Genomic DNA, 48,054 nt, shown 5'->3' with positions numbered 1-48,054 from the left:
GTAACCCGCTGACGCACAGGGAAAGAGTGCAGAAAGGGCGGGGCAGGGGCGTACCAGGCACTCCAGGCTGAATGCCTGGTAAGAAATGTATAAAGGTCGAAACTGAACTTTGTGGTCACACAGGTTAGCAAAACGGGAAAGTTTGATCGACAGTAGAATGTCCGGATGACGTACCTGGTAAGTTCTCAAAGTCACTTAGCCGCCGTGAGGGAGGATCGCATAGCCTTGATTAAATGAGGCGAGACGAACGGAAAATTTTTTCCGGACAGCCCATGCAAGTAAGCTGCTGGGTAAAAGAAAGTATTCCTCATCAGATCCAAGGACTTTTAGTCAGTTTCATTCAGCGCAGAATATTTCTTAGAAACGTTTTAATCTCTGCCTGAAATGCCGTTAACGGCACGAAAAAAATTGTGGTGGTGATTACTACCCAAAGAACACAATATATAGTTTGCACGGGAAGGTGAATTTTTCACCAGTCTGACATGCGAAAATGGTGAACTTGACATGAGCAAGTCAACGGAAAATACTGTTAAGGAAGGAAAATTACCGGAAACAATTAGCCGTCATGTTTTCCATACGCCGGACCTTACAGGACTAACTGAAATCAGGTCATTATTCAGAATAAACCATCATCATTTAACATATCTTTTACATACGAAAAAACATATCAAATGGAGTATGGTAACTAATCACCTTCATGTAAAGGCATTATGTATGTTGAGAAGCTGTAATGTACTCACAGCAATTACCACAACCATGAAGAAACTAAGACGATATCATTAAATTATTATCACGGCCCATTTTTCAAAAAAAAACACCATGTTATGATGAACGGGATATTAAATAATAAGGAATGCAGTCAGAATGAAGTTTTATGGCATTGAATATCTGCAGGCGCAGTCAAACCTGAACGATTTTTTTAAATATATTGTGATTTTCAGTGCATTGACTGTATTGATTGTTGTTTTTAGTCTGTATATGCGACATCGGCTACAGACAAAGTATCGGGACTTAACCATTATTACTTTCCTGTTTCTTCTGTTCATTTCAGGATTGCAGTACTCCGATTACACAAACAGCCAGAACAAACATTCGCAATCATCGCAAATGGTGAACTTTGTAAAAACTTTATCGAAAGACAAGAACGTAAGCATAAACTCTGTTTTTTCAAACTCAGTGCAGCTGTCAGATGGTATAATTATTAAAGTTCACAATAATTATTTTCGCGTAAGTTTAAGCGCCGATCAAAGTAGTTACTATTTAGTACAGGTCTGGTTAACCACTGCAAACGTAAACATTTTAGAGAGATAAGTAAGACAATGATATTATATATGCCTATTATTATAAAACTTGGACTTGGTATTATGTGCTTGATTGTCCAGATAAATCTTATGGGAAAAGGCAATCTTGCTCCATCGTCAGCCATGGACCAGGTTCAGAATTACGTGTTAGGCGGCATTATCGGTGGTGTAATTTATAATGAAACGATATCAGTCCTTCAGTTTGTACTGGTATTAATAATATGGACATTACTTGTATTTGTTCTCAAGTTTTCAAAAGAGAACAATAGGTTAGTAAAAAAAATAATTGATGGCAAGCCTATTACTCTGGTGCATAACGGGACGGTAAATGTCAGAGAATGTTTACGAAATGGAGTTTCTGCTAATGAGTTAATGTTTAAGTTAAGATCTAACGGGGTTTATGAAGTTGAACAACTCAAACGTGTAGTTCTCGAACAGAATGGGCAGTTGACTATTATCCAGAGCGGAGATGAAAACATCCGTTATCCTATTATAGTGGACGGTTTAGCAAACGACGACTTGCTTGAAATTATCAATAAGGACAGAGCATGGCTGGAAGAAAAAATCGCCGAGCAGGGTTTTAACAAAATCAGTGAGGTCTATTTAGGTGAATATCTTTCCGGAAGGATTAACTTATATGGCTATGCATGAATGCATCGGTATTAATTATACGTTGATATACTAAATGCAAAAGCTAAGAGCGCAGATGAAATAAAGTTTACGGATCTACAGCGGGTCGTTACCATCCCGGTTAACAAATGTATAACTTACTCATCTGCATAAACAGCCTGCGATAAATGTGCCAAAAAGCCCCCAGAATCAGCTATCTTACTATCTATCTAGCGTTCTTACCGAGCATTCAATTGCCCTGACCATTAGCTCCGTGCGGTCAACATTTTTGTAAGCCAGGACTGTTCTCAGGGCGTCCGCAATAACCATTTGTTTTGACTCAATGCCTGAATCATGAAGCGTAAAAACCATATCACCTACCACACGGCACATTTCATTGTAGAGTTCATTCGCGTTCATCACATCCACCTTTATATCATTCATAAAATGCCGCTAAAATAGTATTCTTATAAGCCATAACAAAAACGATTTAGCAACTGCAAAGAAATCATCCAGGCCATTTCAGCACCGCTATTTTTCTATTCGGAACCGCTTCCGGGAGAAAGTGGCTGTCCTTTTGCGCGTTTTAATTCTGTTTCTGGCGTGAGAAATTATAGTTTCCCATCTGGGGTCGGCTCTGCTGTTGTTATACAGCTCAAGTTCGTCAAGTAGTTGTGACCACTTTTTTGCCTGGTAAGCTTTATCAGGCCCCATGATGTCACGCATGGACTGAATGAGCTGGTCAACCTCCTTTTTCGCTACAGCACAGGTTTTGCCAGCCTGATGCTCTGCTGCTAGCTTCCTGATGCCGACTGCAAAAAAATGTATGCTGATTTCATTCACATATATCTCCTGTGTTAGGGTGTTTTTTCAGGTTATGCCACTCAACAATAAAACCGCATATGATAATTCCTAAGTAGCTATAGTTTCCTTACAGTTTCATTATATCGGCCCAGCTATATTAGTGCCAATTTTTAGTGAAAAAATGTTTAAAGCATAAGGTTTTTTGAATTAGATTTTCGTTTGCGAAAGAAAACTGCATCTTTTACATATCTATTCATGGCGAGTCAGGGCAAACAGAGCTAAGCGGGCTTGGTATTAACAGTCCGGCACTTAAAATTTATTTAACGCGCAAATGAACCTCTCGGGAATAATATATTCAAATGGTGGAATTATTCTGCGTAGAGATTTTTTATTTCTTTGACCTAATGCGTTAGTGTTAATATCATTCCTGGTCAGAACTAATAATCTGTTATCTGACTTTTTCAGACTAAAAATATGGCCGCTGGGCCCACTATGTGAATGGCATGACCGATCACTACCAGTTTTAAAACCGTTCCCGGGCGAAAACCTGGCGGTTACCTGCTGAAATTATATGACTGCTCGGCATGGATTGTAACAACCCATTAACTCTCGATAAACATGGTTTTTTCATTTACTAAAAGAATGTTATCAGTGCCATTTTTATATACAGAAAAGGCACAAATGATAACCAAAAGAAATAATCACATGTTACCCTTAATGCCTGAATCACATCAGGATAATGTAATGAACTTTAAGATTTCAAGCAAACTGATACATGAAGCCGAAACCCCTAAAGGTTTACTTTACAGGTCAATTATTGTTTATGTTTTCATTATGGTCGGCCTGCTTTTTTCCCTTTATCTGGTCTATGGGAATACCGGGCGTTTAAACTTTTATTTTTTTATTAATACCTGCACCGTCTCAATAATGACATGGGTTATCAGGAAATCATTTAATATTAAATCTGAGGAAGAACATCTGGCCGTTTTCAGAATCGGACTATTCCTGTTACTTAACTCATCACTTGCATCTATGGCCGGTGGGTTAGCGTTACTGGAAAGAGATGTGGCTTCATTGATTGCATCCGTTCTGTATATGCCCGCCATCCTTCTGATCGTTTTTTCTTTCAACAAATTTATTAAATATGTTAACTATAGCTATGAGTCTGTTGTAAGTATGTCCTTTACTGATGAATTAACAGGACTTCCTAACCGACGACACCTTAATTCTAAGCTCAGAGAGATGGAAGGCAGGGAAGGGATTATCTGCATTGCGGATATTGACCATTTTAAAAAAATAAACGACACGTATGGTCATGAAATGGGAGATAACGTTTTGAGAAAAACCGGCATAATTCTAGGTGGTTTCACGAGTGAGGAGGTCTTTATTTCACGTTCCGGAGGTGAAGAGTTTGTCATTGTGGTATTCGATACGTTGTCTGCTGAAGATACGATAAAAAAAATAAAAACCTCTCTTACGGATGTTTGTAACGGCAGTATACAGGTTACACTCAGTATTGGTGTTGCCTCCAAACGGTCAGCTGAGCCTCCTACTTCTGCCATCAAAGCTGCTGATGAAGCCCTTTACAGGGCTAAGAGAGCAGGCAGGAACTGCATAATTTATGCGCCAGAAAACAGAAACCTCTGATCGTTTTTTCACCGGTCATTATAAGGCGTTTACAGTTCTGATTATCTCATCATCTTCTACGATAAATTTGTCGGTTGTCTTCTGCTTTTGCGTGAAAACCAACGATGACCCTCCCGACTTCTTAACGCGCCCTGCTACTTAACGTAAACGTTACTGCTGGTAGCAAGGCGAACTTTATCAGCGCACTTAATTGTTTTGGCTGGTTTCACTGACATACTTTTAACAGATAAATACTGATTCAGAACTCTTTATGAGATGAAAATGCCTGGCAAATCGTTATTCACGCAACCTGTTCGTTAAATGCGTAACCCACGGGTTTGTGAGGCTGTGAAAGTAATTCGTTTGACAAAACGATTGGCAGAAGATTGTCAGACGTAATTGCGTCTCATTTGAGCCCGGAATAGTTTTGGTCACAGGCATTTTACTTCCGTGTGGTATAAAAGTACTTACTTTCCAGTCACCAGATGTGTGCATGCAAAGCAGATTTGTTTATTAATTCAACAGTGTCAGGTTAACTCATTTTTAAAAGCATTTCTGACAAGATATTGATTTTTAACCATTGTTCTAAAAAATGCCCGTAAGCTATAACGCGCTAATCGTTGATTTGTACCGTGGTGAGACGATACCACTCTTTGATAATCTTTTTTCTGCATTAAATCTACAAAAATCTCATAACAGCAGCGAGTTATAATGCAAAATTGAGTTAAGGGAGAAAAGGTACGCTAAAGTGGTAGTGCGAGGTCTGACCCAATCGCCCAGCGTGATGTATTTATTGCGCGCTGCTCTTCCCTTCGGCTGCGTCTCATGAAGGTAAGATCCGATGACACCTTTACCCGGGCCCTTAACGCCATGCTTCTGAAAAAACTCCGCCTCCGCACGCTTCTGATGTCACTTTCCATCGGGGGCGTCGTCCTTACCTCAGGCCTGCTTCTGGGTACGCTGCTATTTTTTCAGAAGGCCAATATTGAGGACAGCCTGCTGGAAGGCAATATTGCCTATGCGCGCAAGCTCGCGGACACTACCGACCGTTACCTCGCTACGGCGCAGCGTGAGCTGGCCTGGAGCGCCACGCAGATAAAGGGGCTGACCGACCCGGCACTGCTGCGGGATGAGACAGACCGTCTGCGGCTGCAGTCCGGTTTTTTTAATACGGTCGTGGTGGTGAACCGGGATGCGGTTATTGCTGCCACCTCGCCGGAAAGCCTGAGTTTGGTCGGCCTGAAACTGCACTCCGACGCGAGTCAGCAGGCTATTGCCACGCAGAAACCTTTCATTTCTTCACCGTTTACTTCGGCGTCGGGCAACTACGTGGTGTTTTTGTCACAGCCTCTTTTTGCGGCGGACGGCAGTTATCTTGGATACATAGGTGGCACCATTTACCTTAAAAAGCAGAGCATGCTGAGCGACATACTCAGCCAGCACTTTTATGCCAGAGGGGCGGCGGTGAGCATTGTCAGCAATGACGGCCTGATTGTCTTCAGCCATGATGCTTCCCGCGTAGGTGAGCAAATGGTGCTAAGCCCGGCGCTTCTTAAGCGGCTTGCCGCTACCGACAGTGGGCGATTCAGCACCGAAAGCGGCGGCCAGCAGTTCCTCACTGGCTACGCGAGCTTGCACTGCACCGACTGGAACATCTTTATCACCGGTACATCGGAAACGGTCCGGCACATCCTGCTGCACACGGTAGAAAATGCACTGTGGTTTTTGCTGGGAATCATTACCATTACGGCCGCCGCAATGGCCCTCCTGGCAGGACGCATCGCTTCTCCGCTGGAGAGGCTCGCCGACATGGTACGTAATGGAGGCAGCGACGTAGAGCCCGTACCGCTTACCTTGGTGCAGGCCTGGTATTATGAAGCAGACCGACTGAAAGAAGCCGTTCAGGAATACCGGCAGGGTGTAGCAGGGCGCATGGCCGCCCTCAGCGATGAGGCCATGACCGATCCGTTGACAGGGCTTTGTAACCGCCGCGGTTTTAATGTGCTGGCCGACCAGATAAATGACGTTCAGGATCAGTGCATGATTGCCATTGATATCGATTACTTCAAGAAAATCAATGACTGGTACGGGCATGACGCCGGAGACGCGGTGCTGGTAAGCCTCGCTGCCTTGCTGCGTCAGGCATGCCGTGCAGGGGACGTGGTCAGCCGGTTTGGCGGCGAGGAATTCATCCTGCTTTTACCGGCGACGGAACTGAACGATGCGGCGCGGACGGCGGAGCGGATCCGCGAGACCGTAAGCACCACTGTATTTCCGTTCGTGGGCACCATGACGGTGTCCACGGGCGTGGCGGCACTGAGGGACTGTGAGGGTAGCCGGGATGAGCTGCTGCGCCGCGCGGATGAGGCGCTTTACGAGGCTAAAGGAGCAGGACGCAACGTTGTCATTATCGCTGGCCCGGACGGTTTCAGCCGGTACGCCAGCCCTGAATTATCATAATGTGTCCTGAGCCACTTCGGATTGCCCCGCGTGAGGCCGGTCCTCTGCTGTCGCACGTACGTTGCGCCCGGTGCCATCCGGCTTCCGTTCGCGTCTTTTTACCCATCCGGAAGAGCATTATGCAGCAAAATACCGAAGAAGAAATCCCTCATATCCTCCGAGAGAGAAGTGAGCTGTTTGCACCTGAGGCCGAAATTATCAGCGCAGTGTTCGCGTGTCTCTGGTCAGACCGGGATCGCGTACTGCGTAAAGACATTATCCTCAGCCTGATAGCTGAGCTGGAAAGCACTTCAGACGTGGTGCGATAGGATGTGCCTCGCGGGGCTGGGAGATACTCCGGAGCTGAAAGATAATCGGACACCCCGATTGACTCTCCCCTGCAGGCATTACCGCACGGGGCGACCTGACGTCTCCTGACTGGAAAATATTAAGCAAAATGGTACTCTCAGAAGGCCGCTGGGTTCTCCTCCTTTGCGGCTCTTACCTCATGATGTCAATTAAGGCCTTTCTTGCGGTTGCCTGCGCCTGGCACTCCCCGTGCCAGGTTTTTTTACGGTAAGGCAGAGCCGGACCTGACAATGGGGCTGCTCTGACCTGAGCAGGCCGTGCGTTTTCAGCACTGCCCCCGCAGCTTCCATTCGAGCCATTCGTCGAGTTCTGTTTCCGGTAACGCCTTAGAATAGAAAAAGCCCTGAGCCTGGTCGCAGCCGTACTCGGTCAGCGCCGTAACGGTCCGTTCATCCTCTACACCTTCAGCAAGTACCGTGTAGTCGAGGTCTTTGAGCATAGCAATAATGCTGCGCGCAATTATGCGTGAGGCGGTATCAGACGATAATTCACTGATAAGCGAGCGGTCAAGCTTGATTACATCAAGCGGCATACGGCGAAGATAGCTGATGTTGCTGTAGCCGGTGCCGAAATCATCCAGCGAAATGCCAAAGCCCCTGAGCTTGAGCATCTCCAGTCCCCGCATTGCTGCAGGGCTTTCAAGAATGCGTTCCGTCTCAAGACACTCGATGCCCAGTAGCGAAGTTGGAAGCCTGGCCCTGATCATTTTCGTCTCAAGCGCATCGGCAAACCCCTCACGGGCAAAGTCGTGGCTGCTGACGTTGATGGTCACCGGGAGCTGGACGCAGTTGTTACGCAGCCGGGCAAGCCGTTTAATAACGCGATCTGTCACCCAGGTCGTCAGCTCGCTGAGCAGTTCGGTCTGTTCAGCCAGAGGCACAAAGTGTGCCGGGGAGAGTTCACCACGTTGCGGGTGCCGCCAGCGGATTAACGCTTCCAGTCCCACGGGACGGCCGCTTTGCAGACAGATTTTGGGCTGGTAAGCAAGCCAGAGCCCGTGATCCCCCCTCATAGCGGAGGCCAGCTCGTGCACCAAGGTAAAATCCTGCGTATGACGCGCGTCGGTGCCCTGACTGAAGCGCATTGAGGGAAGCCCGCGTCCGATGGCCTCATGCAGCGCGCTCACCGCGCGGCGTAGCGCCTCCTGAGCGGGAATTTCTCCAAGGGTGAAGGTGACTTCGCCGGTGTGCGTTGTGAGTGCAACGGCGATGCCTTCGCCAAGATCCGCGCTGATGCCCTCCAGCCTCCCCGCCACCCAGTCCGCGGTAAGGTGGCTATCATCCCGCGTCAGAAGCGCAAAGCGACCGGTGGCGACAGTGTAAAGCATTTCGCCCGAAGCCGGGCGCAGGCGCAGCGGCAGCAGCGTGGCAACGTCGTTAAGCAGACTCTCCACCGGACCCATGCCCATAGAGCGGGCAAGTTCGTAAGCACGCGGCATATCGATGCAGTCTATCAGTACCAGTCGTCGGGGGGTACTATCCCCCGACGCCGCCAGGAACTGCAGGTCGCGGATAAGGCGCTGGCGGTTGGGCAGGCCAGTGACCGGGTCAGCAAAGCCGGCCGAGTGCCAGGCCTCCAGAAACGCCATCACCAGCGCAGCCAGTAGCTTAAGCGTGGTGACCTGTTCGGCACTGAACGAATGAGGTTCGGTATCGGTGACGCACAGCGTACCCAGCACGATACCCTCCCGGTTTTTCAGCGGGGCGCCGGCGTAAAAGCGAATGTAGGGCGCACCCGTGATGAGGGGGTGCGTAACGAACCGGGCGTCCAGCCACGTATCAGGGACTACCACCGCGCAGTCGCTGTCCACCGCGTGCCTGCAGAGCGACTCTTCCCGTGAAGACTGGCGGAGCGCAAAGTTATGCGCGGCCTGCACGTGCTGTTGCTCATCGTCGAGCACGGAGATGAAGCTTCCCGGTATGCCCAGCGCCTGGCTGGCCAGCCGGACAAATTTTCGCAGCACGTCGTCGCGGCTTTCGTCGGTACTGCGCAGCGCTTTCAGCGCCTGCGCGCGGCGATCATGGTCGCCGGATAGGTTCATCAGCATGGGTTCCTCCGCCCCGGCCTGGTTCCGGAACGAAATTAAAAAGAGAAAATGTACAGTAGCGGACCGTAAAATGCGCGATTTCTGCGAAAGGATAAAACAATTGAAGCTTTATTATGTGGCTTATGATAGTCGTATAGTGGTCTGATGTCATTTTTATTTTCTTTAACGAAATCCTTACGCGACGACGATTCTTTAATTTAATCGAGCGAAAGTTTTATCTTTTTAATTAACATGTCAGACTATTTAGTCACAAAGCATCGCACGCAGATTAATTACGCGCGAATTCGAAAGAAGAAAATAATTATTATTAACTAATAACCGCCCCGGGGAAAACCTTATGCAGTTACTCAGACACTTTACCATCCGCCGCGTCGTACTATGGATGATGATCTTTTCACTGGCGATAGTGGCGCTCGCCGGCGGATACGGGACGGTGACCCTGCGGGATATGAACCGGCACGCGGACCGCGCTGACGCGCTGACGCAGCAGCTGACTTTTCTGACGCGCAGCGGCATCGTGATGCAGAGCGGCACGGCGGCTGAAAAAAATGCGCTGATGGCCGCCGTACCCGACGGTGCCGACTGGGGTCGCTTTCGCTTTGCGCTGACGGCCGGGCCGGCTGAGTATGGACCCGCCGCGGGTGAACGCCTTGCCGCGCTGACGCAGCAACTGGCGGCCGATGACGCGCCCGTCATGGCAGACCGCCACCGCCTCGAAATTATCCTCATCGCGGCGTTGCTGGCCGCCGGCGGCCTGCTGGTTTTCTGCGACCGCTACCTGGTAGCCCATCTCGTGCGTCCGGTGGCTACGATCCGCGCGCACCTTAAGACCATCGCGGACGGCGACCTCACGCGAGAGCCTGAAGACCTGGGCCCTAACTGCGTGGGTCAGCTGGTGCCGCTGGTAAAGGAGATGCAGCACAGCCTGCTCGATGCGGTGCAGGCCATCCGCGATAACGCAAGCGTTCTTCACCGTGAGGCAGGCGACATTGGGGCGGGTAATGCGGATTTGGCGGACCGCACCTCTACGCAGGCCGCGGCGCTCGAGCAGACTGCGGCCAGCATGGAAGAAATTACCGCCACCGTCAGCCATAACGCTGAAAACGCACGTGAAGCACGGGAGCTGGCCGTCAGGACAGCGGTTACTACTCAGGAAGGGGCGGAGCTGGTGCGCTCGGTTATGACGGCCATGGGCAGTATTGCCGAAGGCTCCGAAAAAATCCGTCAGTTCACGGCCACCATTAACGGTATTGCTTTCCAGACTAACATTCTGGCGCTGAACGCCGCCGTTGAGGCCGCCCGCGCCGGCGAGCAGGGGCGCGGTTTTGCGGTGGTGGCCGCAGAGGTGCGCTCGCTGGCGCAGAGCCGCGAACAGTGCTGGCACCACCATGGATGAGGTGCTCCACGGTGTCGGCGGGGTGAACGAGCTGATTGGGCAGATTGCGATGGCCTCTGAAGAGCAGAGTAAAGGCATCGCGCAGGTCACGCTGGCCGTAGCAGAGCTTGACCGCGTGACGCAGCAGAATGCAGCGCTGGTTCAGCAGGTTTCTGCGACGACTAATAGCCTCAGTGGGCAGACTGCGGCCCTCGGCGATGTAATTACCCGCTTCACGCTGCCGCAGGCTGCACAGGCCGAGGGAGTGGCGGCTGTAAACCCGGCGGCGCAGCCTCCCCGTAATATGCGTGCCGCACCCGCGAAACAGGGCGGCTGGGTTGCCTTCGGCCGTCATTAGCGGGATGCACGCGGAGGAGGGTTTTTCTCCAGCCATTCGCGAACGCGGTCAGCTTCCGGTCCAGCCTCCCGCACGGCACGGACAAGACGCTCCTGCGTGGTGCATAGCTCCTGCGTCCAGAATGTTATCTGCCACTGCTCGCGAATGTCCACGCGGCTGAGATCGCCAGGCACGCGACGCTGAATATAATCGCGGTGTTTCATCAGGTTATCCTTTATATTTTTCAGGGTAGGGCGATGATTAAATGTCGCCCCATAATCCCCACCATTCCCCCATAAATGAGCGGCCGGTATATACCGGAATAATCTTTGTGTTGCGGAATCACTTAAAAAGGAGATAAATCCTGGATGCGGTATTGCCCCCCTGTTTGCCTATTCCAAACATGATTTAGAAAGAGGGAGCCAGATTAATTTCGTTTAATTCTCTCACACTGCCATTTTCTGAACACCGTCGTCTTGACTGGGCAGGTTTACAGTTAAGATAATGTACTGATTAAAGGCGATACAAAGGCCACTTCGGCATTGGCCCTCACTGAGGGGGCAACAGGAGGTTATTTCTGGGAAATCAGCGATTACAGCAGTCCGTCAGCGTACAGTCCAACGTCCGTGAACTCCGGCTCGCCGCCGGCCTGTCCCAGGAACGCGCCGCTGAACGATTTGGCCTCAGCCTGCGCGTCTGGCAGACGAAGGAGGCGGCAAAGAATCCGGCCCCTCTCAGCCAGGCCGAATATGAGCTGCTGTTGCTGCTCGCCGGTCAGCATCCGTACTTTGCACTTATCCCGCAGAAAAAAAAATAAGAAGCGCCGTTTACGCCGGAGCTGAAGTTCAGGTGAGATATGCCGATACAGGGATTTAATGCCATGAGAGGAAGTGTTGTTTCACCGATCGGTCGGCCCGGGGCGCGCAATATTTCGGTTGCGTCCCTAACGCGGGGTGTAACATCCCTGCAGCAATGAATGCCGGCCAGGAATGCTCCGGAAAATCCACTTCATGGTCACTTCAATGGTCATGAGCTTATGTTTTTCAGACCGGCCTTTTCCAACGGGCAGATGCCGGGCTTCAGGGCTCTGAGCGTGCGGGCCCACGGATGGGCCTTTCTTCCGGCTGCGGGGCGGCAGCAAAGTTTGTGCGGCTCCGTCTGATTGAACGTGTCCCCTTTATGCTGTGTCATGCCGGCCACAGTAAACCAAACATGAGGGGACAGCCCCTGAAACGCCTGACTGATATCCGCGAGGCGGCCCGCCTCGACGCGCTGGCACAGTACCAGCATACAGGCGCCCTGCCAGCAGATGCGCTTGACCGACTTACCACGCTCGCCGCCCGCCTTTTTCGCGTGCCGGTAGCCTTTGTCTCGCTGATTGACGATCAGCGCCAGTTCTTCACGTCACGGTACGGGTTAAACATTTCCGGCACGGCCAGAGAGGTCGCTTTCTGCGATCATACGCTGGCGCAGGGTGATATTCTCTGCGTGCCCGATACCCTTATCGACCCGCGCTTTCGCGATAATCCTCTGGTGCTGGGCTATCCGCACATCCGCTTTTATGCGGGCGTCCCGCTTTCCACCCCGGACGGGCACCACATCGGCACTGTCTGCCTGACCGACACACAGCCACGCCCTCCGCTGACGGATGCAGACAGGCAACACCTGGCCGATATCGCCGCGCTGGTAATGGACCGTATGGAGGTGCACCGGCTTGAGCTGCTGCGACATGCCAGCCAGCAGCGACTGCAGGCAATATCGGCCACTTCACCGGACGCCATCATCTGTACCGACCTGCGCCGCGGCATCAACTTCTGGAACCCGGCCGCCAGCGCCCTCTTTGGATATGACGCGAATGAGATGTCAGGGCAGTACGTGGCCGGACTCATTCCTGAAAGATGTCAGACTGATTACCGTAATGAGCTTGAGCGGTTGAGCGCGGACGAGGCCGCCATTTCCCGTCCGCGCACGCTGCAGATTTGGGGGCTCAGGCGTGATGGACGTGAATTTCCCGCCGAAGTGTCATTTTCGGGCTGGCGGGAAAACGATGAGCGACTGGTCGGCATGATTATCCGCGACGTCACCGCCCGTCACGAAAGCGAGGCCCGGCTCTGCGAGCTTGCCTCTCTTGATATGCTTACCCGTCTTGCCAGTCGGAGTGCGTTTATGCAGCAGCTCGGCCAGCTGACTGAGGCTGGCGTACCATATACGCTGTTAATGACCGATCTCGACGGATTTAAGGAGGTGAACGATACACTCGGTCACGCCGCCGGCGATGCGTTACTGTGTCACGTCGCCGATCAGATACGCGCGGTGTGCGCCAGCGCGGTCACCGCTGCACGGCTAGGTGGGGATGAGTTTATTATTCTGCTGCCAGGTGGCAGTACCGAGGCATCCCTCACCGCTGAGCGCCTGATTGCTGCTGTACAAACGCCGTTCCGTTACCATGACTCCCCGGTTATTATCGGTGCCAGTACGGGCATCGCTTCCTATCCCGATCACGGGGAAGATCCGTCGGCAATGATGTCCGCCGCCGACCTTGCCCTCTACCGTGCCAAGGCATCAGGGAAAGGCTGCAGTGTGCTTTTCCTGCCGGCGTTTCGCGAAGCGGAGCAGCAGCGCCGGCGCTTTGAGCGAGAGCTGGAGGCCGCAGTCCGCCAGCAGCAGTTTGTTCTGCACTATCAGCCACGCTACGACGTGCAGAATGCACGCCTGATTGGCTGTGAAGCCTTTATACGCTGGCAGCACCCTGCACGCGGGCTGTTGCTGCCGGCCGAATTTATCAGCATGCTGGTGAAAAATCCCTTGTCCCTGACGCTCGGTGAGTGGATTATTCGCAGCGCACTGGCTCAGGTCAGGCAGTGGCACGTGCGCTGCCCCGGGCTCCGGGTCAGCATCAATCTCTTCCCCCGCCAGCTGGCAGGGCCAGGGCTTGAAAGCGTGCTCCGGGAATGTGCTGGTTGCGAAGCGGGTTTTGTAGATCTGGAGGTTGATGAACCTCTGCTGACTGTTCTGATCCAGGACGCGCCGGCGCGGTTTGAAGCCGTTAGAAAAACGGGTGCGTCATTCGTCATTGACCATTACGGAAAAACGCTTGGCGCGATCAACCTTCTTCGGCACGGCTTTGTAAGCGGTTTTAAAATCGATAAGTCGCTGACACACGAAATCGAAACGAGTATAAATGTGCGCATGATGTTCAGGGCAATTGCAGCGCTGGGTAAAAGCCTGGGTATTAGCGTGGCGGCGGAAGGCGTGGAGGATATGAAGCAGCAAGCGTTTATTACTGCGGCCCAGTGCGACATCATGCAGGGAAATGGATTATGCCCGCCGTTAAGCGCGGCCGAATTTGAATCACTGCTAGCGGCGGATGCTAACAGCCTGCCCCAATTGATCCCTTAAGTCACCTGGCAGCGAACACTATCAGGATAAAAATGCAGGGGCTGAGGATGTGACCCTTCCCCTGTCTGTATCACTCATGAACTATTGCCTGGCGGTTGCTGGACTTATTCTTAAGTAAAACAACCGATAAATGCTGGAGCGTTAATCGACTCTTTAGGGTCGATTCTGACTGTTATTCTTTCTTTAAAAAGTGACTGATTAATAACTGTCAGAATAAGAGGAACGAAAGTTTCCGCAAGCAATAATTACGATAGATAAACAACGGGATATCTTCTGTATTCATATATCCACGCTATTTTTAGCGTAAAATAAAATATAAAAACCGCTTAAGAATATTTTCCAATATGGAATTAAAAAAAGTATCGGTGGCAGGAAGCGCCTTAATGAATTACTGACACAGCTTCCCAGGTTACCCGATGAACTACCGACCTTTTTAAAGATTCTTTTTCATTATGCACAAAATCATGAGATAAGTCGCTCTGGTGACGCTTTTGCATATCGCAATCCCCATGCATGGCCAGTAACACTGCTGTATCGAACTAAACTTTTAGCGCGTGACCCATTGGTGGTTTTGCACATATGTGTTCCGTCATTAGACAGACTGGAAAACGCGGAAGTCCAGATAGGTCGTGTGCTGGAGAGCACTGGCGTCAGCGAATGGCTGCCCATGAATGGTTCGCTCTGCGCTTGTTGGGTTATGCGGTCTTAACCTTCGCCTGCTTCAGGCTCACGCGTCACTGATCTCGCACAAGCCGATATGGATGCTGATTACCGGCTTTAGTAAGCGCATCAGAAAAAAACCACGCTATTGCGAAAGTATACATTACAAAATAAAAGGGTAACGATTGGCATTCCGCGTCTCACACACATGGGCGGGATGCGCACGGGGGCGGAATTAAGCCATCAGAAAATATGGCCCCTATTTTGCTACGGTAATGCCGGGGTAATAATCCTCAATGCAGTTCCCGCGGATTATATGTGTCCGAGAGTGCAAAGCATATCTTGTGAGTACTGCGTGAGGTGCTTAAAGTGGATATTCTGGCAAACGAGCTCAGAACCGGGTTTGCGAGTTCGATCTCGAATGTGAGTTCATCTGGAAGCATTCGTCTTTTGCGGCGGTCCGTTCGGCGGTACTCTGGCGCAGAGTAAGGGGGGCGGAGCCTGCCCGTGCGGTGCAGAAGATATAACTTAGCCCTTCACGAACCGCGACTTATGGGCGTGACGAGCGAGGTAAAGGAGAACGCTGTGCAGAACTTAGTGGCTCGGTCAGCGTCGCAGTCAGACTAGCTGAAGGAGATAAGATGATGAGAAAAGGCGCCACGCCTTATCGTGAATCCTTAATTCGCCTGGTGGCGCTGCGGCTGCGCTACCGGCGCGCATGCCGTAATCCATCGGCTGGCGTAACAGATCTTGCCGCGCTATTGTCGGAGGTGGAGGATGCGGAACGCGATGTTGAACGCTATGAACAGAAATACGCGCCCGGATGAATCCGCCGCCGCCGATGTGCGGGTAAGGTTTTTCCTATTGCTTAGAATAACTTAAGGCGCCGGGCTGTAAGCATCTGAGCGCCAAATGAACGCGATCCTGCGGGGCCTGAACGGGCTATTGCTTGACAGTTAAGCGCGGATCGGTCGCCATAAATAGTGCACCTGTATACATAGGCAATTTATTGCTTAAGTGAGCAGCATTTGGGCCTGTACAGGCCCTTTTTTTGGAGCCCTTTAAAGTGCACAAGTCAGGATGCTTGCAAAAGGCTGTCACGCATTCTGCCGGAGGTGGGACATACGTGTGAAGCAGGGAATGAGCACAACAGTGTTGAAGTGTGGCTTATATAACAAAATTACAGACGGGAGCAGGATTTTTCAGGGTTGTAGATCAAATTGAGCGTGAAGATGATGGGTGCAACATTGTAGTTGACAATAGTCACTTTTGTGGCGGTAACGGTCCCTGATATTTGCCCCTGTAAGGCTTCATAAAGCAATTGCTTCTTCGCCTGCCGTGTATCTTAACGAGAGCAATCGTCCGATGGGCTATAGCTTCACCTTGCCCTGAGGCGATAGATTGCCGGTACCCCGAAAGCCACTCGGCTTGGCGTCGTTTTTTTTCTAAGAATGCCCTTAATGTTTTCATCACCGCGCGCGCCGTGATGATGATCGTGAGCCATGTCGTAATTCTATTCGGCGGTATTACCCTGCGGTTACGCTCACGGCATAGTCCGCATCCACGCATCATTATGTGAAGAACCACGCATTTTTCCATTTTGCGCGGCGGTGTTCAGGGGACCTTGGTTCATATTAAGAATGGACCGAAATTGAATACTTTGCCCTTAGTCTGATTGAAGTCGTTGTGCGCTCGCTCGACTATGAAGTAAATGTGAGCAGGGAGGAAGTGATGAAACTGGCCCCGAAACATTTTCGGCTGCTGTCTATTTTAAAGGAAAGAGGCTCCGTCCCGGCATGGGTCAAGCCCATCGTACGCGAGGAACTTGTATCATCTGGGCTCGCTGAATACTTTCACTCTGAAGACTGGCTCAGGGAGAAAAATCGTTACCGCCTGACTGAGCAGGGCCATTCTTTAATTGAGGGGTATGATGAAAATGTGCGACAGGATAAATTGAGAGCGTCCTGTCAGGCCACGTTACGTAGGCCTCGGAAGAAGAAACTCATTGGGACTTGACCATGACCGATAGCATACTAAAATGTGCAGAATTCTAATGATTATAATCTTAAAAAACTCCTCATTGCTCCGCCGCGCCAGTCTGCGCGGCTTTTTTTTAGCTTACAAAAATAATTTTAATGAATGCTTTTTTTCTATTCAGTTAAAGTAAGCAGGCTGTTTGAAAGTTAAATGGGTTTATTTTATGGTTTAATTGACGAACCTGACAGTACTACCTCTGGTCACTATTCAAAATACCCAGGGAGTTAATCCTATCACGTGGTTATAATGCCCCCCTGAAGACCATATACCCTCCGTCATTATCGAAAAATAACGTTTTAAAATAATCTAAAAAACAATGGTGTATTTAGCACAGAATGTGCCGGAGTCAGCATGAACCGAAATGCCATTGGCCTGAAAGGAAAGCGTCATAGCGCAAGGCCGCCACAAGTTGTTCACGGGAACAATGATACCCGCGGGGGAACCATAAATATACGCAGCAGCAAACGCAATGTCGGTTTATGGCCAGGGAAGACTCATTAATTTTTTGGCCAGTTCTTTATCAACATAAACGCAGCCGGGATAAATTTTGTAATACCTGCAAGGCTCCCGCTTTTATTATAAAAGTTTGACTTCAAACCGCACTCTACCAGACTAAATCATATTCGTTTGTAACTTTTATGCCTGCCGGCCTCACTGCTCCATGAGGCGTTTATACCGGATTACCAATTTTTTGAAATCGGCAACCAGAAAAATTCCTTAGTGGGAACTGACGTTTGGAGAGGTTACATTCTTAGCGTTAGAACCTATGCAATGCAACTTAAGGAACAGAACGTGCCGAATGCAAAGTGTGAACTTACCCATTTTCATGATATCCGTAAAGAAGCGATGAACGTTGAACATGCGCTCGGGCCGGGTGCTGCTCTTTTTGTTAATAACAAGCCTGCTAATATTGGCAGGCTGATTTTATTGCTTGTAACAACGTTACACCTGCTCTTAAGCGATGAACACTCTTCGCGGGTAATACTGGCTGAGTAAAAATGAAGTAATCAGAAAAGGTAATCATGACTGCTCTCCCTGTGTTATTGATTATTTGCATTTTCCCGCATGCCATCTTGCCCACTGCCTGACCCGCGTAGTGGGGAATTTAATCAACTCACCATCAACCCTGAGGCCCTGTAAGCTGAGCACCCCATGTCTGTCATAGAAGAGCTCAAGCATTAAAGTTGGTGTGTGCGCATAAAGTATATTTATATGCCCGCTAAGGGCGTCTCCTGATCGAATCCAGCCTCCTGAACTCTCGTATGCACCATTTCTCACATCCTGGAGCGCTCCTGATGGCGCTTCGAGCGATACAATCAGCGCGGCATCATTGTCACAGGTTGCCCTTAACCAGTAATTATCCTCCATCGCCTTGACACTACAGACTGCTTCATTGAAATGGCATCGGTCTTCTGCTGAAGCATTAAATAACAGCAACTGAACCAGGAGTAAAACCGTGAACCACACTGGCAGCAGGCGGAGCACTTTACCAACAACCTGATGCTGCATATAAGGGTGTCCACCGTTCAAGTCGTTAATAAGCATTCAGCGTCCATCGAGCCGCGATATTAACCACTCTGTGAAGTGGCTAAGCGCAAGAAACGGCAGTGAAACAACAAGTGTGATCAGGTGCAAAAAACTTCGCCCGATTATCATCCCCTGTATTAGATTGAAAAGATGAGGTTCCTCAGATTCTGGTTCTGGACTGAAGTTTTCCGTGCACGGGAGCGTTAAGAGCGCATAGTGCGGAACGCTTACAATAACTTTTTTTACCCATCGATAATTTTGAATCAGTGAGGTGACTGTCATACTCTCTGATACACGGGTACCATTCTCAAGTGCTTTGCCAAAACGGAATCCCGCACCTTCGAACAAAAGATCCTGCCTTATGAGATTGGACGGGTCATTCTCGATAAATACAGTCCGGATATGTTCTATCTGCGTGCGATCAGGCAGTGACGTGGCCCAGCATACCAGCTTCATCATGATCCAGGTGCCCATGCCTTGCCCTCGCAGGTGTGGTGTTAGTGACAGGCCTTCAGGAGCAATTTCCAGCTTGCCGGGGCGAAAGAAAGTTCCCGGGCGGTAAACTGCCGAGACCATGCCAGGCTTAAGCAGGTTATATCCCGGTACCATTATGTGCCAACGGATATTAAACGTGACTGCGGAAGGGGTCCATAAGTTCGAATGTCCATGTTCTAGCCATGACTCTACGAGGATGCGGGTTAGATTGGGTTGATCTTTGCCAGGCTCAGTTGAAGTCAACGTGAGTATTTGAGTTTTTATTCGGGAGCACTTAATCATTGTCAGAATCAGTTTCCTGGTAAAGGTTGGCAAAAGGTAGCACTGATTTTTTTATTATTTATTCTTTAACAAATAGCTTCTTTGGGAACCAACTGCCTCAATATTTTCTGAAAATTAACAAAAAATATGTGTCCCTGCAGTTATCCGGTACACATCAGTGTTTCTGTTTCCGCAGATGATCAAGTCAGAATCCTGAATAGCGGGCTTCTGCATTCAACGGCAGGCGTCCCCGATGATGGCAGAAGGGGCAGGGACAGGCTGATCCGGAACTGTTCGCCCTGCACCTCGGCGGGCGTGGGATGACCGGGACCTGCAGTTCCTCAGAACCTTTATGCAAGCCCGCGAGAAAGAAAACTTTTTAGAATTGACGCCCGCCAGCTACTGTGACTTTGTACCTTACCAGGTCGTAACGCCGGTGCGTAAAGCGGCCAATTATTCCATCCGCCCGGGCGCGAGGTCTCGGCCATAAGGCCATACCCGATTTACAACCAAGCAGAGAGCGTTACCTTCATGACCTCCGTAGCGTCAGGCAGTTTCTGAAGCAGGATGGTCCTTGCCTGACGGAGTAGCGCGTTATGTCAGCGCTCTGCCCCGACGCTCGATGTCATTCCTGACGCCATAAGCCAGCTCTTCCCCCGCAATTAAGGCCGCCGGTACCTGACCATGTAATGCAGGGCGGCAGTAGAACGGAGTTCATTTTACATATGGACGCTTTCGTAACAGGCATCAGGCGCCTGTCAGCCTTTCTATCGATAATTTTGATGATGGCACCGCGTGGCTTTCGCTTCTTGCGGAGAGAAACGTCGGGTTTTCACCGGTGCGCGTGCCGGTTTATCAGTGAAGAGGAATCATTTTTTCATTCGATTTTTTCAGAGTAAATGCTTTGTCACTGATGCGATATGATCTTGATTTCTAGCTTTTTCATCTGAAATTGTCATCTTCCTGAACTATCCTTTATTGGGATTTGTCCTACTTCTGCCTATTTTACTGAAGGAGACATGGAGTGTGAGGGGCACGAGAAGAATGGCATGGATTACGGTTTTTTTATTTTGTCTTATTATTTGGGGGTTTATAGCTACAGGGGTCACCTATGCTACTAACAGCTTTACAGGAAAACCCAGAATCGAACCGGTTGAGAAACCTAAGGTTGTTGATATTGAAAAAATAAAAAAACTCGATCTTAATGACAAGCAGAAAAGGTTCATAGATTCACTTACCGAGCAACCGAAAAAGAAGTCTGATTAAGAAAAAGCTGCTTAGCGGCTTTTTTCCTCTAAAATCTAACTTGCCAACAGTAATCAGAAATTTAAAGCAAGGAAAACAGAAAGGTATAACTAACCAACAAACGGACGAGTCTGATTCTGGCAGGGAAAAAATTTGTGCTATAAACATTTTGTGAGTCCCTTACCAAGGGGAAGGGCTCCAGCCAATCTGCATAAGAAATATAACTATCATTATCACGATTGTCATAAAGGCTGGCAGCAATAGATAACGCATGGCAATTTCCCTTACGATATTCACTGAACGAATGATAATTATGAGCTTAGCTTTTAATAATTAGCAGTCAATCTGTAACGAATCGTCACCATTAAAGCGCAGAATATAAGAGGAGTTTGGGAGGGGAATTCTTCATCCTTTACGGATAAATGAGTATTTAAAGGATTATTTCTGTGGTCAGGTCCGCTAAGTTTTAATCAAATTGTGAATAAACTATTAATGTACTTTTTTAGTTAAATGAATAGTGATCGGGAGGTGGATTTTGAATTCAACGCAATTAGATGAGCTGTATAATGAGATGTGCCGTGTGGTTGGAGATCTTGTTTTCATACTCCATGATCATGGAGAAGAGTCAAAACAAATCGTTATCGCGGATGCATTAAGAGCCGCGTTAGCACAGAAACACCCCGAGCGGCCGGAGATACTCATCAAAGCAATGAAAGCTGCACTGGGTGTGTTGGATAAGTAAAATAATTATCGTCGTTGGCGCAAACGTATAGTTTCTTGGCGTTATGACGGATTGGTGACGGCTTCTTAGGCTTTAAATTTTGATAATTTTTTACTATTTAAAGCTTCAGTGAGCGTAACAAAAGAGCCTGCTAAAAGCAGGCTCAAAGTCTTTCAAATGGTAAAATTATCTCGTTAGCAACACGTTTGCTGTGTGTTCCGTCACTATAATAGCAATCTTAGTTAGTCTGGTAATAAATTTTTTGATGATAATCATTTGCTAAGATGATTTGGATTTTTGATGCAAAAAAAGCCCCGGCGACGGGGCAGCTGATTACCGCGTCCATCTATGCAGGCTACGGGGTAGATGATTTAATCTTAGTCACACAACACTTTCATGCACTATTAAAGTAGCTCTTACCTGGATACGTTTATAGAGTAAGTTCTGCGATTACCTGAATCATTTTTGCATCACATGGGCCGCTGGTCGGCGTTAGATTGCGAGTTCAGGTCAGGCATCTTAATTATTTTAAACAGGATCATGAATCATCTACGATGCATAACACCCCAAAAAGATGATTTTTATCAGAGAGATATTTGTGATGGGCATTGTTAGTAATGAAATAATACCGGTAAAAATTGACGGTGGTTTATTAAAACATGCCAATCCATGGCGAAAAAAATCCTAAGGCACCTTACTCAGACTTTTTTGGAGGACGTCGGCTTATTTGGCCACCTTTCCGACCCGCTTCAACGGCTCTTTCAGGATTATTTTTGAAATTACCACCACTGGCTTTGCCTCCTGCGCTTCCAGCTTCTTTAGCTCGTTCCGGATTGTTAGCAAAATTCCCTGCGCCGCCTCTGTAGCTCTGTTTGTTCATAGGAAGACCTCTTATCAATGTTCCATTAGATTTAAGGACTAGCTAGTCACATCACTAACTGTAGTAGGCCGTTACGGTTATGTCATTCAGGCAAAGACAGGTAAAGCTGTAAAAAAAACAGCTATCAGCAAGCATTAAGAGAAGAAAGCAGAAAATGGTTCGGAGCAATAAATATTCACAAATACCGGGAAAAATCCCGGAACAATTTCTGGGACATCATCAATACATAACTTAAAATCTTTCTGTTTCAATGTCTTCTTATCCTTTTTTTCTGCAGTTATCAGGATAGCAATCGTTTGCTTTAGTGCTGCAGCGGTTCAACCGATCACCATTACTGCTCTACAATGTTGAATAAAGCACGGTTAAATCATGCCGGTTCGGCATCAACAGGAAGAGCATGGATAAAGTTAACTTTAACGTCAGTCATTTTGCCTGGTGTGGACTGATAGCCCTTCATATTGCGCGCCGCGACGGCCTAGTCAACACGCCGGCGCAGGAAAACCTTTTTATATCGCGTTGGCTTGCTACCGCTGAAAAGCAGTGCCGCTTTCCGAAAGAACATGCGAACGACATCCGCTGGCTTCTGAAGGAGAGTCGTGAGAAGGGCCAGCAGGCGGACCTGGCAGGTAAGCTCGATTATCTCTGGCGCTCCGGCAGTGGCGAGCTTCGTGCACAGAATGACTTATTCCGATTGCAGCACGCACTTCAGGCGATGAAGCTCAATGGCTGGCTGTATATGCTGCTGAGCGAGTCTGAGTGGAACGGACGGCGACAGCTGCAACTAAGTACGTCCGTGCCCGGTATTTATGTTAATCGCAGGGTGCTGGATAACGGCTTCAGTGAATGGGGACAGCAGATACGCCCTCTGCCTGTACGCATAACAGGAGAGTTGAGTGTGATTGATACGCTGCTCCTGCGCTCAGGCTGGCGGCGAGAACCGGTAGTTGGGCCGGACCCGCTACTGTACCAGCTTATTTCGGAAAATCTTAACGCCGCGTAACAAAAATCTGAACGCATAATCCAGGAGCAGCATCCAGGTTTTCCTCTCCAAGGGAAGCATTATCGGTAGGTAGTTATGCTTTTTAAGATGGAATACATATACCAATAACCCATCTCAATAGATGCCTGCGTCGCTTACGCCATCGCGACAAAGCTCAGCGACGTCGCCAGGGAGTCACTAATATCGTGTTTTGTTCCTAACGCAACCGACAGTTGGCAGATGCGGGAGATTCTCAATTCTGAGAAAAAAAGAGGGCCAGGACGGCCCTTAAGAAATTCGGCATTGCAAACGTTCATCTAAATGGTGGCAGACTGTGGAGCAGTCGCTTTTTTGTTATCGGACTCAGATAGATAAACCTTTAGCTTTTTCTTATGTATAAATATTATGTGAATAATAAAAATTAAGATTCAGGATTTTCAGGTGCTAACAGCACGTAGTTCTGCGTGGTTTTTTTCACTCACCTTGCATCAAATCCCATCATGCTCCTAATAGCTGAAAGGTCAGTTACTCATTTCTTGCCCACATAACAAGTGTATATCTGTCCCGTAACCCTGTGGATAAATGTGGTTCTTCCTTACTACGGCAGGGGTTCAGGGGGGCTGTATGTTTTTTAATCAATCATAGCCCGGACCGTGTTTAATTTGGATGCGCGGTTTTACAGCTCAACCAGAGAGTTAACGTGCGTTTCAATTAGCGGGCTTGTCATCCTGATTGTCATCAAACACAACTGCTTGTATGTTGACGAGAAAAAGCGAGGCGTAGGAGCAGGAAAGTCGCTTATAGAAGCTATCCGGGACGAAGCTACGGAAAAATCATGGGCGAAAGTTTACTGGATCACTCGTGAATCCAATCCAACTCGAGCGCTCTACGATCGGTTGGCTGTTCTGGAGGATTTTGTCCGCTACACCATCAAGGTATGAAGTGGGCGTAAGCGATTCGCAACAGTGCTTTTATGTTAAAAACGTGACGCATGTCAGGTACCAGGAAAAAAGATACCGGCTGCGCTTATGTGCCCGCTGAGAAGGCCGATAACGGTAGTGTGCCTCACCAGGGGTATACACTGATACTGCTGCTGTATGTGCTGAAGGCTCCCGCTGCGGGGAGCTTTTTTTCGCCGGAGGTAATGTCATTGCAGAATCTTGAGATTGTGCCACGTCTGCTGCCGGACGTTTGCGCAGGCAGGAAACTTCATACCATCCGCTGGCGGGAGCGCGAAATTGTGCCGGGCCCGATGCTTTACGTAAACGTGCGGGATGCCTCCGACACGGTCATGGTGTGGGTCACGCGCGTTGAAAGGATGCCGCTTTCTGACGTCGCTGCCAAACTTGGGAAAAGCACGGATTGGCCGGATGCCGAACTGCTGGAAAAGATGCGTGAGCACTACCCGCGCATAGAGATGGATTCCGAGGTCGTGGTCATCCACCATTTACCGCCTGAGGCGTAAGTTGGTGGCAGGGTTGTTAGTTTATTGTGGCAGAACCTACCTGTCGCCATAATTTGACGTCCGCCTATCGCGGTGAGCTCAAAGCGGACGTTGCCACGCGCGCATGTCGGCTCTGGGCCAGAAGCAGACGTTTGTAAGTCTGCATTCCATTAACTATGAGGCAGCTGTTCAAAGTCAGCAATTTGGATGCTGAAACTAAAAATGCGCGCCTTTAATGAACCGTGTGGTTCTGTTAATATTGGCTTGTTTACAGGGAGAAACCACATGCGAACACTGACTGAAAAGAAACGAACTGACATCCTGAATGCTGCAACGAAAGTCTTTCTCGAGCAGGGGTACGAACGAGCCTCAATGGAAGGAGTGGCCAGAACGGCAGAGTGCTCCAAGGCCACGCTCTATAACTACTTCAGTTCCAAGGAAAGCCTTCTTGACGCCGTCGTCAGGGCCTACGGCACCAACTTTCTGACGCGTGCTGCGGACGATCTTTACAGTCAGGACAGCCGTCATCTCCCCCTGCCTGAGAGGCTGCAGCGATTTGGTGAAGGCATGCTGGGCGCCATGACGTCGGACTGGAAGGGACTTCAGCTCTACCGCATGGTCATCGGCGAGGCGGGGCATTCCGGCATTGGTGATATTTTCTACGAGTCCGGCGTCCGGGAAAGCATGAACGCCCTGTCGGCGCTGATGGAGCAGCATATTGAAGCTGGTGACCTGCAGCCTGCACGCCCCGACCTGCGTGCGAAACAGTTTTCTGCGCTGGTGAAGGCCGAAGCGGACGAGCTCTTTCTCCGGCACGATATGCCGGTTTACACCCGTGGGGATATCGTCGCTATGGTGCAAAGTGCCGTAGAGGTTTTCATGGCTGGCGCGTCACCGCGTTGACAGAGCGACCTCCGCCCTTAAGATTCAGCATATTCGCTTGACTGTTTTTAATTCATATATAAACTGATACGTACAGTTTATATATGAGCGAGGTGCGTTAATGCTTAATCGTTTTTTAGTGGTGGCCGCTGTTGCCGTGGGGTCGTTTGTGCTGAGCGGCTGCGTTTCTTTATTCTGAGGATCTGACATGCGTTTTGTTTACAGTCTCGTGACCGGTATGGCCGTGCTGATGCTTTCCGGGTGTCTTACCATCGGCAGCCACATCTGAATCTCTCCAGCCCGCCCTCCGGCGGGCCTTTCACCCACTCCGCCTGAGCGAAGTCAGAATGACGTCCCTGTCAGCACGAGGACAATAAGGGCGCTGATGGCCAGAGCCACCAGGGTCTCAGCAATAAGCAGCGTCATCAGCGAGTTCTGGCGAACACCCCAGGTACCTTCGGCATATTTCCGTTCGCGGCGGGCCTTAACGCGCCGGATGTGGACGACTTGAGCAATGTTACTGATGACGCGCCACCACATAATCATGACGGTTATGACCAGGGTGCCAAATAAAATCAGGATGCTTATCATGCTCCAGTCCATCCAGGAGACATTCCCGTTAATCTCTGACAGTTTCTCAATCACGTTGAGGCCCTCTTTTAAATTCCCGTTTTAGCGCTATGGCTTACGCTTCCGTATAAACTGATCCCGCCAAAGCTGTTCTCACCAGAGAGTGACGTTGTGGAGCGCCCGCAGAAGCAGCGCACACAGCGCGTCAGTGACAAGGCATTCCGCCACGAGGACTACCTGCAGCGGTTCTGATGAGGTCCCCCACACCCTGACGGCATAGTACCTGGCCCGTCGCTTCCCGAGCTGGCGCAGGCGGTACATCTCCCTGAGGTTGCCGGCGGTTCTCAGCAGGGCGTACGTCAGGGCGGTCAGCATGAAGCCATACACAATCCACTGACGCGGCGGCGTATTTCCCAGCGACTCCGCTACCAGCCAGCCTTCCATCAGGCAAATCCGGCATCAGACGCGCTCAGAATCCAGCCGGCAATAAAGACAAGCGCCAGAATGGCCTGAGCAGTAATACCTTCATACCCGTGCCTCCGTCCCATACCGGCTCAGAAAATCAGCTGTTCTTCGCCGGACCTCTTTGCGCAGCAGCACTTTATCCTGCTGAACACCGGCCATAACGCTCCGTAACTCCCAGGTCAGCATCAGGTAGGCGTGTGCCATTTCGCCGGAGGGCCGACAGCGCAACTCTCCGCGGAGCATTGCCGTATCATTGACGCTCCGGACATAGTCAGCCGCCGGCGTAAAAGCCTCCCAGCGGCGCTGGCTTCCGGCTTCACCGCATTTCTGCAGCGTCAGCATCATTCTTATCAGCCTCCGCCGGACCGGAAAGCCGGAATAGCGGAGCGGCAGACTCCAGGTAAAAACAGCACTTTCTGTTTTCCCCTGATTTACGAATGCGGGCGCGTCTTCCCTCTGTGCCCGGGAAATCACCTGCTGAGGACAGGTCTCGTTTGTGAAGCCTGTCGCTGGAAATCCCGGGTAAATGGAAAACATGCCACGCTCCTGAGCTGAAATTTACGGACACGAACTGAAACATTTTCTTGACAGGGTCATGATAATCCATAATAACTACACCGTACAGTTCATTATATAAAAAGTAACCGGAGAAATATTCATGGCCCGTCTTTTCAGAAACCTGTCCCGCGCGCTGATCCTGACCGCCGTCGTTGCCACCGCGGGATGTTCATCCACCTCCCCGGTAAAATATTCCGGCATTGAAACCACATCCCGGATGACCCCCAATACGACTGATGACAGCGACCGCATCCCTTTCCGCTACACCACTCCGGTTGACTGGAGTAAATACCGGAGCATTATCATCGACCCCGTCGAAATCTACGGCGGCAGCGACGCGCAGTTTAACGACCTGCCTCAGGAGGACAGGCGCAATCTGGCAGACTACATGCAGAAGAAGTTTACCGAAGTGCTGGCGAAGAAGTTTACTGTTAATACCCATGCCGGAAGAGCCCCTTGCCTCCGTCTTAAGCTGACGCTCACCGGAGCGGACACCACGCCTCAGGTTGTGGGCACCTTCACAAAATTCGACCTCGCCGGCGGACCTTATAACATCGTTCAGTCAGTGCGCGGCGGCCGCGGCCTGATGAGCGGGTACGTTAACTATGCCGTGGAGGTAAAAGATGCCGCGACCGGCGAGCTGCTGCTGGCCTACGTGGCGGAGCAGTATCCTAACGCCATGAACGTGGGTGCAACGTTTGGCTCAATGAGCGCGGCAGAGACCGGAGTGGACAAAGGCGCAGAGCAGCTGCTGGAAAAACTGCGTTAAGGCGATGATAAGAACATCACGGCCTGTGAGCAGAGGGCCCTGCCAGTGTTTCTATCGCTGCACTGGCAGGATATGGATTAAGCCATTATTCACAACAGCTATCCTCTCGCCAAAAGGGGTGTGGTGAATTATCAATGTCCGCTCCTCGCTCAAAGCAGCCGGTCAGAGAAAGGCACTTTTTCGATACTCTGGTTATTTTGACTGCAGCCGTGAAATGGTCAGTCAGCAGGATTCACCCTCGCTGTCGCTGTTTAAAACTTCATTCAGACTAATCCCGTACCTCAATGTGTATAACAGTTACCGGCTCACCGTGGCTGCCGGTGGTGTAGTGGCGCTCCGCTGTACGGATTAAGGTGCTGCGTTGCTCCAGCAAATCAGCGATTTCACGGAGCTTTTCTGCCAGGCAGGGAGGTGAAAACGGGAGGTAGGTCGGGGGAAGGGCTCTGGCCATTTGTTGTGTTCCGCAATTATCGGGTGTGTACATCATATCTTCGGCTGCCGGCAGCGTTTCATGAGCGCCGTCATAAAGGGTGCCTGATTGCTCCCTTAAAAAGTGCATGCAACCTCCCTCCCTGCCGTCGGGCGGCGCCGTGACTTCACCTTAGCCGGGCCGCTTCGTCCGAAAGGTAGGCTTCGCCTCGTAACTCACCCGTTCCCCGCCGGTCGCGGGACATTCAGTCCGCGCCGGCGGCGCTTGCGGCTTCGTCCCTCGACCCTGCGTACTGCGCACTGGCCCGGCTGGCGTGACGTCACGGCGCTGATGCCGTGCAACCTGCAAACCGGAGTGACCATGAATCAACCTCATACAACTGGCCAGCTGGCCGAACAGCTGCAGCGCTTTGCGCCAGATACGCCCTGCGTGGTGCACCTGTGGGTATCCGATGACTTCGACGACGTGGCGCCGGAGCTGACGCACGGGGAGGTGCTGGCCACGATCGCGCTGGCCGACGCCACGCTCGATGCAGACGTCAGTCTCAGCTGGTATTTCCTGCGACACTGCGCCGACACCATTCTGGCCGCAAGGGAGGAACGCTGCTGAAGGGAGCCGCCCCCGTGCGGCCTTTCCCGCGCTGACGCACGTAATAAGGCTGTCGCTGCGCTCCGCATTATGGCCGTCTCCTCTACTGCGCGTCGGCAACGGCGGGCATAAGCGCCGTGCCCTCACGGTAGCCGGGCGGCCTCGCAAACAAGCAACTGTGCTGAGAGAGGTAGTAACAGTTCGTAACTCATCAAAGCTACTAGTATCTGGCTCCATGCCGATAAAGAAGTTGTTCTCCCGCCCACAAGGAAAAAAAATGAAAATATCGGTTCGTCTTTTCTCAGGCTACGGTTTTTTGGTTGTCTGCTTTTTAATCTGTACCGGCCTGTCTCTGCACGCGCTCAGGGAATCCCGGCAAGGCATGGACGATACGGTAAATTACAAAATGAGGCGCCTTACGCTTGTCCTGAACATGCGTGCTGCAGTTAATAACATGGCAGTTTCAGTCAGAGACATCGTTCTTCTCAGAGACCCTAAGCAGGAGAAAAATGAATGGCAAAAGGTCAGTGATTTACATGAAAAGTATCTTCAGGAACGCGAACAACTGGTTGCCAGCATGATGCATAACGATTCCCCTGAAGGAAAATCAGCGTTAGACCGTATTCTGTCCTCAGACAGTGTCGCTCTGAATACACTGACAGTTGCAGGAAAAATGGGGATGAACAATGGCCAGTCAGAAATAGCCGCTGACTATCTGCTGAATACGGCGCGCCCGGCTCAGAAGGCTCTGTCCGATGCCCTGGATGGGCTTACCGATGTACAGAATAAGCTTAGCCGGGATACGGTAGCAGTTAATAGCGCATCTGTACGTGAGGCTTCCGTTTTACTTCTCTCACTCACGACTCTTTCAGTCCTGTTCTCTCTTCTGACCATTTTTATGATAGTCAGGACGTTGATGCGCCAGTTAGGCGGGGAACCAAAAGATGCTGAGATACTCGCAGCAGCAATTGCTTCTGGCGACTTGACGAGTCAGGTAATTCTGCGAGGTAATGATAAAACAAGCCTGTTGGCTTCACTGGATGGTATGCAGGCAAACCTGCGGAGGCTTATTTCTCAGATAAAGGATTCCGCCAGCTCCGTGGCGCTTGCTGCGGATGAAATTTCGCAGGGTAATACCGAACTCTCTTCCCGCACCGAGCAGCAGGCGGCCGCGCTGCAGGAAACGGCCGCCAGCATGGAGCAGCTTACCGCTACAGTGAAAAGTAATACTGCGGGTGCACAGCAGACAGCGGGTTCAGCCCGTGAAGCAGCGCAAGTTGCCCGTTCAGGCGGTACAGATGTACAGCGCGTGTCAGACACAATGAATGCCATATCTGTTAGCGCTGCGAAGGTGCGAGATATCACATCCGTAATTGAAAGTATCGCCTTCCAGACAAACATTCTGGCCTTAAACGCTGCAGTGGAGGCCGCCCGGGCAGGTGAAGAAGGGCGGGGATTTGCCGTGGTGGCGGGTGAAGTCAGAACGCTTGCACAGCGCAGTGCGAATGCCGCGCATGACATCAAACAACTGATGGCGGAGGCAGTAAGTGTTGTTGACAGCGGCGTGGTCGCAGCCGCAGATGCAGGGCACAGTATAATGAAAATTGTCGGTATGGTGGGCGAGCTGGCTGAGGCCATGGATAACATTTCACTGGCTTCATCCGAACAGATGCAGGGTATATCCCAGGTCAGCATTGCCGTCAGTCAGATGGATGGTGTAACCCAGACTAACGCCGCGCTGGTTGAGGAATCCTCGTCTGCCTCACAGTCACTGTCTGAGCAGGCACACGCGCTGCGCGGAATGGTTGAGGCCTTCAGGGTATAAGGTCAGTGGCAATAGGGTGTGGGGATAATTATAGGCTGCTGTTTAATCGGACACTTTGCTAAGCTACATAAGGGAAGGGGCTGAGCAGAATTCAACTCTTATGACAAGACTGGTGATGCAACGCAAAATGAAATTGAATACAAAATCTTAAAATGAATGTCCGCTGTTCGCAAGTAGTGGACATTAGCCTGACGTTAGTAAATAAAAGCTGACTAGCAGTTATGCTCTTAATATGGTGAATCCCTTTATACGACAGGGCCAGGCTACACAGGTATAGCAGAAACAAAGGCGCAATTCAGATGATAGCCCTCCTGAATCACCGGGAGGTACCCGGCGCCGTACTTTTACAGAAGAATGAAGATGCGCTGCGGAGGTGGCCATGCTGTGGATGGAAGAGGGTATGTATCTCAGGGTAGAAGAGCTGCCGGGCGGCCCGCGGCCATTGCCGCTGCTGAGCGGGTTCAGCCTAACGACGGCCTACCGGGCGCTGGGGTGCTTTAACCCGTCGGAAACGTCTGACGCCTATTTCATTCTTTCCAACGACCGCGACGAAGTCTGGTTTATCTGTAACCGCCATCTGCGGACGGTGTATTTACAGCGGGACAGCACGGCATTCCGTTTGCCGCTCTCTTCTTTCGACGGACAATCCTTAACCGGTGCCGCGCCGGCACTCCGCTCCGGATTCAGCGATTAAACAGCATCCGGAGCAGCGCCGTAAGGTGTGCCGCCTCGGCCTCATCGCCGGTACAGTCCAGGCGCGCAATCAGCTTAAGGCAAAGCGCTGTGCGCGTCAGACGCCGTTCCTGACGCAGGATATCGACGGTGATTCGTCCCAGCAGCGCAATCTGGCCGGGGTGGGTGACCTGGCTGAAGTAGCCAGTCAGCCCGGCATCTTTTTCCGGCGGTAGTCCGTCCTGTCGCATGAAATACCCGTGCATAAAGAATGAGGTCGGGCGCAAAGTAACCGATGTACCGGCGCGTGTACAGCAGTAATCCACCGGTGCACCATCCTTTAAACAGCGCCACCAGTTATTGCAGACAATTCAGCGATAAAATTAACGCTCCGGTTATAAGGGGAGGCTCAGTGAACAGAAAAATACCGGCGGACGACAGCATGCCCATTACCCTGCCCGATACCTGCTTCAGTTAGGTACTGAATCCGGAAGACACCAACCGGGCCGACACCCGCGCATTTCTTTCCCGCGACGTGGAGCCGTTTACGCTGCCCGGGTTTGTGACGCCGTTCGGCTACACCCTATGGCAGAACAGAGCAGAGCGACAGTTCAGGCTTATAACGCAGGAGCCAGAGCCGGAGACCGCATATGCAGTGAGGCTGGAAGAAGCCGAAGACTTTACCTCGCCGGAGCGCGCCTGCATACAGGTCATGGTATGGCGCACCCGCCAGCCGCAGCACGAGGTGGCGGTGCACGGCCTGGCGCGCCGGTTTTTCTGCCATTTTCTTCATCGCTGGTCGAGCATCATTACCGACAGCGCGCAGACCAACGCGGCAAAAGTGATGTGGGAAGGGATGGTTGCCTGGGCGCTGCGCGACCCGGAGCACTACGTATACGTGTGGGACGGCACAGGCGAGTCGGGCTGCCTGCACCCGGTGCGCAGCTGGCTGGCGTTCTGCGGCCACTGGGCCGCCTTCTGCTGGGGCGCCGAGCCAGGAAGCCACCTGAGACGACGGGTTGTCATCAGTACGCACCCCCTTAACGCTGCGCACAAATAATACGGATGCGGAACGACGCGGCTGCAGAACAACTCTCCACCGGAGGGATGTCACATGCCGTTCAGCCCACACAGCCTGGCGTATATCGCCGGAGTAGCAAGCCGGGGGGCTCATAACGCCCGCATTTCAGATTAAGGCGTCCTGCAGCACGTGTCCGCCGTCGTATCTACGAAAAAATGTGCGCGGCGGACAGTGAATATCAACCAGACCTGCAGGATTTCACTGCCTGATACAAAGGACATTTTTTTATCTGGAGAAAGATATCATGACAACAGTAAGGCGCAGTGGTGCCGGAAACTTCGCGGCCGACCCGGCACGCGCCTCTCCGGACGGGCAACAAAGGCGGTACAGCCAGCGGAGGCAACTTCAAACACCGCCCCGGTCGCGCACGCGTGGCTGGCCGTAAGGGCGGACTTATCAGCCGCCGGGGCCCTAAACCTGAAATTTAATTAAGGCAAACAGATTCGCACCGGCGGTGAAATTTTATCCCGGCGATCTCAATTAGGAAATAAATATTACCTAATTTTCCTTGGGGTCGGCGGAGATTAATTATAACGAATTATCGCATGATTTTTTCTAGCCAGCTGCGCATTTCTACAGGCAATATCTCTCTAAGAAGGCCTGCAATATTTTCAAATCGTGTTAAATCCATTCCTGAGATTAAATCCCATATGACTTTAACTTTTAAAGATGAAAACGATTTCAGGGACCACATAAGGTTTATTCAGTGTTTTCTGAGCTTTACCCCTGATAATCTGTCAGGGTTATGAATTTAAGGCGTTTTTTCTTAACGGGACTGAATTTATTTCGCATTAAGGAAGTGCAACGCTGAAAATAACCATTCCGGACCGTACTTCAGCTCATTAAACCGCTACACTGAAATACCGTAATAAGGCTGATGGAGAGTGGAGCATGCCTGATTATTATCACAACGAAAATCAGCTGATTATTGGCGAAGCTGTGATTCATCTGGCGCTCAATAATGCGGATATTACTGTTGACTCGCTTGTAAGGGCGCTGGCTGAGATGGCTGCCATCGAGGAAAATCCTGCGCGCTGCGTGCAGATAAGAGAGGCGAAACACTGGCTCCGCGGGTTCATGCCAGCTTCAGGTAACCGTGACGAGCTCAGATGGGTTACCGGAGCGGGTCAGGGCTCAGTTCACTGAAGGGTTTACGCCCGTTCGGGACAAAAACCGGGCGGACCTCTTTCCAGGGTCTCTCGCAACACGCAGGCCAGCCATAGCTTTCTTAATGCTGTACAACCCTTTTATTATCGCACTCATCATTCGCGCGCTGATACTCACGTAAGCTACTGTTTAGTAACGGCTAGCACTTTTTGCAAAAAAAGATAACTTGTACAGCATCACAATTAATGTACAAGTTTGATTTGATTGTATAACTTTATGGACAGACAGAATCGACTACATTTTAACCATTGAGGGGTTCACCATGCGTCAGAATGTCACGAAATTACCGGATGCCGCGAGCGACATTGCACACTACTTCAGCAAGGCGTCGGCGCCGACCCAACAGGAAACCCTTGGGCAGATTGTCGGCGAAATCCTGCGCTCGGGCAAGAACCTCAACCGTAAGGCCATCTGCACCAAGCTGTTACACCGCCTTGAAGCGGCATCAAGTCAGGAAGAAGAGCGTCATTATCAGACGCTTATCGGTATGTTGTTCGAGCGTTAAGTTTTAATTTCCAGGTGAAACGCCCCGCAGCATGCATACAAGGGCCGTCCGGACTGGGCGACCGGCACTTTGTCCGGAGGACAGGCACCATAAGGCGCGGGTATGCAAAGAAGTAAACCAGAAAGACTCGTTGACGCTGTTTTAGGAGATGCTGTCATAGCTATGCTTGATGGCGACGATGACATCAGCACTGTAAGGCTGATTGGCGTGCTTAAGTCCATGACTCAAACTGAACAGGATGCTGAGCGACGGGAAGCAGTAATGATGGCTATTCAGGAAGTTGAAGCTACTCTTCCACGATTAAGTAACACTCGTGATGCAGCAATACTGGCTTTTAATGATGAGCTCTCACCTGACAGTGGTCGTAAGCACTGAGCCTCAGCTGAGATTTCCGTTTATAGCGGATAGTGGCAGGACGCCCGCAGGACGCGGCTACCGGAGGGTGGCCGTTTTTATTTCAGGCATTTGCCTGGCCACATTAGCCCGCAGGGCCTGACGGATAACATCATGCAAGTTAATGAGAAACTTAACACTTCTGAAGCATACATCATCCCGCACTTCCGCAGCGGCGGCGACGCACTGGCCGCTGAAACCGCCGTGCTGGACGCTGTCATCCGCGATATCGTTATCCACGGTAAAAAGGTGACCAGCAAAGCGATCATCCTTTACCTGATTGCCGAGCTCGAAAGCACCTCAGACATGGACGAGCTTGACGTGCTGCGCAGCGCGCTGGAAATCGTGGTGGGTAAAACGCCCGACGATGAAGCCTTATGAGATTAATTGTGCTGCGCAGCCTGCGCGGCATTCAGCGCAGGCGGAGAGTCGAATCCTCCCTGCGAAGCCCACAAGGAGCAGGTGACTGCGGCGGCGAGGGTTACGGCAATCCAGACTTTCACAGGCACCTCCCGGTTTAAAAGATTTCACTTTTAACAGTGTGGCACGCCTCAGTTATTGCGCGAGGGAAACGCGTCATAACGGGATAAATCTGAAGGTCAGTGCATCTGCTGAGCCAGGAGTCTGACCGCGCGTTCGCAATTTTCGCGCAATGCGGCAGCGCCAGCCGACTCGCCCATGCTGTGCAAGGCGCTGGTGATTTCGTGCAGGGTGAGGTACTGGTTCGGCTTAAGAAGGCGCGCCACGACCGTTCCGATAACGGCGTAGATATCTTCGGCGGTGGTGTCATCGTTCATATGACCTCCGTCCTTAAGGTGGATAAGCGTACAGTATAACTGAAAGGCGCCGCAGCAGATACAGCGGCGGCCCGGGTGACTTCAGTGAAGCTTCTGCGATGACAGATTGTCAGCGCTGGCGACCCCGGTCTTCTCATCGGCGCGAATGTGCATTTCCCGCCGGACCTCTTCGATAGCGCGCAGGCCCGCGCGAACGCGGTCTTCATCCGTTTCATGCTCAATCGCCGCGCGCAGGCGGTCTGTCAGGACAGCCCAGCTGATGGCCACGTCCTCATCCAGCAGCGCTGTTACGGCCTCGCCAATCATGATGTCGGCCATTTTTTCTTCAAAGTCATTTTTCATGGGGTTATCCGGCAGCAGGTTTCGGGCGCAGAGCTTACCACAGCCACCTGGCCTGGACATGAACGGGTAATCTGTCCGCATAAAACTTTTTCACCGCAGTGTAAATACGCGCCACGGTAACGCTGCCAGGGAGGGAGGTATCCTGCTCTGACGGTGCCTCACTCCTGCGCGGACATTTTCTTGCTGCGTCCGCGCTGCTTTGCTGCTGGAGGTGCGGGCTCCGCCACCGGTTAAGGCTTCTCCAGGCGATACAGGCAGACGTCGCCGCGCTCCGCCAGGCTCGCCGGCCAGATCATGGCCGCATTCCAGTCCTCAACGTAAAGTTCGCCCAGCGGCTGTACCACGGCCCAGGGCATTCCCAGCGTGCGACGCAGCTGCAGGAGTTCCTGCGCCATCGCCACGGCCTCTGCGTCATGATTTTCCGGATTACCGGCGATTTGAGTAAGCCTGTGTTAGCTAAGCATTGCTGCGTCTCCTGTGCGTTAAACCCTGTTGCAGCGATAGCCTGCAGGCGGATTGCCGGACATCTCCCGCTGGCGCATGCTGGAGGTACCTCCGTCGCTGAAAACAGGGGGATTACGAAACCTTTACGCTTAATGTCTTGTTGGCCACTTGCAGAGTTTGCAACCAGTTCTACACTGGGCGGACCAGTGAAGAGAGTACCGGTTTTAAAACAATAAGAGGTAAAAAAAATGATTTTAGGTGAGTTTATGCTGAAGGTGAACCGCTGGCCTCAGATGCATTTCACAGCAATTGAAAGCGAGCAGCGCGAAGCCGGCATCGAGATTTATGCCATCGATTGCACAAACCAGACCAAAAGCCGGTTGCTGATTTACCGCACGCCGGACGCGCAGCACGCGGCGGTCATGACGACGCATTTCCGCACCTGGCTTGAAAAGGCCAACCGCGGCAGAACGCTGCGGCAGGAAAGGGCTGAAGCGCCGGCGGCCGTTATGGCCGCGCAGCACACGCCTCAGCGTGCCGCAGCCTGTTAATCATCCGGGGCCCACGGGCCCCTTTCTGTTCCCGTGCCTCAGACGGCTTCCCGTGTTTCCGGCCAGGCGACGGCCGCGCCTTCAGCGGTGAACAGCGCGCCCTGAAAATCAGTGACCCCCGCCGCCTCCAGCCACATCCACTCCTCCGGCTGCTCAATGCCCGCCGCGATCACGTTAATTTCCAGCGCCGAACAGCAGCGCAGCACGGCGTGTACTACCGCCTGACGGGGGCCGCTGCGGTGAATATTGCGAACGATCCCGGCGCCGATGCGCACGCGGTCAGGCTGCACGTGCGCCAGCAGCGACAGTCCGGCTGAGCCGTCACCAAAGTTATCGATGGACAGGCTGATGCCGGCCTGCTTCAGCTGGCGCACCGCCTGAGAAAATGCTTCCAGCTGAGAAATGACCTCCGTCTCGCTAACACCCAGTATGATCTGCTGCGGCACCATTCCGGCGCTGTCAATGGCGCTGACGAGCCGGCTGACGGCGTCCGGAACATAAACCAGCGTCATAGGCAGAATGCTGAGGTACAGCATGATGTCGTCAGGGCATGACCTGCCGGCCCTGTGCAGCGCTCCGATGACCGCATCGAGATTATGCTCGTACAGCGCCTCGCCGGAGAGCCCCGCCGGCGCGTCATCGGGCAGGGCCTCAAGGGCCGTGACCTTACGGCCGAGCGGATCGACCACCGGGCGGAAGGTAACGCCCGCTGCCGCAGCCGGTGACCCATTGTCATCCGGCACGAAGTCCCAGTAGTCGGCGGGCAGGACCTCAAAGTAGTTTTCTTTCTCACGTGCTTCCACGAAGGTTCGCAGGAACTGCAGGCCGCGGTCGTCATAGGTCAGACGATATTTAGACGTGCCGCGGTCAAGCACCGCCTGCAGCACGCTGCCGCTGTCGTGATGGCGCAGGTCGAACAGCTCCATGCCGTGGTTGCCAAAGCGGCGCGACGGTGAATAGTCGCGCATCAGCTCAACCACGTTGTGGTGGCGCCGGTCGGCGCAGATGCGGCCGTAAATGTCCAGTACGCCTTCCTCCGGCCCCTCCAGAATCTGAAAGAAGTGCGTGCCGTTAAAGAGTAGGATCCCCGTGACCTGATGTCGGGCGTTCAGCAGGCTGGCCTTCTCCACCATGCCCGGCAGAACGCTGACGGGTACCTCATTAGCGAGGTGGCTCCGGTAAATTATTGTTGTAAGCATTTCAGGCTCCGTATTGCCACAGATTGTCACGGGCACCATAGCAGCCAGCCGCCATTTCTCAAACCGGACCGGCAACGGACATGATGAGACGCTGAATAAACATTCAGAAAGTCTGAAACGATAGTTTTTAACGCACTCGTAGCCTTGTAATCAAAATAAATTATTGCGGAATAGTGGTTTTTCAGAACATCCTTCGGGGGCTTTATTCAGCGGTGTCAAAAGTGTGGCGTGAGGCTGTCATCAACGTAAAACAGAGGTAATAAATTTGTCTATTCAACAATACGGGAAAAGGCGCGTCATTATTGACGAAGCGGCACTGAGTCTTGCTCCGGGCGAAAGGGAAATAAGCGTGCATTCGCTTATTTCCGAACTCGGACGCATGGCTGAGACTGGCAGCAGCGATAAGCGGCTTACAGAAATATCCGAAGCCAGATGCTGGCTGAAGAGCTTACACGAGCCGGGGCAGGCCTGAACGACGAGAAGAACTGACGCCAAAGGACTTAGTCCAGCTCTGGCCGGAACACGACTAAGAAGAGATCCTCACCGGTCGCGCGCAGGCGTGTACAGGCCGGAGACCCTGTCAGGTACGAAACCCTCCGCTTTTCCCGCGCTTAAATCGCATCAGAAATTAATTCCACCCCTATATACTCGGGCATACAGTGGCAGCTTTGACAGGACGCTTGCGCTGCGTAGTGCTAATGCCGTGCATGACATCATGCAACTGATGACGGAGGCAGTAAGTGTTGTTGATAGCGGTGTGGTCGCAGGTGCAGGTGCAGCATACTGAAAATTGTCGGTATGGTGGGCGAAGTGGCCGAGGCCATGGATAATATTTCGCTGGCTTCATCCTAACAGATGCAGGGCATCTCTCAGGTCAGCATTGCCGTCAGCCAGATCGACGGGGGAACGCAGAATAATGCAGCTCTGATGGAATAATCCTCGTCCGCCTAACAGTCACTTTCAGAACAGGCACAGCGCGGAATGGTGGAGACATTCAAGGTTTAAGCCATATTTGTATACTGCGGACGCGTTGAACTCAGGGTCATGGCTGCTTGTTTCTCTGGGGAGCATGTGAGGTATACATGTGCTCGTTCTTCAGTGCTACTGACTACTTCCGCGTAGTATCTGTAAAAAATGGATTACCGTATGGTTAAATCTGTATGCATGAAAAGTTTCAGCGCGTTAGAAATCAAGACATAAACGGATCTGCTGCTTATACAACTGAGAAGGGGATAATAAGGTTGCTGGTTACGTAATCCAATAATCTGGCACACCTAATTTTAACATCAGCAGACAGAGTTGGGATAACTTTGTTGAGAATATAATGACTACTAGCAAGAGAAAGTTACAAAGATTAAAGAAAGCCGCTGCAAGCGGCTTTTAAAAAAATTTATTTATTCTGAATGATCTTGTGACAACGGCTTGCGTTTACTGATGGTTCCTCCTTTACGCCCTGCCTCGACGGCGCGAGCCGGATCATTCCTAAAGTTACCACCACTTACGCGGCCGCCTTTTCGGCCAGCCTCAACTGCTCTTTCATGATTCTCAGCGAAATTACCTGCTCCACCACGATGTGTGACCATGTTAACTCCTGACGAGAGTGAATAAAAATTATTTATAAAACTTTAGTTATGAACACTAATAAACATTAGCAAGGAATAAAAAAAATTCAAATTTAGGTAATTTATGATACTAATTCTGAGTAATTTTCTTTCTAAAAAAAAGTGATGATGTTCGAAAATCTGGTTTTAATTGGCACTGCTTTTTCTCCTGACAAGAACTTTGATATAAATATTCTTTTGTATGAACAGCATTGATTGCAAATTGATGTATCTATCAGTGGAATCGAGGTTTTTCATACTAAGGGAGGATGCAATGGCGTCAAATTGTTGGCAAGACCATTTAAAAATGGACCTGACTTTTATCAGAGTAGGCCATAAGTAACTAATGGACCTAAAAAATCCATGCTCCTCCTCAGCCACGCTAAGTAATGTTAAACCATTGTAATAACAAGTTGAGCTGTGAAATATTTTGGAAATGGAGACTTGTGTTTTATATTTAGATTTTTACATGCCAAATATTTTTCACAGACATTTGATATTCTGAGACTTACAGCCAAGCGTAAAAAGTGAAAGCGCTGATTAAATAGCGCTTTCGTTGGGTAAATCGATGGTTAGAAAGTTAAGAACTAAAAGCTTTCCCAGTTTGCCTTACTCACCTCTGGAGCAATTAACGGAGTATTCTTTTGAAGTTGTAACGTTCTGGCTGTCTGTGCGTTAACTGCTACACCAACCTGAGCTGTGGATTCGTTTAAAATGAACGTAGAAACCAGCCTCGACAAGGTTTCAGCCTGCTCCTGCAAAGACTTAGATGCAGAAGAAGCTTCTTCAACCAAGGAAGCGTTCTGCTGTGTGACTTCGTCCATCTGTCCAATGGCAAGATGAACCTGCTCTATGCCTTTGCTTTGTTCAGAGGTTGCTGCAGCAATTTCATTAACCAGATCGGCAACCTGCTGGATAGCATTACTGACATTTTCTGTATTATTACCCACGTGCGTTGCCTGCTCAAGACCCTGTTCGACTTGAGCAACGGAAACTGAAATAAGCTCGTTTATCTCGCGAGCAGCAGTTGAGGAGCGCTGGGCCAGATTACGAACCTCAGAAGCAACGACTGCAAATCCTCTACCATGCTCACCAGCGCGCGCGGCCTCTACCGCAGCGTTAAGCGCAAGTATGTTGGTCTGGAATGCAATCCCTTCAATCAAACCTGTAATTTCGGAAATTTTTGAGGAACTTCCACGTATTTCTAACATTGTTTCCAGCATCTGACTGACTGCACTCCCGTTTCGCTGGGATAAATCGTTAGCATTATTCGCTAGCTCACTGGCCTGAACTGCACCATCAGCATTCTGACGAACGGTATCACTTAAAGTGGCCATACTTGCTGAGGTTTGCTCTAGCGAAGCTGCCTGCTGCTCAGTACGTGATGACAAGTCTTCGTTCCCTGCAGCTATCTGGGTGGAGCCTGTGCTGACTGATTGTGCCGCATGGTTAACAGACAAAAGTGTTGCCGAGACTTTTATCAACAAGTTGTTAAATGCTGATGCGGTTTGACCGATTTCATCATTTCTAAGTACTGGAGCTACTAGAGTAAGATCAAGGTTATTACTAACATCAGTCATAGTATTGGTCATACTATTCAAACTACGCTTAATGCCAAGGATAATACTGGTAGAAAATATACCGAGACCGATGATGACTAACACTGACACTCCGCTCATCATCCAAACAATCTGTGTGTAGATTTTCTTGTTGATTTCTCTTAAACCAGCACCAATTTTTATATTCAAATCAATTTGCTTCGTGAACTCTGACTCCATTTTACGTGTTGCGGCGCCCACCCCATTTTCACCTTTTAGTAAAGCCAGAGAAAGCGTATTGTCTTGGCTTTTTGAGGCGTATAAAAAAGCCGGTAAGGCCTCACGAACCGCATCAATGTTATGAAAAGCCTGCTCGGTCATCGCTTTATCTTCATCACTGGAGATATCGTTTTCCATGTAATAATCCGTAAGCGACTTTAACGTATTCAGCAGATCTTTTATCCTTTCCTCAGCCTGGTTCTGGTCTTGACTACCTGAAGCGGTCTGATGGCGGTAGAGTGCAATGCCTAACTGATTAGTGTAACTAATTGATTTATTGAGATCCTTGATGCTGGGAATTGCATTGGCCTGAACATATTCAAAGCGAGACTGGAAGCCTGAGATTACCGAGAGTGAAACGGAAACAATCGCGAGAAGTGATAATGCCAGTAAAAAAAATACCAGCAACAAACGCTGTGTAATAGTCATATGAACCCTGATGTAAATGTCAAATATTGCAACAGAGCTTATCGACGTAGTTTTACCAAGCTTTAACTATTTATAAATAATATATTTTTCAAACAGGCTTGAAAGTTTCTTCAGATGTACTAGCACATCGTGTAAATAATTGATTATAGTTATCACCTTGTAAAGAAAGTAACAACTCGTTATCAACTTTCATAAGCTTCATATTCAAAAAGGATGAGATAGATGAAAATTATTAAGAACTTTATCATTGGCATGGATTTCTAGGTCTGCCCGAGGAAGAAGAGCATCAGAGGTTATGGCTAACTTCTGCAGCTTCATTCGCACACTAAACTGAAATTTTACTATCCGCTCATTGCTAGCTTTCAGTTTTAGATTAAGCATTTGAACGTACATGATATTATCATATTTTCATGTATGCCTCTCACCAACCTCTAGTGGGTATGGATCATTGAGTGAAGTGACTTAAAAAATCGTCCCCATAATCAAGGTTCAAAGGTTCAGGTATTATTGCTTTTACTGACCCAAAATCAGTCAGTTTTTACTTTAACTGCATGGAACTTCAGTTGAGATATTTAGATTAAACATGCTGAAATTTTTCTAACATTCGAATGCCAAGGCTGATTATAACTAACAACGCATCCATTGCTGCCAAATCAGTTAAATATTAACAGAATAAAGCAATGCAAATCTCAGGGGAGTAATTTCATCAGGCTATCATTGCAGGTGAGAGATCATTTTTATATTTTTAAAAAAATGAGTGTCATGGGGTTAATGATAGTAAGAGGGTTTCTCCTTATGGAAATATACAGCGGTTCACGTTTGCTTATACGGTCGATTTATGCGAATCAACCCTGCTTAAGAGACAGCGGAATGAAGGTTTATTATTTTTATAGTCAAGAAATAATTGTTTTCCCTGGGGCCGACCTCATTTACTTGCTAGGATATGGCCATGAATGATCTATACCAAGAGATGAAAATATTCCGGTTGCGACAAAATAAATCAAAACTAACGCGAAGACAAGAATTGCAGACAATTCGATTACTTTAAATATATTACACTTTGCCATAGTTAACCTTCCTTCCATATGTGTGATTTAAGCCTCCTCATTAACATAGAGTGTTACCGGTAAAGCTCAAGCGAAAATCACATTGTGAAACACAAAAACAGACTTGCCGATCTTTGCAATTGAGGTTTTCGGATGGGTAGTGCTTTGGCTAGTCTACTTGCTGCCGTACCGCTGACAAGTCCTCATAGTCGGCGTAGTAATCGGACCAATCCTCCTGCAGCAATCCAAGGTTCGGGCAGTGTGGCCATGATAGGGGATAGTATCAATCGCATGAATAGACGTTTTCTATGTCCGCCCAGATTATAGGGAGCAGATGCCGCATGACCAGTAATAAATGGGACTCATTACTTGGAATGATTACCAAAAAGCACCCAGATGAAAATGTTTATATAATGCGTTTTCTTGAATTTTGAAGAAAAATTTCTCTGCATTATAAAAGTTAGCTTTCCACTCATAGAGAGCATGTCTGCTATATGACACAGGCCGACAAATATGAAAAGGTAATAATATTCGGTTAAAAATGATAAAGGAGTCCCAGAACACGCTCGCATTTAGGAATGTAAGACGTTCTGGGGGTTAATTTCATATGGCCGCGGTCAAGCTTTGGCCACATTAATCCAGAGACAGGCTTTACTCCGGAATAGATCTTGAGTCAGCCAGGAAAAACGTTGATGCATGCTCAATGCTTGTGAGGATTTTCTGTACTGCTGGCAAAATTCCTTATTCGCATTTGAAGACGAGAAATCTGTCCTGTAATATCTGCCGTTCTTTCCGCCAGCCCCCTGATAGCACTGGCGATAACGGAAAACCCTCGGCCATGTACACCTGCTCTTGCGGCTTCAATACTGGCGTTCAATGAAATGAGCTTAATCTGCGCCGCTATACTTGCGTTTTCAGAAACCAGCTCGGCAATTTCTTTTGCAGTTTCGGCTGTCTGAATATTTCGCCTGCCCTCGCTTTCCTCGTGGAGCAACCGATCCTTACGGCCCTGGATATCAATAAGCGCGCCTACCGCACGCAGAGGCGTGCCATCAGATGCACGTTTAGTCTGGCCTCGAGCCTGAAACCACCGGTATTCACCGCTGCGCAATCTAAGACGATATTCAATATCAAAACCGGTTTTACCGCTGAAATCCATTAGGTGGCTGACGAAAGCATCGAGTGCAGCTTGTTTGTCATCCGGATGAAGGCGTGACGCCCAACTATCCATCACATCTGGAAATTCTTCAATAGTTTCAAAGCCAAGCAGCTTTCTGAACTGCGGTGACCACCAGAATACGTTGTCAGGGTTCAGCGGATTTCCGCCAATGATGTCTAGGTCCCAGAGTCCATCATTGAGCATTTCCCGAGATAGGTCAAAGCGCGTGGAAACAATTTCAAAAAGGCGAGACTGAGCGGTTTCTTCTTCAATATTTTCCATAACTGCCACGAGACGTGGCGGCGTAAACTCCTGACAGTATGATGCACTTATGCGAAACCACTGAAAATCATTTGCGTCAGTTTTGAAGAGGCAACGCACCGGTTTATTAACATCGCCGTGGTTGAGCGTATAATTTATTAAACGTCTAAAATCATCTCTGGAATCAGGATGTACCATCTGTGTAAGTGACGTCAGTCCTAGCACCCTTTGAAGAGGTAATGACAAAAGCTGGCGGGCTTCAGATGAAAAAAATACAGGCGCGTCACTTCCAAGAACCGGAGCCTCAACATACCAAAATCCTTTCTGACTGAGGCTCATAACACATTTCAGCAGAATGGTATCACTGTGGTCCACATCTAGCGCTTTATTGACTTGCTCTTCAGCGATATATGGCTGCGTCTGCTCTGCGGCGGACTGTTTACCGAATAAATTTCGAAACATTGTCTCTCCTGGTCAACAAGGATTGGCACAAAGTATGCCCTCAACACTTATCGGCGGAAATGTCTGAAAATTCAGTTAAGACTCAATAGGTTTTAGCTATGGCTGTAACAGCAATATTCGGTTAAGTGCGTATTCTGTAAAGCGGCACTTAAAGTGCAGTCATTGGTATTTTCAGTATTACAAGGGCTCTTTAGACAAGACGCGCCGTGCTTAAGATAAGTTCGAGAAGGCGGGCAGCTTAACGCTGCAGCAAAGTGTGGTCGTGAACGCGCTGAATGATGCCGAGCCGGTATAGATCTTTATCTGTCATAGTCACCAACATAAAGTCTGCATCCTGAGCTGAGCCTGTGGAGATTTAAGGCTAGTTAAGAGACGACATCGGTGAGTTGTTACGTACGACATCAGCGTTTTGGAGTAACAATCTGTGTTGAGGCTGGTTTTAAATATCCGGGTTTTAGCTAAATTGAAATGTCCGTCAGGTCTTGCCAAATATCTCCTGGCTGCGGGTCTGTAAGTCAGCAAGGGCTTCGAGCAAATTATTTTCATCTAAAGAGCGCTGTGACTTCTTCGCCGGGTCTTTTTTCTGTCCTCTGCGACTGGGGGCGCTGCCTGACGGGACCGAGAGTGAACGCGTGCTGTCGCGCTTTTCCTGAACCAGTTTAGCCACAGCCAGCGCGTGTCCCAGCCGCTTATTCTCAACGATGGCGCCCTGGTCGACTTCCGCCAGGCGGTCATAAGCAGAGCAGGGAAGTGCAGTACCATTTGCCCGCAGCTCTATTTTTCCATCCGGATAATGATAAATCTCGATATATTTCCCCATTACCTGACGACTTTTATCATTGTCTTCAAGCATATAAAGCGTTTTATCATACTGGACTGTAAGCGATTTTGAGACGCGCCTTGGCTCGCGCCAGGTGAATATCAGATCCAGATTATCGTCTGCATCAAGTGCCCGATGAACGTTGAAATCATGTCGCGGTTCTTTCGCTAAACGCCGGTTGTAGTCCGCCATGAACTCAGCGGTAAAGGCGTTGGCTGCTTCCGGCGTGCTGATTTTGCGCAGCCGCAGCTCCTTGACCAGCCTGTCCTGAAGCGTCAGATGTGCACGTTCAACACGGCCCTTGGCAGAACTGGTATTGGCACAGATGCCGCTGATGTTCAGCTCGTTCATCGCGCGCCCGAACTGCGTCTGGCCGTCACCGCCAGCCGCATTTTTGTTGGTAATGCGAAAAATGCTGGCTTTGTCGCTGTAGAATGCCAGCGGCATACCGTGCAGCTCCAGATAGCCGCGCGTGGCGTCAAAATAGGTGAACGTGGACTCAGATTTTACGAAGTGGAGCTGCATCAGGCGGCTGGTCGCGTCATCAACGTAGACCAGCAGCGTGCAGGCAGGACCACGTTCCTCAAACCAGCGGTGGTCGCAGCCGTCGATCTGTATCAGCTCGCCAACGCAGGCGCGACGATACCGCGGCTGCTGGATCCTCGGCGCACGCATTTTCCGGGGGATCCAGAGTCCGGCTCATACCATCAGCTGACGCACGGTCTCTTTAGCCAGCACAACGTCATGGAGTTCGGCCAGCTTCTCGCAGGCGAGCGTCGGACCAAAGTCAGCATAATTATCGCTGATGATGCCCAGAGCAAGTTCAGCAAGGCCAGGAACAAGCTGGCGATTACCACGTTTTAGTCGTTACAATCAATGTCAACCCCCAATTAAAGTGACCTTTCTCAGGCTCAATTAAAATGTCCTCAATATATTTTACTGGTAGACTTTCCATTCTGTTTGAATGAGAAGGTTAAGCTTATGTTTCGATTTGAACTGACTCCGAATAATGGTGGCATTGTGTTATGGGGGGATACAGCTTCGCTGAATGAACTCTATGAGCTTATCCATTATATTGTGGATGAAAGTCCGCTGATAAAAAATAAAGACGGCTTCATGCTCGCGCTTGCTTATGACATACGTAAAGCCCGGGAAGGCCAGCGGCGAACAGATGAATACCTCTACGATTACAGCGAGACTTATCAGCTTTATGGTGTGGAACTGCTTTGGCCCCTCGTGCTGCTTCAGGCAGCAATCCTCAGGAGTTCAATGAGTTATATTGAGACAGACAAAGCTAAGTTATCTGTTATGTATGCTTTTGAATTTGTACTTGAGTCTGCGCTCAAACAATTAATCCCCGAACGTTTTGAGGACGTCATTAAAACCGCTAAAAACGCTTCTAATTCTGATTTCGACTGGGTCGAAGATAATATTGACAGCCGGTGCTGTTATTTTATTAATCTGTCACCAAAAGGAAGAAAAGAAAATCTGGATAAAATACTCAACTCTTTCGACGAGCATTGGGTTAAATTCACTAAAGACAAGCAGGATATAAAAATGATAGGCCTGATAACAAATACAGACTGGGAGTGGCCTACTGATATAATCTGGTAAATACACAAAATATATAAATAACCGGGTATATTCACGTTATCCACCTGGCTTCTTCCCAAATATCTCCTCTGAACGGGACTGAAGCTGCTGCAGCGCGTCTAGCATGTCATTCTGATCCAGTGAACGCTGAGATTTTTTCCCGGCAGGCTTTGGGCCCCTGCGTGAAGGGCCATCACCGGCAGGCACGGACTTCGAGCGGGTATCATCCCGTTTTTCCTGTACCAGCTGGATAAACTCAAGCGCTCTGCCAAGCCGCTTATTGTCGACAATCGCGCCCTGATCAATTTCGGAAAGCCGATCGTAAGTGGAGTAGGGAAGAGCAATACCGTTCAGCCGGAGTTCTTTTTTCCCGTCAGGATAATGATAGACGTCGATGTATTTACCCATTGCGCGGCGGCTGTATTCACCGTCTTCAATCAAATATAGCATTTTATCGTACTGCACCGTCAGCGATTTGGAGACCTTACGTTTTTCGCGGACCGTCAGAATAAGGTTCAGGTCATCATCAGTTTCCAGTGGACGGTGAACATCAAAGTCGTGTTTGGGTACTTTACCGAAGCGACGGTTGTAATCCGCAATGTAGCCTTCGGCAAATGCGTTGGCGTCTTCCATTGAGCAGATCCCCTCCAGGCGGAACTCCTTGACGAGGCGGTCCTGCAGTGTCAGGTGAGCGCGTTCAACGCGGCCTTTAGCTTCGCTGGTCTCTGCCAAGATAGTCTGGATGTTTAGCTCGTACATCGCCCGGCCAAACTGCGTGTGGCCATCACCGCCGGTCGCACTTTTGTTGTTAACCCGAAAAACGCCTGCTTTGTCGCTGTAAAGCGCCAGGGGCTTCCCGTGTTTGACAATATAGCGCCGCGTGGCTTCAAAATACGAAAAGGTGGACTCCGATTTGACGAACAGAAGCTCCATGATCCGGCTGGTTGCATCATCAACGTACACAAGGGCCGTGCAGGCGGGACCGCGGCCTTCAAACCAGTCATGATCGCAGCCATCAATCTGTATCAGCTCGCCGGTGCACGGCCGACGGTACCGGGGCTGCGCTATCCTGG

At 50.1% G+C, this 48,054-nt stretch carries 47 protein-coding genes and 4 pseudogenes (1 of these 51 cut by a window edge); 30 read left to right on the top strand and 21 right to left on the bottom strand.

What is annotated here, in order from left to right; all coding sequences use genetic code 11:
• Positions 1 to 864: 864 nt before the first annotated feature.
• The gene (locus tag AAGR08_RS23665) at positions 865 to 1,311 is read left to right on the top strand and encodes a DUF3290 domain-containing protein (RefSeq protein ID WP_049852734.1); all 447 of its coding nucleotides are present in this window, start codon (positions 865 to 867) and stop codon (positions 1,309 to 1,311) included.
• A gap of 8 nt (positions 1,312 to 1,319) precedes the next feature.
• Positions 1,320 to 1,952: a DUF421 domain-containing protein gene (locus AAGR08_RS23660; RefSeq protein WP_345830933.1), complete on the top strand. Its 633-nt coding sequence runs from the start codon at positions 1,320 to 1,322 to the stop codon at positions 1,950 to 1,952.
• A gap of 180 nt (positions 1,953 to 2,132) precedes the next feature.
• Here the strand turns inward: AAGR08_RS23660 and AAGR08_RS23655 are convergent, their stop codons facing one another.
• Positions 2,133 to 2,330 (bottom strand): DUF2767 family protein, encoded by a 198-nt coding sequence (locus tag AAGR08_RS23655; protein ID WP_049852732.1) that lies wholly within the window; start codon positions 2,328 to 2,330, stop codon positions 2,133 to 2,135.
• Between the two features lie 111 nt (positions 2,331 to 2,441).
• Positions 2,442 to 2,753 carry a hypothetical protein gene (locus tag AAGR08_RS23650; protein WP_049852731.1) on the bottom strand — a complete coding sequence of 104 codons (312 nt, stop codon included), beginning with the start codon at positions 2,751 to 2,753 and terminating at the stop codon, positions 2,442 to 2,444.
• A 705-nt stretch (positions 2,754 to 3,458) separates the two neighbouring features.
• Here AAGR08_RS23650 and AAGR08_RS23645 point away from each other — a divergent pair.
• From AAGR08_RS23645 to AAGR08_RS23635, 3 genes are all read left to right on the top strand, one after another.
• Positions 3,459 to 4,361, top strand: a complete 903-nt coding sequence (locus AAGR08_RS23645) for a GGDEF domain-containing protein (RefSeq protein WP_345830930.1) — start codon at positions 3,459 to 3,461, stop codon at positions 4,359 to 4,361.
• A gap of 849 nt (positions 4,362 to 5,210) precedes the next feature.
• Positions 5,211 to 6,800: a sensor domain-containing diguanylate cyclase gene (locus tag AAGR08_RS23640; RefSeq protein WP_345831055.1), complete on the top strand. Its 1,590-nt coding sequence runs from the start codon at positions 5,211 to 5,213 to the stop codon at positions 6,798 to 6,800.
• 119 nt (positions 6,801 to 6,919) lie between these two features.
• Entirely contained in the window at positions 6,920 to 7,108 is a 189-nt protein-coding gene (locus AAGR08_RS23635) for a biofilm development regulator YmgB/AriR family protein (RefSeq protein ID WP_312463956.1), read from the top strand.
• A gap of 305 nt (positions 7,109 to 7,413) precedes the next feature.
• Here the strand turns inward: AAGR08_RS23635 and AAGR08_RS23630 are convergent, their stop codons facing one another.
• Positions 7,414 to 9,195, bottom strand: coding sequence for a sensor domain-containing phosphodiesterase (locus AAGR08_RS23630; RefSeq protein WP_336779062.1), 1,782 nt, complete (start codon positions 9,193 to 9,195; stop codon positions 7,414 to 7,416).
• A 337-nt stretch (positions 9,196 to 9,532) separates the two neighbouring features.
• Here AAGR08_RS23630 and AAGR08_RS23625 point away from each other — a divergent pair.
• Positions 9,533 to 10,928, top strand: a pseudogene (locus tag AAGR08_RS23625) (methyl-accepting chemotaxis protein).
• Here AAGR08_RS23625 and AAGR08_RS23620 read toward each other — a convergent pair.
• Positions 10,925 to 11,131, bottom strand: coding sequence for a DUF3606 domain-containing protein (locus AAGR08_RS23620; RefSeq protein WP_049852727.1), 207 nt, complete (start codon positions 11,129 to 11,131; stop codon positions 10,925 to 10,927). The pseudogene AAGR08_RS23625 and the gene AAGR08_RS23620 sit on opposite strands and share 4 nt — an antisense overlap.
• Before the next feature lie 353 nt (positions 11,132 to 11,484).
• Here AAGR08_RS23620 and AAGR08_RS23615 point away from each other — a divergent pair, with 353 nt between their 5' ends.
• The 5 genes from AAGR08_RS23615 (at position 11,485) to AAGR08_RS23595 (ending at position 17,999) form a co-directional block, all read left to right on the top strand.
• Positions 11,485 to 11,724, top strand: coding sequence for an antitoxin Xre-like helix-turn-helix domain-containing protein (locus AAGR08_RS23615; RefSeq protein ID WP_049852809.1), 240 nt, complete (start codon positions 11,485 to 11,487; stop codon positions 11,722 to 11,724).
• A 395-nt stretch (positions 11,725 to 12,119) separates the two neighbouring features.
• Entirely contained in the window at positions 12,120 to 14,306 is a 2,187-nt protein-coding gene (locus AAGR08_RS23610) for an EAL domain-containing protein (RefSeq protein WP_345831052.1), read from the top strand.
• 1,301 nt (positions 14,307 to 15,607) lie between these two features.
• Positions 15,608 to 15,793 (top strand): hypothetical protein, encoded by a 186-nt coding sequence (locus AAGR08_RS23605; RefSeq protein WP_049852726.1) that lies wholly within the window; start codon positions 15,608 to 15,610, stop codon positions 15,791 to 15,793.
• A 904-nt stretch (positions 15,794 to 16,697) separates the two neighbouring features.
• Complete coding sequence (locus tag AAGR08_RS23600; protein WP_345830926.1) at positions 16,698 to 16,982, top strand: hypothetical protein; 285 nt, start codon at positions 16,698 to 16,700, stop codon at positions 16,980 to 16,982.
• Between the two features lie 813 nt (positions 16,983 to 17,795).
• Positions 17,796 to 17,999: a hypothetical protein gene (locus AAGR08_RS23595; RefSeq protein ID WP_345830924.1), complete on the top strand. Its 204-nt coding sequence runs from the start codon at positions 17,796 to 17,798 to the stop codon at positions 17,997 to 17,999.
• 51 nt (positions 18,000 to 18,050) lie between these two features.
• Here the strand turns inward: AAGR08_RS23595 and AAGR08_RS23590 are convergent, their stop codons facing one another.
• Together AAGR08_RS23590 and AAGR08_RS23585 are read right to left on the bottom strand one after the other, a co-directional pair.
• The gene (locus AAGR08_RS23590) at positions 18,051 to 18,548 is read right to left on the bottom strand and encodes a hypothetical protein (RefSeq protein WP_345830923.1); all 498 of its coding nucleotides are present in this window, start codon (positions 18,546 to 18,548) and stop codon (positions 18,051 to 18,053) included.
• On the bottom strand, positions 18,549 to 19,139 hold the full coding sequence (locus AAGR08_RS23585) for a hypothetical protein (protein ID WP_152929145.1): 591 nt from the start codon (positions 19,137 to 19,139) through the stop codon (positions 18,549 to 18,551). It abuts the gene before it with no gap.
• A 1,191-nt stretch (positions 19,140 to 20,330) separates the two neighbouring features.
• Between AAGR08_RS23585 and AAGR08_RS23580 the strand changes: the two genes are divergently transcribed.
• On the top strand, positions 20,331 to 20,552 hold the full coding sequence (locus AAGR08_RS23580; RefSeq protein WP_345830922.1) for a hypothetical protein: 222 nt from the start codon (positions 20,331 to 20,333) through the stop codon (positions 20,550 to 20,552).
• A gap of 511 nt (positions 20,553 to 21,063) precedes the next feature.
• Positions 21,064 to 21,273 (top strand): DUF2767 family protein, encoded by a 210-nt coding sequence (locus tag AAGR08_RS23575; protein WP_049852807.1) that lies wholly within the window; start codon positions 21,064 to 21,066, stop codon positions 21,271 to 21,273.
• A gap of 673 nt (positions 21,274 to 21,946) precedes the next feature.
• Here the strand turns inward: AAGR08_RS23575 and AAGR08_RS23570 are convergent.
• On the bottom strand, positions 21,947 to 22,132 hold the full coding sequence (locus AAGR08_RS23570; protein WP_072093450.1) for a KGG domain-containing protein: 186 nt from the start codon (positions 22,130 to 22,132) through the stop codon (positions 21,947 to 21,949).
• Between the two features lie 397 nt (positions 22,133 to 22,529).
• Here AAGR08_RS23570 and AAGR08_RS23565 point away from each other — a divergent pair, with 397 nt between their 5' ends.
• The 4 genes from AAGR08_RS23565 to AAGR08_RS23550 all read left to right on the top strand — a co-directional run bounded on the left by AAGR08_RS23565 (position 22,530) and on the right by AAGR08_RS23550 (position 25,458).
• Positions 22,530 to 23,132, top strand: a complete 603-nt coding sequence (locus tag AAGR08_RS23565) for a DUF2913 family protein (RefSeq protein WP_049852720.1) — start codon at positions 22,530 to 22,532, stop codon at positions 23,130 to 23,132.
• 632 nt (positions 23,133 to 23,764) lie between these two features.
• Positions 23,765 to 24,052 carry a GNAT family N-acetyltransferase gene (locus AAGR08_RS23560; protein WP_235440750.1) on the top strand — a complete coding sequence of 96 codons (288 nt, stop codon included), beginning with the start codon at positions 23,765 to 23,767 and terminating at the stop codon, positions 24,050 to 24,052.
• A 50-nt stretch (positions 24,053 to 24,102) separates the two neighbouring features.
• Positions 24,103 to 24,576, top strand: coding sequence for an ASCH domain-containing protein (locus tag AAGR08_RS23555; protein ID WP_345830918.1), 474 nt, complete (start codon positions 24,103 to 24,105; stop codon positions 24,574 to 24,576).
• A 264-nt stretch (positions 24,577 to 24,840) separates the two neighbouring features.
• Positions 24,841 to 25,458, top strand: a complete 618-nt coding sequence (locus AAGR08_RS23550; RefSeq protein ID WP_049852805.1) for a TetR/AcrR family transcriptional regulator — start codon at positions 24,841 to 24,843, stop codon at positions 25,456 to 25,458.
• 321 nt (positions 25,459 to 25,779) lie between these two features.
• Here the strand turns inward: AAGR08_RS23550 and AAGR08_RS23545 are convergent, their stop codons facing one another.
• From AAGR08_RS23545 to AAGR08_RS23535, 3 genes are all read right to left on the bottom strand, one after another.
• Complete coding sequence (locus AAGR08_RS23545; protein WP_345830916.1) at positions 25,780 to 26,082, bottom strand: hypothetical protein; 303 nt, start codon at positions 26,080 to 26,082, stop codon at positions 25,780 to 25,782.
• A gap of 78 nt (positions 26,083 to 26,160) precedes the next feature.
• A complete protein-coding gene (locus AAGR08_RS23540; RefSeq protein WP_345830914.1) occupies positions 26,161 to 26,451 on the bottom strand; it encodes a hypothetical protein in 291 nt (96 codons plus the stop codon).
• Positions 26,452 to 26,532: 81 nt separating this feature from the next.
• Positions 26,533 to 27,009: a hypothetical protein gene (locus AAGR08_RS23535; RefSeq protein ID WP_345830912.1), complete on the bottom strand. Its 477-nt coding sequence runs from the start codon at positions 27,007 to 27,009 to the stop codon at positions 26,533 to 26,535.
• 121 nt (positions 27,010 to 27,130) lie between these two features.
• On the opposite strand from AAGR08_RS23535, the gene AAGR08_RS23530 reads away from it, so the two are divergent.
• On the top strand, positions 27,131 to 27,799 hold the full coding sequence (locus tag AAGR08_RS23530) for a DUF3313 domain-containing protein (RefSeq protein WP_049852716.1): 669 nt from the start codon (positions 27,131 to 27,133) through the stop codon (positions 27,797 to 27,799).
• A 268-nt stretch (positions 27,800 to 28,067) separates the two neighbouring features.
• Here AAGR08_RS23530 and AAGR08_RS23525 read toward each other — a convergent pair whose 3' ends face one another.
• A complete protein-coding gene (locus AAGR08_RS23525) occupies positions 28,068 to 28,358 on the bottom strand; it encodes a hypothetical protein (protein WP_049852697.1) in 291 nt (96 codons plus the stop codon).
• A 231-nt stretch (positions 28,359 to 28,589) separates the two neighbouring features.
• On the opposite strand from AAGR08_RS23525, the gene AAGR08_RS23520 reads away from it, so the two are divergent.
• The 3 genes from AAGR08_RS23520 (at position 28,590) to AAGR08_RS23510 (ending at position 31,336) form a co-directional block, all read left to right on the top strand.
• A complete protein-coding gene (locus AAGR08_RS23520) occupies positions 28,590 to 28,838 on the top strand; it encodes a hypothetical protein (RefSeq protein WP_049852804.1) in 249 nt (82 codons plus the stop codon).
• 256 nt (positions 28,839 to 29,094) lie between these two features.
• Positions 29,095 to 30,642 carry a methyl-accepting chemotaxis protein gene (locus AAGR08_RS23515; RefSeq protein ID WP_345830909.1) on the top strand — a complete coding sequence of 516 codons (1,548 nt, stop codon included), beginning with the start codon at positions 29,095 to 29,097 and terminating at the stop codon, positions 30,640 to 30,642.
• A 379-nt stretch (positions 30,643 to 31,021) separates the two neighbouring features.
• Positions 31,022 to 31,336 carry a hypothetical protein gene (locus AAGR08_RS23510; RefSeq protein ID WP_049852695.1) on the top strand — a complete coding sequence of 105 codons (315 nt, stop codon included), beginning with the start codon at positions 31,022 to 31,024 and terminating at the stop codon, positions 31,334 to 31,336.
• Here the strand turns inward: AAGR08_RS23510 and AAGR08_RS23505 are convergent.
• Positions 31,326 to 31,565: a hypothetical protein gene (locus tag AAGR08_RS23505; RefSeq protein ID WP_336769020.1), complete on the bottom strand. Its 240-nt coding sequence runs from the start codon at positions 31,563 to 31,565 to the stop codon at positions 31,326 to 31,328. The genes AAGR08_RS23510 and AAGR08_RS23505 overlap by 11 nt on opposite strands.
• A 404-nt stretch (positions 31,566 to 31,969) precedes the next feature.
• Here AAGR08_RS23505 and AAGR08_RS23500 point away from each other — a divergent pair, with 404 nt between their 5' ends.
• From AAGR08_RS23500 to AAGR08_RS23475, 6 genes and pseudogenes are all read left to right on the top strand, one after another.
• The gene (locus tag AAGR08_RS23500) at positions 31,970 to 32,374 is read left to right on the top strand and encodes a hypothetical protein (protein WP_345830906.1); all 405 of its coding nucleotides are present in this window, start codon (positions 31,970 to 31,972) and stop codon (positions 32,372 to 32,374) included.
• 265 nt (positions 32,375 to 32,639) lie between these two features.
• A pseudogene (locus tag AAGR08_RS23495) lies at positions 32,640 to 32,823 on the top strand (general stress protein).
• A gap of 463 nt (positions 32,824 to 33,286) precedes the next feature.
• Positions 33,287 to 33,541, top strand: a complete 255-nt coding sequence (locus AAGR08_RS23490) for a hypothetical protein (RefSeq protein ID WP_049852692.1) — start codon at positions 33,287 to 33,289, stop codon at positions 33,539 to 33,541.
• 283 nt (positions 33,542 to 33,824) lie between these two features.
• Positions 33,825 to 34,067 (top strand): regulatory protein YcgZ, encoded by a 243-nt coding sequence (gene ycgZ, locus AAGR08_RS23485; RefSeq protein ID WP_336779080.1) that lies wholly within the window; start codon positions 33,825 to 33,827, stop codon positions 34,065 to 34,067.
• A gap of 102 nt (positions 34,068 to 34,169) precedes the next feature.
• Positions 34,170 to 34,442 carry a hypothetical protein gene (locus AAGR08_RS23480; RefSeq protein ID WP_312464204.1) on the top strand — a complete coding sequence of 91 codons (273 nt, stop codon included), beginning with the start codon at positions 34,170 to 34,172 and terminating at the stop codon, positions 34,440 to 34,442.
• A gap of 132 nt (positions 34,443 to 34,574) precedes the next feature.
• Positions 34,575 to 34,841 (top strand): biofilm development regulator YmgB/AriR family protein, encoded by a 267-nt coding sequence (locus AAGR08_RS23475; protein WP_345830900.1) that lies wholly within the window; start codon positions 34,575 to 34,577, stop codon positions 34,839 to 34,841.
• 218 nt (positions 34,842 to 35,059) lie between these two features.
• Here the strand turns inward: AAGR08_RS23475 and AAGR08_RS23470 are convergent, their stop codons facing one another.
• The 3 genes from AAGR08_RS23470 to AAGR08_RS23460 all read right to left on the bottom strand — a co-directional run bounded on the left by AAGR08_RS23470 (position 35,060) and on the right by AAGR08_RS23460 (position 35,994).
• The gene (locus AAGR08_RS23470; protein WP_345830898.1) at positions 35,060 to 35,257 is read right to left on the bottom strand and encodes a hypothetical protein; all 198 of its coding nucleotides are present in this window, start codon (positions 35,255 to 35,257) and stop codon (positions 35,060 to 35,062) included.
• A gap of 81 nt (positions 35,258 to 35,338) precedes the next feature.
• On the bottom strand, positions 35,339 to 35,599 hold the full coding sequence (locus tag AAGR08_RS23465; protein WP_049852687.1) for a hypothetical protein: 261 nt from the start codon (positions 35,597 to 35,599) through the stop codon (positions 35,339 to 35,341).
• Between the two features lie 230 nt (positions 35,600 to 35,829).
• Positions 35,830 to 35,994: a hypothetical protein gene (locus AAGR08_RS23460; protein ID WP_161804883.1), complete on the bottom strand. Its 165-nt coding sequence runs from the start codon at positions 35,992 to 35,994 to the stop codon at positions 35,830 to 35,832.
• Positions 35,995 to 36,291: 297 nt separating this feature from the next.
• Here AAGR08_RS23460 and AAGR08_RS23455 point away from each other — a divergent pair, with 297 nt between their 5' ends.
• Positions 36,292 to 36,594 (top strand): hypothetical protein, encoded by a 303-nt coding sequence (locus tag AAGR08_RS23455; RefSeq protein ID WP_345830897.1) that lies wholly within the window; start codon positions 36,292 to 36,294, stop codon positions 36,592 to 36,594.
• Positions 36,595 to 36,632: 38 nt separating this feature from the next.
• Here AAGR08_RS23455 and AAGR08_RS23450 read toward each other — a convergent pair whose 3' ends face one another.
• Entirely contained in the window at positions 36,633 to 37,793 is a 1,161-nt protein-coding gene (locus AAGR08_RS23450) for a diguanylate phosphodiesterase (RefSeq protein WP_345830896.1), read from the bottom strand.
• 673 nt (positions 37,794 to 38,466) lie between these two features.
• Between AAGR08_RS23450 and AAGR08_RS23445 the strand changes: the two are divergent.
• Positions 38,467 to 38,744 (top strand): annotated as a pseudogene (locus AAGR08_RS23445) (resolvase); the annotation flags it as partial.
• Positions 38,745 to 39,187: 443 nt separating this feature from the next.
• On the opposite strand, the gene AAGR08_RS23440 reads toward AAGR08_RS23445, so the two are convergent.
• The 4 genes and pseudogenes from AAGR08_RS23440 to AAGR08_RS23425 form a co-directional block, all read right to left on the bottom strand.
• Positions 39,188 to 39,376, bottom strand: a complete 189-nt coding sequence (locus AAGR08_RS23440) for a general stress protein (protein ID WP_345830895.1) — start codon at positions 39,374 to 39,376, stop codon at positions 39,188 to 39,190.
• 605 nt (positions 39,377 to 39,981) lie between these two features.
• A complete protein-coding gene (locus tag AAGR08_RS23435; RefSeq protein WP_345830894.1) occupies positions 39,982 to 41,640 on the bottom strand; it encodes a methyl-accepting chemotaxis protein in 1,659 nt (552 codons plus the stop codon).
• Positions 41,641 to 43,386: 1,746 nt separating this feature from the next.
• Positions 43,387 to 44,568: a PAS domain-containing protein gene (locus tag AAGR08_RS23430; protein WP_345830892.1), complete on the bottom strand. Its 1,182-nt coding sequence runs from the start codon at positions 44,566 to 44,568 to the stop codon at positions 43,387 to 43,389.
• A gap of 475 nt (positions 44,569 to 45,043) precedes the next feature.
• Positions 45,044 to 46,246, bottom strand: a pseudogene (locus AAGR08_RS23425) (ISNCY family transposase); the annotation flags it as partial.
• Between the two features lie 123 nt (positions 46,247 to 46,369).
• On the opposite strand from AAGR08_RS23425, the gene AAGR08_RS23420 reads away from it, so the two are divergent.
• Complete coding sequence (locus AAGR08_RS23420; protein WP_345830890.1) at positions 46,370 to 47,002, top strand: hypothetical protein; 633 nt, start codon at positions 46,370 to 46,372, stop codon at positions 47,000 to 47,002.
• Between the two features lie 36 nt (positions 47,003 to 47,038).
• On the opposite strand, the gene AAGR08_RS23415 is transcribed toward AAGR08_RS23420, so the two are convergent.
• Positions 47,039 to 48,054 carry the 3' portion of an ISNCY family transposase gene (locus tag AAGR08_RS23415; RefSeq protein WP_345830888.1) on the bottom strand. 391 nt of this gene lie beyond the right edge of the window, so 1,016 of the gene's 1,407 nt are visible here — the last part of the coding sequence; its start codon lies off the right edge, out of view — the gene reads right to left on this strand; its stop codon occupies positions 47,039 to 47,041.

Source organism: Pantoea sp. BRR-3P, assembly GCF_039621635.1.
GTDB classification, from domain to species: domain Bacteria; phylum Pseudomonadota; class Gammaproteobacteria; order Enterobacterales; family Enterobacteriaceae; genus Pantoea; species Pantoea floridensis.
The sequence above is the reverse complement of the archived record's forward strand: the minus strand, read 5'-3'. Positions and strand labels throughout refer to the sequence as shown.

Coding starts and splice junctions, on each gene's coding strand:
- AAGR08_RS23600 (WP_345830926.1), top strand. CDS start 16,698: ATGAAACTGGCCCCGAAACATTTTCGGCTGCTGTCTATTTTAAAGGAA.
- AAGR08_RS23505 (WP_336769020.1), bottom strand. CDS start 31,565: ATGCGACAGGACGGACTACCGCCGGAAAAAGATGCCGGGCTGACTGGC.
- AAGR08_RS23450 (WP_345830896.1), bottom strand. CDS start 37,793: ATGCTTACAACAATAATTTACCGGAGCCACCTCGCTAATGAGGTACCC.
- AAGR08_RS23590 (WP_345830923.1), bottom strand. CDS start 18,548: ATGCTTATTAACGACTTGAACGGTGGACACCCTTATATGCAGCATCAG.
- AAGR08_RS23640 (WP_345831055.1), top strand. CDS start 5,211: ATGCTTCTGAAAAAACTCCGCCTCCGCACGCTTCTGATGTCACTTTCC.
- AAGR08_RS23555 (WP_345830918.1), top strand. CDS start 24,103: ATGTCAGGTACCAGGAAAAAAGATACCGGCTGCGCTTATGTGCCCGCT.
- AAGR08_RS23550 (WP_049852805.1), top strand. CDS start 24,841: ATGCGAACACTGACTGAAAAGAAACGAACTGACATCCTGAATGCTGCA.
- AAGR08_RS23470 (WP_345830898.1), bottom strand. CDS start 35,257: ATGAACGATGACACCACCGCCGAAGATATCTACGCCGTTATCGGAACG.
- ycgZ (WP_336779080.1), top strand. CDS start 33,825: ATGCGTCAGAATGTCACGAAATTACCGGATGCCGCGAGCGACATTGCA.
- AAGR08_RS23665 (WP_049852734.1), top strand. CDS start 865: ATGAAGTTTTATGGCATTGAATATCTGCAGGCGCAGTCAAACCTGAAC.
- AAGR08_RS23630 (WP_336779062.1), bottom strand. CDS start 9,195: ATGCTGATGAACCTATCCGGCGACCATGATCGCCGCGCGCAGGCGCTG.
- AAGR08_RS23530 (WP_049852716.1), top strand. CDS start 27,131: ATGGCCCGTCTTTTCAGAAACCTGTCCCGCGCGCTGATCCTGACCGCC.
- AAGR08_RS23610 (WP_345831052.1), top strand. CDS start 12,120: ATGAGGGGACAGCCCCTGAAACGCCTGACTGATATCCGCGAGGCGGCC.
- AAGR08_RS23490 (WP_049852692.1), top strand. CDS start 33,287: ATGCCTGATTATTATCACAACGAAAATCAGCTGATTATTGGCGAAGCT.
- AAGR08_RS23525 (WP_049852697.1), bottom strand. CDS start 28,358: ATGCACTTTTTAAGGGAGCAATCAGGCACCCTTTATGACGGCGCTCAT.
- AAGR08_RS23570 (WP_072093450.1), bottom strand. CDS start 22,132: ATGAACAAACAGAGCTACAGAGGCGGCGCAGGGAATTTTGCTAACAAT.
- AAGR08_RS23520 (WP_049852804.1), top strand. CDS start 28,590: ATGAATCAACCTCATACAACTGGCCAGCTGGCCGAACAGCTGCAGCGC.
- AAGR08_RS23660 (WP_345830933.1), top strand. CDS start 1,320: ATGATATTATATATGCCTATTATTATAAAACTTGGACTTGGTATTATG.
- AAGR08_RS23440 (WP_345830895.1), bottom strand. CDS start 39,376: ATGGTCACACATCGTGGTGGAGCAGGTAATTTCGCTGAGAATCATGAA.
- AAGR08_RS23480 (WP_312464204.1), top strand. CDS start 34,170: ATGCAAAGAAGTAAACCAGAAAGACTCGTTGACGCTGTTTTAGGAGAT.
- AAGR08_RS23540 (WP_345830914.1), bottom strand. CDS start 26,451: ATGGAAGGCTGGCTGGTAGCGGAGTCGCTGGGAAATACGCCGCCGCGT.
- AAGR08_RS23420 (WP_345830890.1), top strand. CDS start 46,370: ATGTTTCGATTTGAACTGACTCCGAATAATGGTGGCATTGTGTTATGG.
- AAGR08_RS23655 (WP_049852732.1), bottom strand. CDS start 2,330: ATGAACGCGAATGAACTCTACAATGAAATGTGCCGTGTGGTAGGTGAT.
- AAGR08_RS23565 (WP_049852720.1), top strand. CDS start 22,530: ATGGATAAAGTTAACTTTAACGTCAGTCATTTTGCCTGGTGTGGACTG.
- AAGR08_RS23465 (WP_049852687.1), bottom strand. CDS start 35,599: ATGAAAAATGACTTTGAAGAAAAAATGGCCGACATCATGATTGGCGAG.
- AAGR08_RS23605 (WP_049852726.1), top strand. CDS start 15,608: ATGATGAGAAAAGGCGCCACGCCTTATCGTGAATCCTTAATTCGCCTG.
- AAGR08_RS23620 (WP_049852727.1), bottom strand. CDS start 11,131: ATGAAACACCGCGATTATATTCAGCGTCGCGTGCCTGGCGATCTCAGC.
- AAGR08_RS23515 (WP_345830909.1), top strand. CDS start 29,095: ATGAAAATATCGGTTCGTCTTTTCTCAGGCTACGGTTTTTTGGTTGTC.
- AAGR08_RS23510 (WP_049852695.1), top strand. CDS start 31,022: ATGCTGTGGATGGAAGAGGGTATGTATCTCAGGGTAGAAGAGCTGCCG.
- AAGR08_RS23535 (WP_345830912.1), bottom strand. CDS start 27,009: ATGTTTTCCATTTACCCGGGATTTCCAGCGACAGGCTTCACAAACGAG.
- AAGR08_RS23585 (WP_152929145.1), bottom strand. CDS start 19,139: ATGGTACCGGGATATAACCTGCTTAAGCCTGGCATGGTCTCGGCAGTT.
- AAGR08_RS23435 (WP_345830894.1), bottom strand. CDS start 41,640: ATGACTATTACACAGCGTTTGTTGCTGGTATTTTTTTTACTGGCATTA.
- AAGR08_RS23580 (WP_345830922.1), top strand. CDS start 20,331: ATGGCATGGATTACGGTTTTTTTATTTTGTCTTATTATTTGGGGGTTT.
- AAGR08_RS23460 (WP_161804883.1), bottom strand. CDS start 35,994: ATGGCGCAGGAACTCCTGCAGCTGCGTCGCACGCTGGGAATGCCCTGG.
- AAGR08_RS23475 (WP_345830900.1), top strand. CDS start 34,575: ATGCAAGTTAATGAGAAACTTAACACTTCTGAAGCATACATCATCCCG.
- AAGR08_RS23455 (WP_345830897.1), top strand. CDS start 36,292: ATGATTTTAGGTGAGTTTATGCTGAAGGTGAACCGCTGGCCTCAGATG.
- AAGR08_RS23645 (WP_345830930.1), top strand. CDS start 3,459: ATGAACTTTAAGATTTCAAGCAAACTGATACATGAAGCCGAAACCCCT.
- AAGR08_RS23635 (WP_312463956.1), top strand. CDS start 6,920: ATGCAGCAAAATACCGAAGAAGAAATCCCTCATATCCTCCGAGAGAGA.
- AAGR08_RS23430 (WP_345830892.1), bottom strand. CDS start 44,568: ATGTTTCGAAATTTATTCGGTAAACAGTCCGCCGCAGAGCAGACGCAG.